The sequence below is a fragment of the Enterobacter cloacae complex sp. IR53041 genome, from assembly GCF_049238285.1.
GTDB lineage: Bacteria > Pseudomonadota > Gammaproteobacteria > Enterobacterales > Enterobacteriaceae > Enterobacter > Enterobacter roggenkampii.
The window spans coordinates 1-55,902 of the sequence record NZ_JBMKHB010000001.1; the positions used below are offsets into that span (position 1 = coordinate 1).

57 protein-coding genes and 1 other annotated feature (1 of these 58 only partly in view) are annotated in these 55,902 nt (G+C 54.5%); of the genes, 34 read left to right on the forward strand and 23 right to left on the reverse strand.

Features of this window, described 5'->3' with window-relative positions; all coding sequences use genetic code 11:
• Positions 1-195: 195 nt before the first annotated feature.
• Genes pspD through pspA form a run of 4 tightly spaced genes read right to left on the reverse strand, consistent with a single transcriptional unit; the run spans position 196 to position 1,734 of the window.
• Positions 196-420: a phage shock protein PspD gene (gene pspD, locus ACOTXF_RS00005; RefSeq protein ID WP_023292260.1), complete on the reverse strand. Its 225-nt coding sequence runs from the start codon at positions 418-420 to the stop codon at positions 196-198.
• A gap of 12 nt (positions 421-432) precedes the next feature.
• On the reverse strand, positions 433-792 hold the full coding sequence (pspC, locus tag ACOTXF_RS00010; protein ID WP_008501237.1) for an envelope stress response membrane protein PspC: 360 nt from the start codon (positions 790-792) through the stop codon (positions 433-435).
• Complete coding sequence (gene pspB / locus ACOTXF_RS00015; RefSeq protein WP_008501236.1) at positions 792-1,016, reverse strand: envelope stress response membrane protein PspB; 225 nt, start codon at positions 1,014-1,016, stop codon at positions 792-794. The genes pspC and pspB overlap by 1 nt, the downstream gene beginning before the upstream one ends.
• A gap of 49 nt (positions 1,017-1,065) precedes the next feature.
• Positions 1,066-1,734 (reverse strand): phage shock protein PspA, encoded by a 669-nt coding sequence (pspA, locus tag ACOTXF_RS00020; RefSeq protein WP_008501235.1) that lies wholly within the window; start codon positions 1,732-1,734, stop codon positions 1,066-1,068.
• Between the two features lie 166 nt (positions 1,735-1,900).
• Here pspA and pspF point away from each other — a divergent pair, with 166 nt between their 5' ends.
• The 7 genes from pspF to ACOTXF_RS00055 all read left to right on the forward strand — a co-directional run bounded on the left by pspF (position 1,901) and on the right by ACOTXF_RS00055 (position 9,332).
• On the forward strand, positions 1,901-2,875 hold the full coding sequence (gene pspF / locus ACOTXF_RS00025) for a phage shock protein operon transcriptional activator (RefSeq protein WP_039266517.1): 975 nt from the start codon (positions 1,901-1,903) through the stop codon (positions 2,873-2,875).
• Between the two features lie 87 nt (positions 2,876-2,962).
• Positions 2,963-4,603 carry an ABC transporter substrate-binding protein SapA gene (sapA, locus tag ACOTXF_RS00030; RefSeq protein ID WP_232926613.1) on the forward strand — a complete coding sequence of 547 codons (1,641 nt, stop codon included), beginning with the start codon at positions 2,963-2,965 and terminating at the stop codon, positions 4,601-4,603.
• Positions 4,600-5,565: a putrescine export ABC transporter permease SapB gene (gene sapB / locus ACOTXF_RS00035; RefSeq protein WP_232926611.1), complete on the forward strand. Its 966-nt coding sequence runs from the start codon at positions 4,600-4,602 to the stop codon at positions 5,563-5,565. The genes sapA and sapB overlap by 4 nt, the downstream gene beginning before the upstream one ends.
• The gene (sapC, locus tag ACOTXF_RS00040) at positions 5,552-6,442 is read left to right on the forward strand and encodes a putrescine export ABC transporter permease SapC (protein ID WP_025913072.1); all 891 of its coding nucleotides are present in this window, start codon (positions 5,552-5,554) and stop codon (positions 6,440-6,442) included. The genes sapB and sapC overlap by 14 nt, the downstream gene beginning before the upstream one ends.
• Complete coding sequence (gene sapD / locus ACOTXF_RS00045; RefSeq protein ID WP_008501228.1) at positions 6,442-7,434, forward strand: putrescine export ABC transporter ATP-binding protein SapD; 993 nt, start codon at positions 6,442-6,444, stop codon at positions 7,432-7,434. The genes sapC and sapD overlap by 1 nt, the downstream gene beginning before the upstream one ends.
• A 1-nt stretch (position 7,435) precedes the next feature.
• The gene (sapF, locus tag ACOTXF_RS00050; RefSeq protein ID WP_008501227.1) at positions 7,436-8,242 is read left to right on the forward strand and encodes a putrescine export ABC transporter ATP-binding protein SapF; all 807 of its coding nucleotides are present in this window, start codon (positions 7,436-7,438) and stop codon (positions 8,240-8,242) included.
• A 148-nt stretch (positions 8,243-8,390) separates the two neighbouring features.
• On the forward strand, positions 8,391-9,332 hold the full coding sequence (locus tag ACOTXF_RS00055) for an ATP-grasp fold amidoligase family protein (protein ID WP_048962049.1): 942 nt from the start codon (positions 8,391-8,393) through the stop codon (positions 9,330-9,332).
• On the opposite strand, the gene ACOTXF_RS00060 is transcribed toward ACOTXF_RS00055, so the two are convergent.
• Entirely contained in the window at positions 9,313-10,386 is a 1,074-nt protein-coding gene (locus ACOTXF_RS00060; RefSeq protein ID WP_047745713.1) for an ATP-binding protein, read from the reverse strand. The two genes, ACOTXF_RS00055 and ACOTXF_RS00060, sit on opposite strands and share 20 nt — an antisense overlap.
• Positions 10,383-11,087, reverse strand: a complete 705-nt coding sequence (locus ACOTXF_RS00065; RefSeq protein ID WP_008501224.1) for a response regulator — start codon at positions 11,085-11,087, stop codon at positions 10,383-10,385. Before ACOTXF_RS00065 ends, ACOTXF_RS00060 begins: the two co-directional genes overlap by 4 nt.
• 271 nt (positions 11,088-11,358) lie before the next feature.
• Between ACOTXF_RS00065 and ACOTXF_RS00070 the strand changes: the two genes are divergently transcribed.
• The 6 genes from ACOTXF_RS00070 (at position 11,359) to pdeR (ending at position 21,474) form a co-directional block, all read left to right on the forward strand.
• A complete protein-coding gene (locus ACOTXF_RS00070) occupies positions 11,359-11,745 on the forward strand; it encodes a hypothetical protein (RefSeq protein ID WP_047745746.1) in 387 nt (128 codons plus the stop codon).
• A gap of 96 nt (positions 11,746-11,841) precedes the next feature.
• Positions 11,842-14,937, forward strand: a complete 3,096-nt coding sequence (locus ACOTXF_RS00075) for a multidrug efflux RND transporter permease subunit (RefSeq protein WP_249577463.1) — start codon at positions 11,842-11,844, stop codon at positions 14,935-14,937.
• Positions 14,938-15,207: 270 nt separating this feature from the next.
• A complete protein-coding gene (gene fabI, locus ACOTXF_RS00080) occupies positions 15,208-15,996 on the forward strand; it encodes an enoyl-ACP reductase FabI (protein ID WP_003856831.1) in 789 nt (262 codons plus the stop codon).
• Between the two features lie 154 nt (positions 15,997-16,150).
• Positions 16,151-17,137 carry a CMD domain-containing protein gene (locus ACOTXF_RS00085; RefSeq protein WP_047745708.1) on the forward strand — a complete coding sequence of 329 codons (987 nt, stop codon included), beginning with the start codon at positions 16,151-16,153 and terminating at the stop codon, positions 17,135-17,137.
• An 88-nt stretch (positions 17,138-17,225) separates the two neighbouring features.
• Positions 17,226-19,160, forward strand: a complete 1,935-nt coding sequence (locus ACOTXF_RS00090; RefSeq protein ID WP_008501220.1) for an exoribonuclease II — start codon at positions 17,226-17,228, stop codon at positions 19,158-19,160.
• Positions 19,161-19,482: 322 nt separating this feature from the next.
• Positions 19,483-21,474 (forward strand): cyclic di-GMP phosphodiesterase, encoded by a 1,992-nt coding sequence (gene pdeR / locus ACOTXF_RS00095; protein WP_047745706.1) that lies wholly within the window; start codon positions 19,483-19,485, stop codon positions 21,472-21,474.
• On the opposite strand, the gene ACOTXF_RS00100 is transcribed toward pdeR, so the two are convergent.
• Positions 21,471-22,340 carry a crotonase/enoyl-CoA hydratase family protein gene (locus tag ACOTXF_RS00100; protein WP_008501218.1) on the reverse strand — a complete coding sequence of 290 codons (870 nt, stop codon included), beginning with the start codon at positions 22,338-22,340 and terminating at the stop codon, positions 21,471-21,473. The two genes, pdeR and ACOTXF_RS00100, sit on opposite strands and share 4 nt — an antisense overlap.
• 193 nt (positions 22,341-22,533) lie before the next feature.
• On the opposite strand from ACOTXF_RS00100, the gene ACOTXF_RS00105 reads away from it, so the two are divergent.
• From ACOTXF_RS00105 to osmB, 3 genes are all read left to right on the forward strand, one after another.
• Positions 22,534-22,716 (forward strand): hypothetical protein, encoded by a 183-nt coding sequence (locus ACOTXF_RS00105; protein WP_021240294.1) that lies wholly within the window; start codon positions 22,534-22,536, stop codon positions 22,714-22,716.
• Positions 22,717-22,760: 44 nt separating this feature from the next.
• Complete coding sequence (locus tag ACOTXF_RS00110; RefSeq protein WP_021240295.1) at positions 22,761-23,513, forward strand: DNA-binding transcriptional regulator YciT; 753 nt, start codon at positions 22,761-22,763, stop codon at positions 23,511-23,513.
• A 259-nt stretch (positions 23,514-23,772) separates the two neighbouring features.
• Positions 23,773-23,991, forward strand: a complete 219-nt coding sequence (gene osmB / locus ACOTXF_RS00115; RefSeq protein ID WP_008501216.1) for an osmotically-inducible lipoprotein OsmB — start codon at positions 23,773-23,775, stop codon at positions 23,989-23,991.
• Between the two features lie 105 nt (positions 23,992-24,096).
• Here the strand turns inward: osmB and yciH are convergent, their stop codons facing one another.
• The 5 genes from yciH to pgpB all read right to left on the reverse strand — a co-directional run bounded on the left by yciH (position 24,097) and on the right by pgpB (position 27,746).
• Positions 24,097-24,423, reverse strand: coding sequence for a stress response translation initiation inhibitor YciH (gene yciH, locus ACOTXF_RS00120; RefSeq protein WP_008501215.1), 327 nt, complete (start codon positions 24,421-24,423; stop codon positions 24,097-24,099).
• A complete protein-coding gene (gene pyrF, locus ACOTXF_RS00125; RefSeq protein WP_025913077.1) occupies positions 24,423-25,160 on the reverse strand; it encodes an orotidine-5'-phosphate decarboxylase in 738 nt (245 codons plus the stop codon). The genes yciH and pyrF overlap by 1 nt, the downstream gene beginning before the upstream one ends.
• A gap of 185 nt (positions 25,161-25,345) precedes the next feature.
• Entirely contained in the window at positions 25,346-26,515 is a 1,170-nt protein-coding gene (gene lapB / locus ACOTXF_RS00130) for a lipopolysaccharide assembly protein LapB (protein ID WP_023617208.1), read from the reverse strand.
• Positions 26,516-26,521: 6 nt separating this feature from the next.
• Complete coding sequence (locus tag ACOTXF_RS00135) at positions 26,522-26,830, reverse strand: LapA family protein (RefSeq protein ID WP_232926610.1); 309 nt, start codon at positions 26,828-26,830, stop codon at positions 26,522-26,524.
• A 148-nt stretch (positions 26,831-26,978) separates the two neighbouring features.
• Positions 26,979-27,746, reverse strand: a complete 768-nt coding sequence (gene pgpB / locus ACOTXF_RS00140; RefSeq protein WP_232926608.1) for a phosphatidylglycerophosphatase B — start codon at positions 27,744-27,746, stop codon at positions 26,979-26,981.
• A gap of 196 nt (positions 27,747-27,942) precedes the next feature.
• Between pgpB and ribA the strand changes: the two genes are divergently transcribed.
• The gene (ribA, locus tag ACOTXF_RS00145; RefSeq protein WP_008501210.1) at positions 27,943-28,533 is read left to right on the forward strand and encodes a GTP cyclohydrolase II; all 591 of its coding nucleotides are present in this window, start codon (positions 27,943-27,945) and stop codon (positions 28,531-28,533) included.
• 35 nt (positions 28,534-28,568) lie between these two features.
• On the opposite strand, the gene acnA is transcribed toward ribA, so the two are convergent.
• The 6 genes from acnA to topA form a co-directional block, all read right to left on the reverse strand.
• Positions 28,569-31,244, reverse strand: coding sequence for an aconitate hydratase AcnA (gene acnA / locus ACOTXF_RS00150; RefSeq protein WP_023327633.1), 2,676 nt, complete (start codon positions 31,242-31,244; stop codon positions 28,569-28,571).
• Positions 31,245-31,405: 161 nt separating this feature from the next.
• A complete protein-coding gene (gene ymiC / locus ACOTXF_RS00155) occupies positions 31,406-31,504 on the reverse strand; it encodes a small membrane protein YmiC (protein ID WP_032623144.1) in 99 nt (32 codons plus the stop codon).
• A gap of 137 nt (positions 31,505-31,641) precedes the next feature.
• Entirely contained in the window at positions 31,642-31,812 is a 171-nt protein-coding gene (locus tag ACOTXF_RS00160) for a hypothetical protein (RefSeq protein ID WP_021240301.1), read from the reverse strand.
• A 2-nt stretch (positions 31,813-31,814) separates the two neighbouring features.
• Positions 31,815-31,955 carry a YmiA family putative membrane protein gene (locus ACOTXF_RS00165; protein WP_213374860.1) on the reverse strand — a complete coding sequence of 47 codons (141 nt, stop codon included), beginning with the start codon at positions 31,953-31,955 and terminating at the stop codon, positions 31,815-31,817.
• Positions 31,956-32,291: 336 nt separating this feature from the next.
• A complete protein-coding gene (gene cysB / locus ACOTXF_RS00170; protein WP_008502814.1) occupies positions 32,292-33,266 on the reverse strand; it encodes an HTH-type transcriptional regulator CysB in 975 nt (324 codons plus the stop codon).
• Between the two features lie 187 nt (positions 33,267-33,453).
• Positions 33,454-36,051 (reverse strand): type I DNA topoisomerase, encoded by a 2,598-nt coding sequence (gene topA, locus ACOTXF_RS00175; RefSeq protein ID WP_023344331.1) that lies wholly within the window; start codon positions 36,049-36,051, stop codon positions 33,454-33,456.
• Positions 36,052-36,450: 399 nt separating this feature from the next.
• Here topA and ACOTXF_RS00180 point away from each other — a divergent pair, with 399 nt between their 5' ends.
• The gene (locus tag ACOTXF_RS00180) at positions 36,451-36,702 is read left to right on the forward strand and encodes a YciN family protein (RefSeq protein WP_003856804.1); all 252 of its coding nucleotides are present in this window, start codon (positions 36,451-36,453) and stop codon (positions 36,700-36,702) included.
• A 34-nt stretch (positions 36,703-36,736) separates the two neighbouring features.
• Here the strand turns inward: ACOTXF_RS00180 and sohB are convergent, their stop codons facing one another.
• The gene (gene sohB, locus ACOTXF_RS00185; protein WP_008502812.1) at positions 36,737-37,783 is read right to left on the reverse strand and encodes a protease SohB; all 1,047 of its coding nucleotides are present in this window, start codon (positions 37,781-37,783) and stop codon (positions 36,737-36,739) included.
• Between the two features lie 252 nt (positions 37,784-38,035).
• On the opposite strand from sohB, the gene ACOTXF_RS00190 reads away from it, so the two are divergent.
• Both ACOTXF_RS00190 and cobO read left to right on the forward strand, forming a co-directional pair.
• Positions 38,036-38,797 (forward strand): YciK family oxidoreductase, encoded by a 762-nt coding sequence (locus ACOTXF_RS00190; RefSeq protein ID WP_008502811.1) that lies wholly within the window; start codon positions 38,036-38,038, stop codon positions 38,795-38,797.
• Positions 38,794-39,384, forward strand: coding sequence for a cob(I)yrinic acid a,c-diamide adenosyltransferase (cobO, locus tag ACOTXF_RS00195; protein WP_045417944.1), 591 nt, complete (start codon positions 38,794-38,796; stop codon positions 39,382-39,384). The genes ACOTXF_RS00190 and cobO overlap by 4 nt, the downstream gene beginning before the upstream one ends.
• A 34-nt stretch (positions 39,385-39,418) precedes the next feature.
• Here cobO and rluB read toward each other — a convergent pair whose 3' ends face one another.
• Positions 39,419-40,294 (reverse strand): 23S rRNA pseudouridine(2605) synthase RluB, encoded by an 876-nt coding sequence (gene rluB, locus ACOTXF_RS00200; RefSeq protein WP_008502809.1) that lies wholly within the window; start codon positions 40,292-40,294, stop codon positions 39,419-39,421.
• Positions 40,295-41,520: 1,226 nt separating this feature from the next.
• On the opposite strand from rluB, the gene ACOTXF_RS00205 reads away from it, so the two are divergent.
• Genes ACOTXF_RS00205 through ACOTXF_RS00215 form a run of 3 tightly spaced genes read left to right on the forward strand, consistent with a single transcriptional unit; the run spans position 41,521 to position 43,600 of the window.
• Complete coding sequence (locus tag ACOTXF_RS00205; RefSeq protein ID WP_232926606.1) at positions 41,521-42,921, forward strand: PAAR domain-containing protein; 1,401 nt, start codon at positions 41,521-41,523, stop codon at positions 42,919-42,921.
• On the forward strand, positions 42,918-43,316 hold the full coding sequence (locus tag ACOTXF_RS00210) for a hypothetical protein (RefSeq protein WP_047747445.1): 399 nt from the start codon (positions 42,918-42,920) through the stop codon (positions 43,314-43,316). Before ACOTXF_RS00205 ends, ACOTXF_RS00210 begins: the two co-directional genes overlap by 4 nt.
• Positions 43,313-43,600: a hypothetical protein gene (locus ACOTXF_RS00215; protein WP_047747444.1), complete on the forward strand. Its 288-nt coding sequence runs from the start codon at positions 43,313-43,315 to the stop codon at positions 43,598-43,600. The genes ACOTXF_RS00210 and ACOTXF_RS00215 overlap by 4 nt, the downstream gene beginning before the upstream one ends.
• A gap of 389 nt (positions 43,601-43,989) precedes the next feature.
• Here the strand turns inward: ACOTXF_RS00215 and ACOTXF_RS00220 are convergent, their stop codons facing one another.
• Positions 43,990-44,610 (reverse strand): L-threonylcarbamoyladenylate synthase, encoded by a 621-nt coding sequence (locus ACOTXF_RS00220; protein WP_045417956.1) that lies wholly within the window; start codon positions 44,608-44,610, stop codon positions 43,990-43,992.
• On the reverse strand, positions 44,607-45,488 hold the full coding sequence (gene rnm / locus ACOTXF_RS00225; RefSeq protein ID WP_025913082.1) for an RNase RNM: 882 nt from the start codon (positions 45,486-45,488) through the stop codon (positions 44,607-44,609). Before rnm ends, ACOTXF_RS00220 begins: the two co-directional genes overlap by 4 nt.
• A gap of 139 nt (positions 45,489-45,627) precedes the next feature.
• Here rnm and trpL point away from each other — a divergent pair, with 139 nt between their 5' ends.
• The 9 genes from trpL to ACOTXF_RS00270 all read left to right on the forward strand — a co-directional run bounded on the left by trpL (position 45,628) and on the right by ACOTXF_RS00270 (position 54,387).
• Positions 45,628-45,672, forward strand: a complete 45-nt coding sequence (trpL, locus tag ACOTXF_RS00230; RefSeq protein ID WP_106993556.1) for a trp operon leader peptide — start codon at positions 45,628-45,630, stop codon at positions 45,670-45,672.
• Positions 45,649-45,741: a sequence feature (Trp leader region), on the forward strand. Its footprint overlaps the gene before it by 24 nt.
• A gap of 25 nt (positions 45,742-45,766) precedes the next feature.
• Complete coding sequence (locus ACOTXF_RS00235; RefSeq protein WP_045417959.1) at positions 45,767-47,329, forward strand: anthranilate synthase component 1; 1,563 nt, start codon at positions 45,767-45,769, stop codon at positions 47,327-47,329.
• A complete protein-coding gene (trpD, locus tag ACOTXF_RS00240) occupies positions 47,329-48,924 on the forward strand; it encodes a bifunctional anthranilate synthase glutamate amidotransferase component TrpG/anthranilate phosphoribosyltransferase TrpD (RefSeq protein WP_008502806.1) in 1,596 nt (531 codons plus the stop codon). The genes ACOTXF_RS00235 and trpD overlap by 1 nt, the downstream gene beginning before the upstream one ends.
• A 3-nt stretch (positions 48,925-48,927) precedes the next feature.
• Complete coding sequence (gene trpCF, locus ACOTXF_RS00245; protein ID WP_008502805.1) at positions 48,928-50,286, forward strand: bifunctional indole-3-glycerol-phosphate synthase TrpC/phosphoribosylanthranilate isomerase TrpF; 1,359 nt, start codon at positions 48,928-48,930, stop codon at positions 50,284-50,286.
• 10 nt (positions 50,287-50,296) lie between these two features.
• Complete coding sequence (gene trpB / locus ACOTXF_RS00250; RefSeq protein WP_008502804.1) at positions 50,297-51,490, forward strand: tryptophan synthase subunit beta; 1,194 nt, start codon at positions 50,297-50,299, stop codon at positions 51,488-51,490.
• A complete protein-coding gene (gene trpA, locus ACOTXF_RS00255; protein WP_047747443.1) occupies positions 51,490-52,299 on the forward strand; it encodes a tryptophan synthase subunit alpha in 810 nt (269 codons plus the stop codon). Before trpB ends, trpA begins: the two co-directional genes overlap by 1 nt.
• Positions 52,300-52,480: 181 nt before the next feature.
• Positions 52,481-53,692, forward strand: coding sequence for a selenium metabolism membrane protein YedE/FdhT (gene yedE / locus ACOTXF_RS00260; protein WP_025913084.1), 1,212 nt, complete (start codon positions 52,481-52,483; stop codon positions 53,690-53,692).
• Positions 53,689-53,922: a sulfurtransferase-like selenium metabolism protein YedF gene (gene yedF, locus ACOTXF_RS00265; RefSeq protein WP_003856774.1), complete on the forward strand. Its 234-nt coding sequence runs from the start codon at positions 53,689-53,691 to the stop codon at positions 53,920-53,922. Before yedE ends, yedF begins: the two co-directional genes overlap by 4 nt.
• Before the next feature lie 126 nt (positions 53,923-54,048).
• Complete coding sequence (locus tag ACOTXF_RS00270; RefSeq protein ID WP_071530987.1) at positions 54,049-54,387, forward strand: hypothetical protein; 339 nt, start codon at positions 54,049-54,051, stop codon at positions 54,385-54,387.
• A 45-nt stretch (positions 54,388-54,432) separates the two neighbouring features.
• On the opposite strand, the gene ompW is transcribed toward ACOTXF_RS00270, so the two are convergent.
• Positions 54,433-55,065, reverse strand: coding sequence for an outer membrane protein OmpW (gene ompW, locus ACOTXF_RS00275; RefSeq protein ID WP_045417962.1), 633 nt, complete (start codon positions 55,063-55,065; stop codon positions 54,433-54,435).
• Between the two features lie 282 nt (positions 55,066-55,347).
• On the opposite strand from ompW, the gene ACOTXF_RS00280 reads away from it, so the two are divergent.
• Complete coding sequence (locus ACOTXF_RS00280) at positions 55,348-55,752, forward strand: YkgJ family cysteine cluster protein (protein ID WP_021240310.1); 405 nt, start codon at positions 55,348-55,350, stop codon at positions 55,750-55,752.
• Between the two features lie 25 nt (positions 55,753-55,777).
• Positions 55,778-55,902, forward strand: partial view of a YciC family protein gene (locus ACOTXF_RS00285; RefSeq protein WP_023344342.1) — the start only. 619 nt of this gene lie beyond the right edge of the window; only the first 125 of its 744 coding nucleotides appear in the window; its start codon is at positions 55,778-55,780; its stop codon lies off the right edge, out of view.

Genomic DNA, 55,902 nt, shown 5'->3' on the forward strand with positions numbered 1-55,902 from the left:
GCTGAACAGGAGGGACAGCTGATAGAAACAGAAGCCACTGGCGCACCTCAAAAACACCATCATACACTAAATCAGTAAGTTGGCACCATTACCCAATATTGTGAGCTGCCGCAAAGAAAGCAGGTGAAATGAGGAAGTGCGGGTCCTCATCGCCAGCCCCTCTCCTGGAAGGGAAAGGGCTGCTGCGAGCGGAAACTACTGGGATAAGTAGCGGCGTGACAGCCGTTTCGCCACCTTTTGCAACAGCGGTTCGAGCGCCACGGCCAGTACCATTCTGACCGGCTTGCGGGCAACCGATTTAATCGCCCACCCCGCTACCCCAGCCGGACCGTAACGTAACGCGGTCATCAGGACCAGCTTACCTGCGATTTTCAGGCCGGGTTTTACCTTCTGACCGGCCTGTTGCCAGTGTTGTTTCATCTCTTTTCTCTCTTAAAGCTGACGGAAACGACTTCTCAGCGTAAAGGTATCGGATGTGACATAACGTTCCATTTCCCGTAACCGCTTCTCACCTGCGGCGAGTTGCGCATCCACAGCATTGAGGAGATCGCTGCTGGTGGGAGCGCCTTCCGCCGCCAGTTCTCCTTCCGGCATCGGGTCAAGCACAAACGACAACACGATGTACGCAACCAGGGTAATAAATGCCAGACCGAAGAAGATCGACAGCACCGTCACCACGCGTACCAGCTTAACCGGGACGTCAAGATAGTGAGCCAGCCCGGCGCAGACGCCGCGCACCATGCCCTGCTGTGGAATTCGCCACAGCTTTTTGTTCAGATTCAGTCCAGACATTAACGGTCCCTCCAGTTTGGATGTTCAGCATCCAGAATGGCTTCCAGCGCCTGAATGCGTTCACGCATTTTGTTCGCCTCATCGGAGAGCTGTATCAGACGCTGTTGTTCACTCTGGGAAAGTTCGCCCCGTGAGGAACGGTTGCTGTAGTGCAGCCATAACCAAATCGGCAAAACGAACAGCACGAAAATCGTCAGGGGAATAGCCAGAAAAAGCGCGCTCATGTGTACTCCTTGTCTTACGATGCGGCACGTTCAGGTGCCGCAGGCATTATTATTGGTTGTCTTGCTTCATTTTGGCTTTCAGTGCCGCCAGCTGCTCGCTGATTTCATCATCGGCCTTGAGGTCAGCAAACTGTTGATCCAGTGACTTCTGCTTACCGATGCCGTGGCTTTCGGCTTCCGCTTCCATCTGGTCGATACGACGCTCAAACGATTCAAAACGGGCCATCGCTTCATCCAGCTTACCGCTGTCGAGCTGGCGACGCACGTCGCGGGAAGAGCTTGCCGCCTGGTGACGCAGAGTCAGCGCCTGCTGACGCGCGCGGGTTTCGCTCAGCTTGTTTTCCAGCTCGCCAATCTCTTTCTTCATGCGGGTGAGCGTGTCATCCACCAGGGTCACTTCATGCTCGAGCGTCGCGACCAACTCTGCCAGCTTCTGTTTTTCGATCAGCGCCGCACGGGCCAGATCCTCTTTGTCTTTGCGCAGCGCGAGTTCTGCTTTTTCCTGCCATTCGTTCAGTTGAACGGTGGCCTGTTCAATACGACGCGTAAGCTGTTTTTTCTCAGCCAGCGCGCGGGCGGAGGTAGAGCGGACTTCAACCAGCGTGTCTTCCATCTCCTGAATCATCAGACGCACCAGCTTCTGCGGATCTTCCGCTTTCTCCAGCAGTGAGTTGATGTTGGCGTTCACGATGTCGGCAAAACGAGAAAAAATACCCATAATTGACTCCTCATAGTTCTGTTATCGGGCGATGCCCTGCTGTACAAATAATACAAATCTCATGCCAACTTTTTATCTTATTGATTTAACAGGCCATGGTTGATTTTCATGCAGTGAAGAACTATTCTTACCTGGTGAATATCGCTAAGGAGTGGTTAATTTCATCATGCCCGGATACAAAGACAATTTACTCGGCGAAGCAAACAGCTTTCTGGAAGTGCTGGAACAGGTGTCTCGCCTGGCGCCGCTCAATAAACCGGTGCTGATTATCGGCGAGCGGGGTACGGGTAAGGAACTCATCGCCAACCGTCTGCACTACTTATCCGGGCGCTGGGACGGCCCCTTCATTTCCCTTAACTGCGCGGCGCTGAATGAAAACCTGCTCGACACCGAGCTCTTCGGCCATGAAGCGGGTGCGTTTACCGGTGCCCAGAAGCGCCATCCCGGACGCTTTGAGCGCGCCGACGGCGGTACGCTGTTTCTTGATGAGCTGGCCACCGCGCCCATGCTGGTGCAGGAGAAACTGCTGCGCGTGATTGAATACGGCGAACTGGAGCGCGTCGGCGGTAGTCAGCCGCTGCAAGTCAACGTGCGCCTGGTGTGCGCCACTAACGCCAACCTGCCGGAGAGGGTGGCAGAGGAAACATTCCGTGCCGACCTGCTTGACCGCCTGGCCTTTGACGTCGTGCAGCTTCCTCCGCTGCGCGAGCGAAGAAGCGACATTATGCTGCTAGCAGACCAGTTTGCGATTCAGATGTGCCGCGAGCTTGGACTGCCGCTGTTCCCCGGCTTCAGCGATTATGCACGGGAGACGCTGCTCGCGTACCACTGGCCGGGCAATATCCGCGAGTTGAAAAACGTCGTGGAGCGTTCCGTCTATCGCCACGGCAGCAGCGAGACGGAGCTGGACAACATTATTATCGATCCTTTTCAGCGCAGCGCGCCGCCGTCCGCACCAACGTCTCGAGGCGACGCCCCTGCTCTTCCCCTTGATCTGCGCCAGTTCCAGCACGACCAGGAGAAACAGCTGCTGGAGCAAAGCCTGAAGATGGCGAAATACAACCAGAAACGGGCGGCTGAACTGCTGGGTCTGACCTACCATCAGTTAAGGGCATTGCTTAAAAAACATCAAATGCGCTAACAATATCAGCACTTACCATAGACATTTTTACGAAGCAGGCGTAAGTGCGATACACTTTGCAGATCGAACCTAAAAACCTTAAAAATTATGCGTCTGGTTTTATCGTCCTTTTTTGCACTTGGTCTGTTTAGCAGCCAGGCCTTTGCCGCGCCCGGGCAAACGCCGCAGCCTGACATTCGTGACAGCGGCTTCGTCTATTGCGTAAGCGGCCAGGTGGATACCTTCAACCCGCAAAAAGCGGGCAGCGGCCTGATTGTGGATACCCTTGCCGCGCAGCTTTACGATCGTCTGCTTGATGTAGACCCGTACACTTACCGTCTCGTGCCCGAGCTTGCGGAAAGCTGGGAAGTGCTGGATAACGGCGCAACCTACCGTTTTCACCTGCGCGATGATGTTGCGTTTCAGCGTACGCCGTGGTTTACCCCCTCGCGCAAGCTGAATGCGGATGACGTGGTCTTCACCTTCCAGCGCATCTTTAACCGCAACCACCCGTGGCATAACGTTAACGGCAGCAATTTCCCCTATTTCGACAGCCTGCAGTTTGCCGACACCGTGAAAAGCGTGCGCAAGCTGGACAACCGCACGGTTGAATTCACGCTGACGCGCCCGGATGCCTCATTCCTGTGGCATCTGGCAACCCACTATGCGTCCGTCATGTCGGCCGAATACGCGGCGAAGCTGACGAAAAAAGATCGTCAGGAACTGCTCGATCGTCAGCCGGTCGGCACCGGTCCGTTCCAGCTGGCCGAATACCGCGCCGGGCAATATATTCGTCTGCAGCGCCACGAGCATTTCTGGCGGGGTACGCCGCTGATGCCGCAGGTGGTGGTCGATCTGGGTTCTGGCGGGACGGGACGTCTGTCAAAACTGCTCACCGGGGAATGCGACGTGCTTGCCTGGCCCGCGGCCAGCCAGCTCACGATTTTGCGCGACGATCCGCGCCTGCGTCTGACGCTACGCCCGGGGATGAACATCGCGTATCTGGCCTTTAACACCGATAAGCCGCCGTTGAATAACCCTGCCGTTCGACACGCTCTGGCGCTGGCCATTAACAACCAGCGTCTGATGCAGTCGATCTATTACGGCACGGCGGAAACCGCCGCCTCAATTTTACCGCGCGCCTCGTGGGCCTACGACGGTGAGGCTAAAATTACGGAATACAATCCGGCAAAAGCGCGTGAACAGCTGAAAGCGCTGGGGGCAGAAAACCTCACGCTGCAGCTTTGGGTGCCCACCAGCTCCCAGGCGTGGAACCCCAGCCCGCTCAAGACCGCCGAACTGCTGCAGGCGGATATGGCGCAGGTAGGCGTTAAAGTGATCATCGCACCGGTAGAGGGCCGTTTCCAGGAGGCGCGCCTGATGGATATGAATCATGATTTAACCCTCACCGGTTGGGCCACCGACAGCAACGACCCGGACAGCTTCTTCCGGCCGCTGCTGAGCTGTGCGGCGATAAACTCGCAGACCAACTACGCCCACTGGTGTAACCGGGAGTTTGACGCCGTGCTGCAAAAAGCGCTGGCTTCCCAACAGCTGGCCTCGCGCATCGACGCCTATGATGAAGCGCAGAAGATCCTTGCCCAGGAACTCCCGGTGCTGCCGCTGGCCTCTTCCCTGCGCCTTCAGGCGTATCGCTATGATATTAAAGGCCTGGTGCTGAGCCCGTTTGGCAACGCCTCGTTCGCCGGCGTGTCGCGTGAAAAAGAACAAGAGGTGAAAAAACCATGATTATTTTTACCTTGCGTCGGCTCCTGTTGCTGCTGGTGACGCTCTTTTTCCTGAACTTTGTCGGGTTTAGCCTGAGCTATTTCACGCCCCACGCCCCGCTCCAGGGATCGTCGCTGTGGGATGCCTGGCTCTTCTGGTTTAACGGGCTGCTGCACTGGGATTTCGGCGTATCCAGCATTAACGGGCAGCTGATTTCCGAGCAGTTGAAAGAGGTTTTCCCGGCCACGATGGAGCTGTGCATTCTGGCCTTCGGGTTTGCCCTGATGGTCGGGATCCCCGTGGGCATGCTGGCCGGGATATATCGCAACAAATGGCAGGATAAGTTTATCAGCGCCCTCGCCCTGCTTGGCTTCTCCATCCCGGTCTTCTGGCTGGCACTGCTGCTGACGCTTTTCTTCTCGCTGACAATGGGCTGGCTCCCGGTTTCTGGCCGTTTTGACCTGCTCTATACGGTTAAATCGGTGACGGGCTTTGCCATTATCGACGCGTGGCTGTCCGATTCCGTGTGGCGGCATGAGATGATCGTCAGCGCCCTGCGCCATATGGTGCTGCCGGTACTGACGCTGGCGGTTGCGCCAACAACCGAAGTGATCCGCCTGATGCGCCTGAGCACCATTGAGGTGTTTGACCAGAACTATGTCAAAGCCGCCGCCACGCGCGGACTGTCGCGCCTGACTATCCTGCGCCTCAACGTCCTGCACAACGCCCTTCCGCCGGTTATTCCGCGTCTGGGATTACAGTTCTCCACCATGCTCACGCTGGCCATGATCACCGAGATGGTCTTTAGCTGGCCTGGCCTCGGGCGGTGGCTGATTAACGCTATCCGCCAGCAGGACTACGCCGCGATTTCCGCAGGGGTGATGGTGATTGGTTCGCTGGTGATTATTGTTAACGTGTTGTCCGATATTCTGGGTGCCATGGCCAACCCATTGAAGCATAAGGAATGGTATGCCCTACGATAACGTATACAGTGAAAAGCGCACGCCCGGTGTGCTGCGTACCGTGTGGCGTAAATTCTATGGTGATACCACGGCAATGATCGGCCTTTATGGCTGCGCCGGTCTGGTGTTGCTCTGTGTCTTTGGCTCCTGGTTTGCGCCGTACGGCATTGACCAGCAGTTCCTTGGCTATCAGCTGCTGCCGCCGTCCTGGTCGCGCTACGGAGAGGTCTCTTTCTTCCTGGGAACGGACGACCTCGGACGTGACGTGTTAAGCCGCCTGCTGAGCGGTGCGGCCCCGACGGTGGGCGGCGCGTTTGTGGTGACGCTCGCGGCCACGATCTGCGGGCTGGCGCTGGGTATTTTTGCGGGATCCACGCATGGCCTGCGCTCGGCGGTGCTTAACCACATTCTGGATACGCTGCTGTCGATTCCGTCACTGCTGCTGGCGATCGTTGTGGTTGCCTTTGCCGGTCCGCACCTGTCGCATGCCATGTTCGCCGTCTGGCTGGCTATCCTGCCCCGCATCGTGCGCTCGGTTTACAGCATGGTGCATGACGAGCTGGAAAAAGAGTATGTCGTCGCTGCGCGTCTGGACGGCGCGACCACCTTCAATATTCTGTGGTTTGCCGTGTTGCCTAACATCGCGTCCGGGCTGGTCACCGAGATCACCCGCGCCCTGTCGATGGCGATTCTGGACATCGCGGCGCTCGGCTTCCTCGACCTCGGCGCGCAGCTGCCGTCGCCTGAATGGGGCGCGATGCTCGGTGACGCGCTGGAGTTAATTTACGTGGCGCCGTGGACGGTTATGCTGCCGGGTGCGGCCATCATGGTGAGCGTGCTGCTGATCAACCTGCTGGGCGACGGTATTCGCCGTGCAATTAACGCGGGGGTGCAATAATGCCGCTTCTTGATATTCGCAACCTCACCATTGAATTCAAAACCGGTGAAGGCTGGGTTAAAGCCGTCGATCGCATTAGTATCACCCTCGCGGAGGGTGAAATTCGCGGGCTGGTGGGGGAATCCGGCTCAGGCAAAAGCCTGATCGCCAAAGCCATCTGCGGCGTGGCGAAAGATAACTGGCGCGTCACCGCAGACCGTATGCGGTTTGATGATATCGACCTGCTGCGCCTCTCTCCCCGCGAGCGGCGTAAGCTGGTCGGGCACAACGTCTCCATGATTTTCCAGGAGCCGCAGTCCTGTCTCGACCCGTCCGAGCGCGTGGGCAAACAGCTGATGCAGAATATCCCCGGCTGGACCTATAAAGGCCGCTGGTGGCAGCGCGTGGGCTGGCGCAAGCGTCGCGCCATTGAGCTTTTACACCGCGTCGGGATTAAAGATCACAAAGATGCGATGCGCAGCTTCCCGTACGAGCTGACCGACGGTGAATGTCAGAAAGTGATGATTGCCATCGCGCTGGCCAATCAGCCGCGTTTGCTGATTGCGGATGAACCGACGAACGCGATGGAGCCCACCACGCAGGCGCAAATTTTCCGCCTGCTGTCGCGTCTTAACCAGAACAACAACACCACCATTTTGCTGATCAGCCATGACCTGCAAATGCTCAGCAAATGGGCGGATAAAATTGATGTGATGTACTGCGGACAAACGGTCGAAACCGCGCCGAGTGAAGACCTGATCACCGCGCCGCACCACCCGTATACGCAGGCGCTAATCCGCGCTATTCCCGATTTTGGCAGCGCCATGCCGCATAAGAGCCGCCTGAATACCCTGCCCGGGGCGATTCCGCTGCTGGAATCGTTGCCGATAGGCTGTCGTCTGGGGCCGCGTTGCCCGTATGCGCAGCGTAAATGTATCGAGACGCCACGCCTGACCGGGGCCAAAAATCATCTTTACGCCTGTCATTTCCCGCTGAACATGGAGAGAGAGTGAAATGGTCGAAACCTTGCTGGAAGTCCGCAACCTGAGTAAGACCTTTCGCTACCGCACGGGGCTGTTTCATCGTCAAACTGTCGACGCGGTAAAACCGCTCAGCTTTACCCTGCGTGAAAAACAGACCCTGGCAATCATCGGCGAGAACGGTTCCGGGAAATCCACCCTGGCGAAAATGCTCGCCGGTATGGTTGAACCGACTGCAGGCGAAGTATTGATTGACGATCACCCTCTGACGTTCGGGGATTACTCTTTCCGCAGCCAGCGCATCCGCATGATCTTCCAGGATCCGTCGACCTCGCTCAACCCACGCCAGCGCATTTCGCAGATCCTTGATTTTCCGCTGCGTCTGAACACCGACCTGGAGCCCGAGGCGCGCCGTAAGCGTATCTTCGAAACACTGCGCATGGTTGGCCTATTACCGGACCACGAAAGCTACTACCCGCACATGCTGGCTCCCGGCCAGAAACAGCGTCTGGGTCTGGCGCGTGCGTTGATTTTGCGCCCGAAAGTGATCATTGCTGACGAAGCGCTTGCCTCGCTGGATATGTCGATGCGTTCACAGCTGATTAACCTGATGCTGGAGCTGCAGGAAAAACAGGGCATCTCGTATATCTACGTCACCCAGCATCTGGGGATGATGAAGCACATCAGCGATCAGGTGATGGTTATGCACCAGGGTGAAGTGGTTGAACGCGGCAGCACGGCGGATGTGATGGCCTCCCCGCTTCACGAGCTGACAAAACGGCTGATAGCCGGGCATTTCGGTGAAGCATTGACGGCCGATGCGTGGCGCAAAGATCGGTAAACAAACGTTGCACCGCTTAATAAGGATTAAATAGCCTTAATACGCTGTTTAATCCTTAACTTTTTCATCTCCATAGCTGCTCCATATTCTCAGCAAAATACATCAACAGTTCTTCTCCAGAATATCCGGACATTATGGAGGAGAAGAAATGAACAACGCCACTTACGTTCTCAAATATACCGAGTACCTCATCAGAAAATGTCGTTCATTTTTAATGGCGGACCTGTATTTTCATACTGTGAGGCTCAAGAAAACATCGGGGAAGCACCCTGACATTAATTCACCCACGACGTTGAGTGAAAAAATATGTCATCGTCTGGTTTATGACCACAATAACGTCTATACCCTGCTTGCCGATAAACTCGCCGTTCGGGAATACGTAATCTCCAGAACAACGCGTACGAAAACGGTGCCATTACTTGGCGTGTACAGCAAGGTGTCCCAGATTGATTTTTCGACGCTCCCTGAAAAATTTGTCCTTAAGTGCAACCATGACAGTGGCAGCACAATAATATGTACGAACAAAGCGCAATTTAACGTCAGGGAGGCGTGTAAAAAACTCAGTCTCGCGTTAAAGAAAAATATGTACTACACCACGCGCGAATGGCAGTACAAAAACATTACGCCAAAAATACTTTGCGAACCGTATGTCGATCTCTTCGATGATGCAGACAGGAACACAGCGCCCGAAATGCTGAGGATCCATTGCTTTCATGGCGTTGCCCACTATGTTGAAGCGGATTTTACGGATGACAGCGGCAAAGGTTTCATCAACGTTTACGACAGGTACTGGAACTTACAACCCTTTCAGATGGAATATCCGAATACACCGTTGGCGCCAGGCGAACCGGCCTTGTTCCGACAAGCGTTGCTGGCATCCCAGGAGCTGGCGGATGGCATTGACTACTGCCGCGTTGACCTCATGCTAAAAAAAGATGAAATCTATTTCAGTGAAATAACCTTAAGCCCGAGACGCGGTAAACTGTCGATTACCCCGCAGGAATGGGATGCTAAGCTAGGAAAAATATGGCATTTACCGCCGGCAGGCACATTTGACCTGCCGCTGACGCTCACGAGTCGGGCCAGGTGAGTTTAAATATCGAGTGGTTTTGCGTTGATAAGGTATAGGTAACATCGCCACCATGCGCCAGCATGATGGCTTTTACCACCGACAAGCCCAAACCACAGCCTTCCGGGTTCAACTGTCTGGCGCCGTTATCGCGCTGAAAGGGCTGAAAGGGCTGAAACAGGAAGTCATGAAACTCCCTGGGGATACCCGGTCCCCCATCCTGAATCAGGATAAAATTGCCTTTATCCGAAACACCATTTTTAACCGTGAGCTTGCGCGAAGTTGAATAGTGTAAGGCATTGTCAAATAAAACGGTCAGACACTGATTGATGCGTAAGGGATCGAATACGCACTGCTGCTCCCTCAGTTCAGTATGGACGGTAAATGCCTTACGGTTGAACTCGGGCATGAAGGTATCGAGCGCGTCCTGTAGTGTCCCTTTCAGATCCGTTCTGGCCTGGTATAACGTGTATCCTGCCCCGCCATCCGAACTGATAACCCGGAGATCTTCAATCAGACGGGTTAATCCTTCCGTCTGTTTGAGGAGGTTAGTAAACAGCACCGGGTCCGGGGTAAACACCCCGTCAACCAGCCCCTGAAGCCTTCCGCGTAAAATGGTGACCGGGGTCCTGAGTTCATGCGCAATCGCAGCATTCCAGGATTTCCGCTGGATATCCAGCGTTTGCAGCTTTTCTGCCATTTCATTGAAATCCGTAACCAGGTGATTGATCTCTCCCAGCCGGGAACTGGCACAGAATGCCCTGGCGTCCAGATCGCCCTGAGAAATTTTTTTCAGGCTGGACGCGACCGCGTTTAGCGGGGTGAGTATTCGCGATGAAAGTTTGACCGTAAAGAATACGGCAATGATCAGGCTGATCGTTGTCGCGGTCCCAATCCATACCCAGTCCCACATCGTCATCTGCTCGTCATCGCCCGCAGCAGGGCCGCCGGGAAGATGATCCAGAATAAAGGAGTAAAAAAACCAGGAGCCCAGTATGGCGATGGCAATTATCGTAAACGTCAACAATAGCATATACGATAAGATCTGACGACTCAGGACAGACTCTTTATTCATTTCTTTTCCCCAAGCCGGTAACCCATGCCCCTGATGCTCTCGGGAACGCCATAAAGACCGGCCAGCTCCAGTTTTTTTCGCAGCTTGCTCATATGGCTGTCGACGGTTCTGTCGAGCGTATCGCCTTCCGGCAAACACGCGTTGAGCAACTCTTCACGGGAACAGACCTTGCGCGGATACCGCACCAGGTAAGAAAGCAACTTAAATTCGGTCGTCGTTAAGACCGGGGAGATAACCTCGGGCCCCGCAGTAACCTCCACGTAGAAATCATCCGGATAGACCGTAATGAATGGCGTTCTGAGCGGCAGGGCCCCCGCCTGCTGAAGCGCAGGCTTTGTTCTACGCAGCACCGCCTCAACCCGTGCGACAACTTCCGAAGGGTTGAAGGGTTTGATGACGTAATCATCCGCGCCGAGCCTCAGACCCATAAGTTTATCGACGTCCTGATCGAGAGCGGAAACCATAATGACGGGGACAGCGCTTTCATGGCGAAGCGTGGTAAGCACGCTCCAGCCGTCACACACGGGCAGGTGAATGTCCAGCAAGATGAGATCCGGTTTATGGAGGCGATTGAGCGTTATCGCCTGCTCGCCCTGCCTGGCCCTGAGCGTTTTCATTCCCGAACGCTCTAAGTAGCTCATCAGTATATCGGCGATTTCGTCTTCATCTTCAACAACAAGGATAAGCGTATTTTTGTTCATATTATCTCCGCGGGTGAAATCCCTTTAAGCACGCTATCAGATATCTTGAGCACAATAAGACACAGCCTCCGGGAAAAAGTGCCGTAGTCACGAAAATTTCCCGGTTGATTTAAATGCCCGGTTATTTCTCCACACAGCCTACACATTCAGTCAATAAAGACTCGACAATGTCCGTTCAAAATCGCAAATGAGGCATAACGCGTTGTGCATTGCGCGCTGCAAATTACCACTGTTTCTTAAAGATTTTATGAAGTTGGCTGAAATAATGAACATGGAATTTTCTAAATATTTTTCCCCTAAAAAACTGGGCATATATTCTCTGTTTCTGCTGCTGTCGTGGGGATTACTTTATACCTGGCTGGTGCTGGTACACAGAATGGATGAGAAAGTCGCCTCGACGCTGCTCTCTTCACCCCTTATCTATGGCTGCATCGCATTGTCAGTGGTTTCTCTGGTCATACAAAATAAAGCCGGCGCGTTCATTGAGCTACTTATCATCGCCTTCTGGCTGATGGTGATTTTTGTTTATCTCATTATTACGTTCACCGTGCTGTTAAACGCGATGCCCGATATTGAGGATCTGATCTTTTACTATGAATGTTATTTGATCATTTTTTTTGGTGGAGCACCGCTGTACCTCATTCTGAGAATGATCTGAGCCCTTGCTCCACACATCCTCCATAAACCGCCCACTTCCGCTAAACAGGTGCGTGGTAGAGTCTCTGCCTCACTCTTTTGCATAAAAAATAACCCAATGCCTCATTTTTTTATCGAACGTCCCATTTTCGCCTGGGTTGTGGCGCTGTTTATCGTCCTGACGGGTCTCCTGTCTATTCCTCGTTTGCCGGTTGCGCAGTATCCGGCGGTGGCTCCGCCGGGCATCATTATTTCCGTTAGTTACCCGGGGGCCAGCCCCGATATCATGAATACGTCGGTGGTATCGTTAATCGAGCGCGAAATCTCTGGCGTAGATAATTTGCTCTACTTCGAATCATCCAGCGACACAACCGGTTCGGCATCGATTACCGTCACGTTTAAACCCGGCACGGACATCAAGCTGGCGCAGATGGATCTGCAGAACCAGATTAAGATCGTCGAGCCTCGTCTTCCTCAGGCGGTAAGACAAAACGGCATTAACGTCGAGGCCGCTAATTCTGGATTTTTAATGATGGTGGGGCTGAAGTCCACCAGCGGTCAATTCGAGGAAGCCGACTTAAGCGACTATTTTGCCCGAAACGTCAGTGACGAGCTTCGTCGCGTGCCCGGCGTAGGGAAAGTTCAGCTGTTTGGCGGCGAAAAAGCGCTGCGTATCTGGCTGGATCCGATGAAGCTCCACAGCTACGGCCTCTCGGTGAGCGATGTACTTACTGCTGTTGGCCAGCAAAATGCCCTGGTTTCGCCCGGCAAAACGGGAGATGAACCAGCATCTGCGGGACAAGGCGTAACGTATCCCATCACCGTGAAGGGGCAACTCACTTTGGTAGAGGCGTTCAGAAACATTACCCTGAAATCAGATGCATCGGGCGCGAGGCTGAAACTGTCCGACGTCGCGCGCGTTGAGTCCGGCCTGCAAAGTTACGCTTTCGGTATCCGCGAAAATGGTGTGCCCGCAACGGCGGCGGCAATCCAGCTGTCGCCGGGTGCCAACGCAATGAGTACAGCTTCAGGCGTACGCGCGCGCATCGACGAGCTTTCCCTGGTGTTACCGGAAGGAATGGCGTTTACGGTTCCCTTCGATACCGCGCCGTTTGTGAAACTTTCTATCATGAAGGTGGTTCAGACATTTGTCGAAGCGATGGTCCTGGTCTTCCTGGTGATGCTTCTGTTTCTGCACAAGATACGCTGTACGCTTATCCCGGCGATTGTTGCTCCCGTCGCACTTCTTGGCACCTTCACGGTGATGTTATTGAGCGGATACTCCATCAATATTCTGACGATGTTCGGCATGGTGCTGGCGATAGGGATTATCGTTGATGATGCCATTGTGGTTGTGGAGAACGTCGAACGACTGATGGCGGAAAAAAGCCTCTCCCCACGGGACGCTACCCGGCAGGCCATGCAGGAGATCGCCCCGGCGATTATCGGGATCACGCTGGTGCTGACTGCCGTCTTTATCCCCATGGGGTTTGCTGAGGGTTCGGTCGGGATTATCTATCGACAATTTTGTATTTCTATGGCGGTCTCCATACTGCTGTCCGCGTTTCTAGCCCTGACGCTAACGCCTGCCCTGTGCGCAACGTTACTCAAGCCGCACAAGGCAGGAAAGAGCGGAAGTGGAAGGTTCGCGGCCAGGTTTAACGCGCGCTTCCGTTTGCTCACCGTCTGTTACGAAGCCGGGCTGGGTGCCGTTCTGAAGCGAACCGGGCGTATGCTGCTCCTGTACGTTGCGCTTTGCACGGCGCTGTTTGTTGGATTGTCTTCGCTACCGTCGTCCTTTCTGCCGGATGAAGATCAGGGCTACTTTATGTCCTCTATCCAGCTGCCTTCTGATGCCACGATGCAGCGCACCCTCGACGTGGTCAAAAAATTTGAAGCGGAAATTGCGGTCCGGCCGGACATTGAAAGCAAAATTATGATCCTGGGGTTTGGCTTTTCAGGTTCAGGACCGAATTCGGCTATGGCCTTCACCACGCTGAAGGACTGGAAAAATCGGCAGGGCTCGACGGCTCAGGATGAAGCCGACCACATACAGGCCAGCATGACGAACGTCACTGATGCCGTCACAATGAGCCTGCTCCCGCCGGCCATTTCGGATATGGGTACCTCCTCGGGCTTCACCTGGTACGTTCAGGACAGAGCGGGAGCGGGCTATGAGGCTCTAAAGAGGGCCGCCGACGCGCTGGTTCAGCAGGCTAATCAACGCCCTGAACTCAGCGATGTCTATATAGACGGTCTGCCGGAAGGAACCAGCCTTGCGCTCCAGGTTGACCGGGAAAAGGCGGAAGCGATGGGCGTCTCATTCGATGATATCAACCAGACGCTCTCCGTCACCCTGGGCTCAAATTACGTCAACGACTATACGAACAACGGCCGCGTTCAACAGGTGATTATGCAGGCCGATGCCCCTTACCGAATGCAGCCTGAGCAGATACTGAAACTATCAGTGAAAAACCGGATGGGTGAGATGGTGCCGGTATCAACGTTTGCGACGATCTCCTGGAACGTTGCGCCGCAGCAGTTGACGCGCTACCAGGGTTATTCTGCTATACGGATAACCGGAAATGCGGCGTCAGGCGTATCCAGCGGCACCGCAATGAAGGCCATGGAGGGCTTGTCCAGGAGCCTGCCTCAGGGCATGGCGGGTGAGTGGGCCGGGAGTTCGTTGCAGGAGAAAAAATCGGAATCGCAGCTTCCGGGCCTGATCGCCCTGTCGATACTGGTCGTGTTTATGGTGCTCGCCGCCCTGTATGAGAGCTGGTCTATTCCTTTTGCGGTCATGCTGGTTGTTCCACTGGGCCTTATCGGCGCGGTGATAGCGGTGTTTGTTACCGGTATGACCAATGACGTGTTCTTTAAGGTCGGTCTGATTACGCTCATCGGCCTGTCGGCCAAGAACGCCATTCTGATTGTGGAGTTTGCCAGGCAGCTGCATCGCGAAGGGCAACCCCTACTGGCGGCGACCATTCATGCCGCCAGTCAGCGTCTGCGCCCCATTCTGATGACATCGTTAGCCTTTACCTTAGGAGTTGTTCCTCTGATGCTGGCCACCGGTGCAAGCGACAGTACGCAGCATGCCATCGGTACCGGCGTATTTGGCGGCATGATTAGCGGTACGCTTCTCGCGATCTTCTTCGTACCGGTTTTCTTTATCGTTATTGCGCGCTTCATCGGCAACATCAGTAAAGCGTGAACACCCTTGCAGGATCGCGCCTCCTCGCTGGTTGGATGAGGCGAAGCTGTTGCCGGGTGATATACTGGACGAATGCTGAAATTTCGCGCCCCCGCGAGTCCGCGGCGCATTCTTCGGGGCATGCGACTTCAGAGAAGTGCGAGAAATATCGTGACACAAAGGGCCGTGAGTGGGCTATAATTTCGAGCTAATTTCGAATGATTTTGAAATACTGCCTGTAACACTATGAATTACAAGGCAAAATAAGCAATGAATATAAGGATTAAAGCTATGGGTTTTCTTTCCGGTAAGCGCATTCTGGTGACTGGCGTTGCCAGCAAACTGTCCATCGCATACGGCATCGCACAGGCAATGCATCGCGAAGGCGCTGAGCTGGCGTTCACCTACCAGAACGACAAGCTGAAAGGCCGTGTTGAAGAGTTTGCCGCGCAGCTGGGTTCCAGCATTGTTCTGGAATGTGACGTTGCACAAGACGAAAGCATCGACGGCATGTTTGCTGAACTGGCAAAAGCATGGCCGAAATTCGACGGTTTCGTTCACTCCATCGGCTTCGCGCCTGGCGACCAGTTGGACGGCGACTACGTGAACGCGGTAACCCGTGATGGCTTCAAAATCGCGCACGACATCAGCTCCTACAGCTTCGTTGCGATGGCGAAATCCTGCCGCGCGATGCTGAACCCGGGCGCAGCCCTGCTGACCCTGTCCTACCTGGGCGCAGAACGTGCGATCCCTAACTACAACGTTATGGGACTGGCTAAGGCGTCTCTGGAAGCCAACGTACGCTACATGGCGAACGCAATGGGTCCTGAAGGCGTGCGTGTTAACGCCATCTCTGCGGGTCCTATCCGCACCCTGGCCGCTTCCGGTATTAAAGATTTCCGTAAAATGCTGGCACACTGCGAAGCGGTTACCCCGATTCGTCGTACCGTTACCATTGAAGATGTGGGTAACTCTGCAGCATTCCTGTGCTCTGACCTTTCTGCAGGTATCTCCGGCGAAGTGGTTCACGTTGACGGCGGCTTCAACATCGCTGCAATGAACGAGCTGGAAATTAAATAAGTTATGACTCTCTTCCCGCCCGGGAAGAGAGTATTTCCCCCCGCGTCACCCCTTCGTTATTCCGTTCTGCTATTTGTTATCACCTAACAATATTTTTCCCTTTATCAGCCTTACGCCAGGATATTGATCGCCATTTTGAGATCAAGGAACGCACATGGAACAACGCCGTTTTTCCGGCAAAGGCCACTGGTATCATGAAACCCAGTCAAACCACGCGCAGACGGATGTTCTGCCCCTGGTGCCCGAAGCCGCTAACGTCGACGATCGTTTTTTGCTCGATTTAGCCCTGCCTGATGAGATTGTCGCCGCCTGTTCTGGCTGGCTTACCCCTGCCAGAGCCTTATGCCACCAGCTGTTTCCGCTCTCAATTCCCGTGAACCGACTGCATACGCTCAGCGCTTACGATCGGCTCAGTACCGCGCTAACGGTCGCTCAGGCCTGCGGCGTTCAGCGGCTCTGTAACCACTACGCCGCCCTCCTCGCCCCGCTTCCCGGCCCGGACTCCTCGCGCGAAAGCAACCGCCGCCTGGCGCAAATCACCCAGTATGCCCGCCAGCTCGCCAGCTCACCTGATGTCATTGATGATAAAGCCCGGAACCAGCTTGATGAGGTGGGCCTGTCCACGTACGACATCGTGGTGATTAACCAGATTATCGGCTTTATCGGTTTTCAGGCGCGCGTGGTCGCGATTTTTCAGGCGCTGTTGGGACACCCTGTTCGCTGGTTGCCGGGGCACCATATTCAGCCGCACACGCTTCCCGCGAGCCACGATGCGTGGATGCCGCTTTTACCCGTCGTCGAGCTGCGCTACGCGAATGCGCATCAGCTGGAGTCCCTCTCCCGCTGGCAGGCCGAATCCGCGCTCGAGGCGTTGACGCCGGTGCTTTGTCATGAGCCGACGCTGCTCGACCTGACCGGAGAAATCCTGTTAAACAGCCGCGCGGAGATCCCGCAGACGTCACCCGCACTTTCGGCAGCGGTCGAACTGCTGACCCGCTCGCCAGACCGCTTCAGTGCCGCGCAGTTTACCCCGCTCACGGATCAAGGATTCCAGGGCGAATATGCCATCACGCTGCTTACCCAAAGTGCGTTTGATGGCTGGCTTAATCGTCTGAAAGTGGCGTTTGGTAAAGAGGAATAACCACACTCATTACCCAAAGACCGCTTGCTGAGACAGTGAGAATCGCGTAAAACTGTCAGCCGCTCAATGGCTACGAAAATAGAACATTATGTTTCAGGACAACCCGCTGCTAGCGCAGCTTAAACAGCAACTGCATTCCCAGACGCCGCGTGCAGAAGGGGTCGTAAAAGCCACGGAAAAGGGCTTTGGCTTCCTTGAAGTTGACGCGCAGAAAAGCTACTTCATTCCGCCACCGCAGATGAAGAAAGTGATGCATGGCGACCGCGTCATGGCCGTCATTCATACCGAAAAGGAACGTGAGTCCGCCGAGCCGGAAGAACTGATCGAACCGTTCCTGACCCGTTTTGTGGGTAAGGTGCAGCGAAAAGACGATCGTCTTTCTATCGTGCCGGATCACCCTCTGCTGAAAGATGCCATTCCCTGCCGCGCCGCCCGTGGCGTTGAGCATGATTTTAAAGAAGGTGACTGGGCCGTAGCAGAAATGCGCCGTCATCCTCTGAAGGGCGATCGCGGTTTTTATGCGGAACTGACCCAGTTCATTACCTTTGGCGCCGATCATTTCGTGCCATGGTGGGTTACGCTGGCACGCCACAATCTTGAAAAAGAAGCGCCGAACGGCGTGGCAACCGAGATGCAGGACGAAGGTCTGACGCGTCGCGATCTCACCGCGCTGGAGTTTGTCACCATCGACAGCGCCAGCACCGAAGATATGGACGATGCGCTGTACGCTGAAGAGAGTGCCGACGGCAAACTGCACCTGACCGTTGCCATTGCCGATCCCACCGCCTGGATTGTTGAAGGCAGCAAGCTTGACGAAACGGCGAAAATCCGTGCGTTCACGAACTACCTGCCGGGCTTCAACATCCCAATGCTGCCGCGTGAACTGTCAGACGATCTCTGCTCGCTGCGTCCGAATGAAGTGCGTCCGGTCCTTGCCTGCCGCATGACCATTGCCGCGGATGGCGCGATTGAAGACGATATCGAGTTCTTTGCTGCCACCATCGAGTCGAAAGCCAAGCTGGCCTACGATAACGTCTCCGACTGGCTGGAAAATACCGGTAGCTGGAAACCGGAATCAGACGCCATTGCCGCGCAGATCCGTCTGCTGCATCGCATCTGCCTGAACCGCGGCGAGTGGCGTCAAACCCATGCGCTGGTGTTCAAAGATCGCCCGGATTATCGCTTTGTTCTGGGTGAGAAAGGCGAAGTGCTGGATATCGTGGCCGAGCCGCGACGCATTGCGAACCGCATCGTTGAAGAAGCGATGATTTCCGCCAACATCTGTGCCGCACGCGTGCTGCGCGACAAGCTGGGCTTTGGCATTTACAACGTTCATACCGGCTTCGACCCGGCGAATACCGAAGCGCTGGCAGCCCTGCTGAAGAATCACGACGTGCACGTCGATCCGGAAGAAGTGCTGACCCTGCCGGGCTTCTGCAAGCTTCGCCGCGAACTGGACGCGCAGCCATCGGGCTTCCTGGACAGCCGCATTCGTCGCTTCCAGTCCTTCGCTGAAATCAGCACCGAGCCTGGCCCGCACTTTGGTCTCGGCCTCGAAGCCTATGCGACCTGGACGTCACCGATCCGTAAGTATGGCGATATGGTTAACCACCGTCTGCTGAAAGCAATTATCAAAGGCGAAACCGTTGCCCGCCCTCAGGAGGAGACCACGCTGCAGATGGCCGATCGTCGCCGTCTGAACCGCATGGCAGAACGTGACGTTGGCGACTGGCTGTACGCGCGCTTCCTGCAGGATAAAGCCGGTACGGATACCCGTTTCGCCGCCGAGATCATTGATATCAGCCGCGGGGGGATGCGCGTCCGTCTGGTCGATAACGGTGCTGTCGCGTTTATTCCGGCGCCATTCCTGCATGCTGTTCGTGATGAAATGGTCTGTAGTCAGGAAAACGGTACGGTGCAAATTAAAGGTGAAACAGTTTACAAAGTCACCGACGTGATTGACGTCACTATCGCTGAAGTCCGTATGGAAACCCGCAGTATTATCGCGCGTCCTGTCGCCTGATAACCTGTTCAATTGTCGGTCATTTCCTTTCCGGAAAGGCCGACAATTTTTCTTTTTATCCCCGCCACAAAATCATTATTTTTTCTTACTATTTTCAATCTCCCCTCGCCCAAATTCGCCATAATTATATACAGTAAAAGAGTGTTGTTATATTCGGTTACGTGAATTTTTATACGCTCAGTATCCTTTTAAATCTGACTCGTTTTATTATAAGAATTCAGGGAAAAACAATAAGTTCACTTCGGTTTTGCCGCTGCTTCTCAACGGAAAAGTCGGCTGCAAATGAATAATTGGTGCGCGACTGAACAGCTGCGGGAGAAATATGATGGACGATCTGGAGCAGAATTTGCTGTTTCGCTACATGGGAACCCACAGCCCATGGTGGCGCTTGTCAGCTGACAGCAACGCTCTGCACCTTGCCGCCAGTGAAAATGCCGATGTCACTCAGGTGATTGCGCTGGACGACGATCAGGCCGATCTCATCCGTCATTTAACCGTTATTACCTCCAGCATTTCCATGACGCTCTCGTTATTCGGGGAAGATGTCCCGGTTCACCTTGTGGGCCGTAAAATTACCCGTAACGAGTGGGCCGGTACGGCTTCCGCCTGGAACGATACGCCCTCCGTGGCGCGCGACCTGGCTCAGGGACTCTCTTTTGCGGAACAGGTGGTGTCAGAGGCTAACTCCGTGATTGTTATTCTCGATCAGAACGGCAATATTCAGCGTTTTAACCGATTGAGCGAAGAGTATACCGGCCTCAAAGAGCAAGAAGTGATTGGCCAGAACGTGTTTAAGCTCTTTATGAGCCGAAGCGAAGCGGCTGCCTCAAAACGCAATATTACCGGTTTCTTCCGCAACGGCAGCTCCTACGAAGTCGAGCGCTGGATCAAAACGCGTAAAGGGCAACGACTGTTTCTGTTCAGAAACAAATTCGTTCACAGCGGCAGCGGTAAAAATGAAATTTTCCTTATCTGTTCCGGTACTGATATTACCGAGGAACGCCGCGCTCAGGAGCGGCTGCGCGTGCTGGCCAATACCGATACCATCACCGGCTTGCCAAACCGCAATGCGATCCACGACCTGATCTCTGACGCCATCAGTCACCGCGGCGACACGCAGGTTGGCGTGGTGTATCTCGACCTGGATAACTTTAAAAAGGTCAACGACGCTTACGGGCATATGTTTGGCGATCAGCTGTTACAGGCTGTGGCGCTCGCCATTTTGAGCTGTCTGGATGAGGGACAGGTGCTGGCACGACTTGGCGGAGATGAGTTTATCGTCATGGCCACCCATACCTCTCAGGGTTCTCTGGAAGCGATGGCGTCGCGCATTTTAACCCGCCTGCGCCAGCCGTTCCGAATCGGCCTGATCGAAATTTACACCGGCTGTTCCCTGGGGATCGCCCTCGCCCCGCAGCACGGTAACGACCGGGAAAGCGTCATTCGTAACGCCGATACCGCCATGTACACCGCTAAAGAGAACGGCCGTGGCAAGTTCTGCGTCTTCTCGCCCGAGATGAACCAGCGCGTGTTTGAGTATCTCTGGCTGGATACCAACCTGCGTAAGGCGCTGGATAACGACCAGCTCCTGATCCACTACCAGCCTAAAATCACCTGGCGCGGCGAGGTCAGAAGTCTTGAAGCGTTGGTCCGCTGGCAATCGCCCGAACGCGGGTTGATCCCACCGCTGGAGTTTATCTCTTATGCCGAGGAGTCAGGGTTGATTGTGCCGCTGGGCCGCTGGGTGATGCTGGATGTGGTTCGCCAGGTAGCGAAATGGCGCGATAAGGGAATTAACCTGCGCGTGGCCGTGAACGTCTCTGCGCGTCAGCTGGCCGACCAGACTATCTTTAGCGACTTAAAGCAGGCGCTGAATGATCTGAACTTTGAATACTGCCCGGTCGACGTCGAATTAACCGAAAGCTGTCTCATCGAGAACGAAGAGCTGGCGCTCTCCGTGATCCAGCAGTTCAGCAGGCTGGGGGCGCAAATTCATCTCGACGATTTTGGTACCGGCTACTCCTCCCTTTCTCAGCTGGCCCGCTTCCCTATTGACGCCATAAAACTCGATCAATCGTTCGTCAGGGATATTCATAAGCAGTCCATCTCCCAGTCTCTGGTGCGCGCCATCGTCGCGGTGGCGCAGGCGTTAAACCTGCAGGTGATTGCCGAAGGGGTGGAAAATGCAAAAGAAGACGCCTTTCTGACCAAGAACGGCGTCAACGAACGGCAGGGTTTTCTGTTTGCTAAGCCGATGCCCGCTGCCGCATTCGAGCGATGGCTAAAACGATATCAGGCGCGGAAACAGCATTAACTGGCTTTACGCAACCCCGCCGCGTGATGGCGGTTTTGCAGCATGACCAGACGCTCCATGTAGGCGATATCTTTCGGTTCCAGGCAGAAAGCCGCGTCTACCCAGTCTTCCGTGATGTCCATCAATTCACTGCGCGGCAATTGCAGAACGCGCGTACGGGCGCGCAGCATCGCTCTTACGCCATTCAGTTTTGGCCGTAGCGTGTCGATGAAGGTTCGTGTGGAGACATAGCTTTGTCCGGGTTCAAACAGGAGATCCACCAGGCCATGTTGTTCGTACCATTCCGCTGTATGGGATTCCCCCTTGTAGATGAGTTCCTCCGCCAGCTTCATTCCTGAACGGCGAGCTACCAGGGAATATCCCCCCATGCCCGGGAACAGGTTAAAAGCAATCTCGGGAAAACCTAAACGTGCATCGCGCTGCGCCAGAACGAAATGGTGCGCAAGAGCGGCCTCAAACCCGCCCCCTAACGCGCTGCCTTCGACCATGGCCAGCGAGATGGCCCCCGTATCAAACCCCCGGGAGGCCGCATGCACGCAATCGACACAGGCGCGCGCATAGGCCCGTAACGCTTCACGTCGACCGTGCTGAATGCACTCGACGAAAAACTGCAGGTCACCGCCCACATTGTACATCTCAGGCACCAGCGATCCGGTCACCCAAAAATCGACCGCAAAACCAGACTGGCGGACGAGCCATGAAAGGTTCATGATCTCCTCTATTAACGCATGGTTGAAGCAAGGACGTGGCTGAGCCCGCAACATCATCCAGACTGTATGTCGCTCTGCCTCGTAATAGCCTGACAACTGGGTGAACCGTTCAGTATCGGTAAACAGTGTGCAGGTAGGCTGATTGATAACTGTCATAGTCTAATTCCTCTTATAAAAAAGCGCGTTGCGCGCAGTTTTAGACTAATCCACTCAATAAGCCCGCAGCATGAGGGGGAATAATTTTATCACTTCCGTTTATGTAATTTGGTTATTGCATTTTTTCCCTTCTCTTTTGAAGCCAATTTCTGCATCATTGAAAATATTAACTTTTCGCGCCTGGGGTGAGATTATGTCAACTATTGACGCACAAGCTGTAGCACAACGAATTGATACCGTGCTGGATATCCTGGTGGCGGGCGATTATCACTCTGCTATCCGTAATCTTGAGATCCTGAAGTCTGAACTTCTTGCTCAGAATGGCGCTGACGATGCGCCCGAAAACAGACAGCCAAAAGCGCCGTGGGAAGTTTAACCCCCACCGTTTCCGACCTCGTTTCGCTTTATTAAATGGATGCTATGAATTCCCGACAACAACTCATTTTGCAGATGGTCATCGATCAGGGACGCGTAAGCGTAGTCGATCTCGCTAAAACCACTGGCGTTTCTGAAGTCACCATCCGTCAGGATCTTAATCTGCTGGAAAAACAGAGCTACCTGCGTCGCGCGCACGGCTATGCGGTCCCGCTGGACAGTGATGACGTTGAGACGCGCATGATGAACAACTACGCGCTCAAACGTGAACTAGCGGAATTTGCTGCGTCCCTGGTGAACAACGGCGAGACCGTCTTTATTGAAAACGGCAGCAGTAATGCCCTTCTGGCGCGAACGCTTGCCGATCAAAAAGACGTTACCATTATCACCGTCAGCAGCTATATCGCGCATTTACTTAAAGAGACGCGCTGCGAGGTGATTCTGCTGGGCGGCATCTATCAGAAAAAAAGTGAAAGCATGGTTGGCCCGCTGACCCGTCAGTACGTCCAGCAGGTTCATTTCAGTAAGGCCTTTATCGGGATTGACGGCTGGCAGCCGGAGACAGGCTTTACCGGCCGGGATATGATGCGCTCTGACGTGGTGAATGCCGTACTGGAAAAAGAGTGCGAAGCCATTGTGCTCACCGACAGCTCTAAATTTGGTGCCGTTCACCCTTACACGATGGGTCCCGCTTCACGCTTTAGCCGCGTGATTACCGATGACCGTTTGAGCGAAGCGCATCGCAATAAACTCGAAGAGAGCGGTTTGATCGTCAATATTATTAAAGCCAGCGCCTGATTTCCCTCCGCGCCCGTATTTCGGGCGCACATGTCTTTCTCTGAGATGATTCTTAACCCTGCTTTAAGAGTTTTTACCTGTTTAACCTGCCCTAAAGTCGTAAAATTACTATTAGCGATATAACAGGAAGTGACTATCACCTGCGTGATGAAGTAACGCCTGCGCGACCAGCTTTCACGGGGAAAAGAATTAAGTATTCGATTAGTCTATACTTAACGTGTACATCTTTCCGTGAATCGATAATTCAGGAGAAAGTATTATGACCTTAACCAGCAAAAAATTAGCCGCCGCTGTTCTGGCAATCACTGTCGCTATGTCCCTGAGCGCATGCTCTAACTGGTCTAAACGTGACCGTAACACCGCGATTGGTGCCGGTGCCGGTGCTCTCGGTGGTGCAGTATTAACGGATGGTAGTACGCTGGGTACATTAGGTGGCGCTGCTGTCGGTGGTATTATCGGTCACCAGGTTGGCAAATAACTATTATCTAAGCCTTCCTCGATATTGCGATATTTAAACGCATTTCAGGTCTGACATACGCACGTATATAACACGAGCCACGGCATTTGCCGTGGCTCATTTATTTTAGCCGCCTGCCAGTTTGACTTTCATGCCTTTGGCTTCGAGCAGTGATTTAATTAAATCACGTTTATCACCCTGGATTTCGATAATGCCGTCCTTCACGGCCCCGCCGCATCCACATTTCTTTTTCAGCTCGGCAGCCAGCTTTGTCAGTTCAGCATCATCCAGATCAATACCGGAAATAAGGCAGACCCCTTTCCCCTTACGTCCGCTGGTCTGACGCTGAATGCGCACGATACCGTCCCCCTTAGGACGTTCCACTTTCGTTTTCGGTTCATCGATACGCCCGCTCTCGGTTGAGTAGACCAGACGGCTGTTGGAATCAGTCATTACGCCCCCTTGTTCAGCGATGCGTTGATAGCCTTAAGCGTCTCTGCCGGGTTTGCAGACTGCGTCACCGGACGCCCGATAACCATATAGTCAACGCCCGCAGCCAGCGCCTGCTCAGGCGTCATGATGCGGCGCTGATCGCCCACGTCGCTGCCCGCAGGACGGATACCCGGCGTAACGAGTTTAAAATCCTGGCCCAGCGCTGATTTGAAACGTACCGCTTCCTGCGCGGAGCAGACTACGCCATCCAGGCCGCACTGCTGCGTCAGACGCGCGAGACGTTCGGCATGTTCCGCAGGTGACAACGTCACGCCAAGGTCGCGTAAATCATTTTCGTCCATACTGGTCAGCACGGTGACGGCGATAAGCAGCGGCGCGTCGTTACCGAACGGCAGGAGCGCCTCACGGGCAGCGGTCATCATTCTTGCCCCACCCGACGCATGGACGTTGACCATCCATACGCCCAGCTCGGCGGCTGCAGCAACGGCGTGGGCCGTGGTGTTCGGAATATCATGGAATTTGAGGTCGAGGAAAACGTCAAAGCCGCGCTGTTGCAGATCGCGAACGATTTGCGGTCCAAACAGCGTGAACATCTCTTTGCCAACTTTCAGGCGGCAATCGCGAGGGTCGATACCGTCGACAAACGCCAGTGCAGCGTCACGCTTATTGTAATCAAGCGCAACAACAACAGGAGAATCCGTAATTACGCGGGAAGTGGAGGATGTAACAGACGTCATGACCAGCCCTTTTCGTCTATGGGCGCGCAGCGGCGCGGAACAGATAAACGGCCAGCATTCTACCTGCCGACGCCGCAAATTGACAGAATCCATTTATCTGCCTGCCAGGCCGGCAAACCGCACGGTGCTCAGAAAACGTTAAATACCATCAGTATGTTGTAACTAAAATGAAGGCTTTTAAAAAATTACTGCCCGTCCAGGCCGCGGATGGGCTTGATGGTGGACCAGGCCCGGCAGGACGGACAATGCCAGTAGAGCGTGTAGGCGGTAAAACCACACTTCTGGCAACGGTAGCGCGGTTTGCTGCGCACCTGCTCGCCAACCATGTCGCGCAGCACCATCAGGCTCTCTTTCGCGCGCCCTTCTTCCGCGTCGTTCAGGTGGTAATCCATCAGCTTATGGAAGACCCGCATGGTCGGATGACGCTGAAGCTGTCGGGTGATATAGACCTGCGCGGTGTCGCCCCCCTCATACTGCTCAACAACGTCAGCAAGCATCAGTTCCGCGGTTGCGCCGGTATTCTCTTCCACGCAGCGACGCAGAAATGCCACCCACTCTTCCCGCTTGTCCAGCTGTTGATAGCAGGTTTGCAGCATTTCCAGCGTTTCACTGACCAGCTCTTTGTCCTGGTCGATAACCCGCAGCAGGCTTTCAACGGCTTTGGCGTAGTCGCCATTCGCCATAAAAACGCGCCCCATCATGATGGAGATACGGGCGCTGTTGCGGTCCGCGGCGGCACCTTTCTTCAGCAACGCCATGGCTTTGTCCATGTCGTCATTGCCCATCTGCTGAAGGGCAAGCTCACAGTAGAAATGGGCGATCTCAACGCGCTGCTTATCTTTACCCAGCTTCACCAGACGTTCAGCCGTATCAATGGCTTTCTGCCAGTCGCTGGTGGCCTGATATATCTGCAGGAGCTGTTGCAGCGCGCCGATGCGGAAATCTGTTTCATCCACCAGCTGTGCGAACATATCTTCCGCGCGATCGTACAGCCCCGCAGCCATGTAATCTCGTCCCAACTGCTGTACGGCCAGCAGTCGTTGATCGTAGGTCAGCGAGGCGCTTTCCATCAGGGTCTGGTGAATGCGAATGGCGCGGTCAACCTCGCCGCGCGAGCGGAACAGGTTCCCCAGGGTAAGATGGGCTTCAACGGTCCCCGTATCCTCTTTCAGCATGTCGAGGAACAGGTCTACCGCTTTGTCCTGCTGATTGCTCAGGAGGAAGTTCACCCCCGCAACGTAGTCGCGGGAGAGCCGGTTGGCCTCATCCTGTTTTGTTTGTTGCGCACTTCTGCGGCCCATATACCAGCCATAGGCTGCGGCGACAGGCAAAAGCAGAAACAACAACTCCAGCATCGTCGATTATTCCTTCACGACCGGCACGCCAGAGCTTTCCGGCATGTCGGACGCAGGCGCAATGTGATGTTCGAGTCGTTTGATTTTACGTTCAGCGCGCGCAAGCGAAACACGGACTTTTAACCAGAACAAACCGCAAACCAGCCAGCCAGTGGCAAAGCCTGCAGCAAATAAGACCGCGAGCAGGCTCGACACGCGATACTCGCCCTGAGCCAGCAGATAGTTAAACGTCACCTGCTGATCGTTTTGTGCACCCAATGTGACTGAAATGACAAAAATCGCCAATACCAGTAAGAAAATGAGTAAATATTTCACATTACTTCCCGTTATGTGGTTCAAGCGAATAAAGTATGTTCAACTTACCGCAATCAGCCTTATAAACTACCATTTTAGTGACGGGCGCGAAATGGAAAAAGTGACGCGCCAGTCATGGATCTATGGGCAAAATGCGCAATATCAACCTTCAGGCGTCCGTTTGGTCCCTTTCGGCTATTTCTTCTTTCTCTTCCGGCGGTGGCGTTAGCGGGCCGCAGAATCGTTCAGCCAGCCAGGTCGCCAGCATCACCAGCATCCACGAAATGAGCGTGGCGACGACCAGGTCCCGTGGCCAGTGCATCCCCAGCAGTAAGCGGCTGCCCATCACTCCCGTCGCCCAGACCAGTAAAATCACGATGGTGACCGTTCGACGTCTAGGCCAAAGCAGCCCAACCCCCAGCAGCGCCCAGCTGGCCGCAAACATGGTGTGGCCGGAGGGAAACGCGAACCCGGTCTCTTTCTGCCAGTGTTTACGCAAGAATTTCGGGATATCCTGCTGTTCCGCAAGCTGTTCTTTCACCAGTGCGCCACGATCTTTACGCTTTAAAGTGTAGAACTCATCCACCGGAACATGGTGCGTTTTTTCCAGCCAGACGACAAAAGGACGCGGCTCCTGAACGCGATCTTTCACCCAGGATTTTACGCCCTGACCGATAAGGATAGCGCCGCCGAGGATCGCAAAGAGCATTAGCGCCGCGCGCAGACGAAAGCGCAGGCACCACAGAAACCAGGCGCACAGGAGGACGTGGGTGATAATTCCCCAGGGCTGGGTGACCGTTTCCGTAATCCAGTATAACGTTTTCAGCCACGAGGCGTTCTGCCCGGGCTGCCACATCCACCCTGAAAGCCATACGGCCAAAGGCATAATCAGTAAAATGGCCGCACCTGCTGCCGTACGTCTGGCGATTGAATGCATGTCTTCTCCTTTTTGCTAAGCGTCACAATCATAACTGAAATTTGTTCGCTGGGTGGAGATGTCGGATCGTGCTTTTAACGGCCATATCGCATGGTGCCCATTAGGCGAACCTGCTGAGCTTGTGGCAAAATAAACTGATACAGAAAGCAAAACAGGGCACAGGCACGAAACGTGTCAGCCTACTCTGGAGAATCACATGCAGCTTAAACGTGTGGCAGAAGCCAAACTGCCAACCCCATGGGGCGATTTCCTGATGGTGGGTTTTGAAGAACTGGCAACCGGACAGGATCATGTCGCACTGGTGTATGGCGACATTTCAGGGCAGACGCCGGTGCTGTCCCGCGTCCATTCAGAGTGTCTCACCGGCGACGCGCTGTTCAGCCTGCGCTGTGATTGCGGTTTCCAGCTGGAAGCGGCCCTTTCTCACATTGCTGAAGAAGGCCGCGGCGTGCTGCTTTATCACCGTCAGGAAGGGCGTAACATTGGTTTGCTGAATAAAATTCGCGCCTACGCGCTTCAGGACCAGGGCTACGATACGGTTGAAGCCAACCATCAGCTCGGTTTTGCGGCTGATGAACGTGACTTCACCCTGTGCGCCGATATGTTCAAGCTGCTGGGCGTAGACGAAGTTCGTCTGCTCACCAATAACCCGAAAAAAGTGGAGATCCTGACCGAAGCCGGGATCAACATCGTTGAACGTGTACCGCTGATTGTCGGCCGTAACCCGAAAAACGCCCACTACCTCGATACCAAAGCCGCCAAAATGGGCCATCTGCTGAAAGAGTGATATAAAAGCCCGGCACGCGTGCCGGGCTCGTTTCATCAATCCAGCATCTTACGAATCACGTAATGTAAAATGCCGTCGTTCTGGTAGTAGGTCAGCTCGGTTGCCGTGTCAATACGGCACCGACAATCCAGCACCTCGGTTTTCCCATCTGCCCGCGTTAACGTTACCGGCACCGTTTTACCCGGCTGCAGGTTTTGCAGGCCGCTAATATCAATCTGCTCTTCCCCGGTCAGACCCAGCGTTTTACGCGTCACGCCCTGCGGGAACTCAAGCGGCAGGATCCCCATGCCGATCAGATTCGAACGGTGAATACGTTCGAACGATTCGGCGATGACCACCCGAACGCCAAGCAGGCGCGGGCCTTTCGCCGCCCAGTCGCGGCTGGAGCCGGAACCGTACTCTTTCCCGGCAATCACCGCCAGCGGCGTCCCTTCCTGTTGGTATTTGACCGCCGCATCATAAATCGACACGACTTCCGTGCCCGGCAGATGGCGCGTCATGCCCCCTTCCACGCCCGGCACCATTTCGTTACGAATGCGGATGTTGGCAAAGGTCCCGCGCATCATGACTTCATGGTTACCGCGGCGCGAGCCGTAAGAGTTAAAATCGCGGCGTTCGACACCCCGGCTTTGCAGATAGCGGCCTGCCGGGCTATCGGCTTTGATGCTCCCCGCCGGAGAGATATGGTCCGTCGTGACAGAATCCCCCAGCATGGCCAGGATGCGCGCGCCGTGAATATCCTTAAGCGGCGCCGGCTCGGCCAGCATCTCATCAAAGAACGGCGACAGACGAATATAGGTCGAGTCATCCTGCCAGCCATAGGTATCCGAACCTGCAACATTGATGGCTTTCCATTCCGGCGTGCCTTCAAAGACTTCCGCGTACTCTTTGCGGAACATCTCGGTAGAGACCTTCTCAACGGCCAGCGCGATTTCACGTGAAGAAGGCCAGATATCTTTCAGATAGACAGGATCATTCTTACGATCGTGACCAATCGGATCGGTCACCAGGTTGATATTCATGTTCCCGGCCAGGGCATAAGCCACCACCAGCGGCGGCGAAGCAAGCCAGTTGGTTTTCACCAGCGGGTGAATGCGCCCTTCAAAGTTTCGGTTACCGGACAGTACGGCGCCGACCGTCAGGTCACCCTGCTTGATCGCCGTTTCGATAGGTTCAGGCAGAGGCCCGGAATTACCAATACAGGTCGTACAGCCGTAGCCCACGAGGTTAAAGCCCAGCTCGTCCAGGTACGGCGTCAGTTTGGCCTGAGCCAGGTAATCCGACACCACTTTGGAGCCCGGCGCCAGCGAGGCCTTAACCCACGGTTGAGGTTTTAGCCCAAGCTCTACCGCTTTCTTAGCCAGCAGACCGGCCGCCATTAATACGCTGGGGTTGGACGTGTTGGTGCAGGAGGTAATGGCGGCAATCACAACCGCGCCGTCCGGAAGCTGATACTGATGTCCGTTCAGAACATAGTCGACGGGACGATGGTCTTTCTGCGCCACGTTCACTTCCAGGGCATTGCTGTCGGCAAACGCTTTCGGCACGTCGGTCAGCGCAACCCTATCCTGCGGGCGTTTCGGCCCCGCGAGGCTCGCTTCGACGCTTCCCATATCGAGTTCAAGCGTGCTGGTGAAAACAGGCTCATCGCCCGGATTGCGCCACATGCCCTGCGCTTTGGTGTACGCTTCCACCAGCGCGACCTGCTCTTCGCTGCGGCCGCTGAGGCGCATGTACTCCAGCGTGACGTCGTCAATGGGGAAAAAGCCGCAGGTGGCACCGTATTCCGGCGCCATATTGGCAATGGTGGCGCGGTCGGCCAGCGGCAGTGAATCCAGTCCGTCACCGTAGAATTCGACAAACTTGCCTACCACACCATGCTTGCGCAGCATCTGGGTGACGGTCAGCACCAGGTCGGTGGCGGTAATGCCTTCAGACAGTTTTCCGGTGAGCTTGAAGCCCACCACATCCGGAATAAGCATGGATACCGGCTGGCCGAGCATGGCGGCTTCCGCTTCAATACCGCCGACGCCCCAGCCCAGCACGCCCAGACCGTTGATCATGGTGGTATGTGAATCCGTGCCCACCAGCGTGTCCGGATAAGCCACCCACTCTTTATCCTGCAATTCGCTCCAGACGGCTTTACCCAGATATTCAAGGTTTACCTGGTGACAAATGCCGGTGCCTGGCGGGACCACGCTAAATCGGCTGAACGCCTGCTGTCCCCACTTCAGGAAGACGTAGCGCTCGTGGTTACGCTCCATCTCGAGACGAACGTTTTCACCAAAGGCATCGTCATCACCGAAGTGGTCAACGGTCACGGAGTGGTCAATGACGAGGTCAACGGGGGAAAGCGGGTTAACCTTTGCCGTATCTCCGCCGAGACGCTTCACGGCTTCGCGCATCGCGGCTAAATCAACCACGGCCGGAACACCGGTAAAGTCCTGCATCAGCACCCTTGCCGGGCGGTAGGCGATTTCTCTGTCGGCATGGGCCTTCTCAAGCCACCCTGCCAGCGCCTGGATATCATCGAGCGTGACGGATTCACCGTCCTGCCAGCGCAAGAGATTTTCAAGTAAAACTTTCAAGGACTTGGGTAAACGCGAAATGTCCCCAAGCGTTCTGGCAGCCAGCGGCAGGCTGTAGTAATGCCAGGTTTTATTTTCTGCCTGTAATGTGTCCTTACTGGCTTCGCGTAGGGTTAACGACATAAGCTCCTCCTTAATCACAGAGATGTCCCGACAATCATCAGGGCTGTAATTAAAGATAACACAAAGATGTCGTAACGTTTTGATAACAACCCAAATTGATAAATTTCGGATTGGTCCACAAGGGGGAAACAAAAAACCCCGCCGTAGCGAGGTTTTACAATTTAGTGGAGCGCCAGCCAGATGAGCTGACTCCAGAACAGAATCGACACGGTAAAAACGCCGATCCACGACCAGTATTTGTGAGACGTCATGTTATTCATCATAGGGACACCAGGCATTATTTATAAAAATTCCGAGGTTGTTCCTCAGTGCTATATTGCTGATGTGTATTTATTAAAGAGTACAAAAGTGCAGAGTCGATATTCAGACTATTTGCATCATTACGCAATAAACTAAATTATTGTTTTTTGGGTTCGTCTTCTGCGAACACATCAATAAACGCTTGCTGCTGCGGCGTCAGTTTCCAGGACGCAGGTACAACAGTTGCAGGTGCTTTACGCCCTCTGTGGCCGTTGTCACGATGCTGACACATCTGTTTTACCGAAGCGGTACGTACCGTCACTGCCATATTTAACCCCAATATCTCCAGGCCAGGAGAGCAACAGCCACCCAAAACAAGGCGGAGACGAGAAAGACCGCCAGCCAGGCTTTACGCTTGAGCGCAGGATCCCTTTGCGGTTCTTCACTTCCTGAAGGCATTGCTAACCTCATACAATCGACATCGCTTATCATTTAGGACCAAACAATTGGTACAATTAATCATCTGTTGAGATAAATCCTAAAGAAACTTTAGCCGAAAAGCCAGTGAATTTACGCACCGGGAGGTATGAAATATTCAATCTTTTGACCAGAAATAAATTATTGAAAAGAAAAATTTGCGGAGGCGTAAATTAGTTTCTACTTTTGTCGCCAATTCACGACATTAAAACCTTACAAAGCAAATGGCTAATGACATTATATGGCAGGGAAAGCAGATGATGATAATTCTAATTTAGCTTTGAGGCGTTATTTCGGTATCTTTCCCTGGGGGAAAGATACCAGGTGTGATTATTTTTCGGGGAGTTTGATGTCTTTAAACATCTCTTCAATATCTTCATTTGAGCGTAATGCCACGGCGGTATCCACCACGTCACGCGTTAAATGAGGGGCAAAGCGCTGAATAAAATCATACATATAGCTGCGCAGGAAGGTGCTGCGGCGGAACCCAATTTTTGTGGTGCTATGGCTGAAAACGTCGTGCGCATCAAGACGCACCAGGTCAGGGTCTGACACCGGATCGACCGCCATGCTGGCGATGACGCCCACGCCCAATCCAAGCCGGACATAGGTCTTAATCACGTCGGCATCGGTCGCGGTAAAGACAATGCGCGGCGTTAACCCTGCCCGGTTAAATGCCGTATCAAGCTCGGACCGGCCGGTAAAGCCAAACGTATAGGTCACCAGAGGATACTGGGCCAGCTCTTCGATAGTGACCGACCCTTTACCCGCCAGGGGGTGATCGGGGGTCACCACAATAGAACGGTTCCAGTGGTAGCACGGGAGCATCACCAGATCGTCATACAGGTGAAGCGCTTCGGTGGCGATGGCAAAGTCTGCATTCCCCTTAGAGACGGCTTCAGCGATTTGCGTTGGCGAGCCCTGGTGCATATGCAACGAGACGCGAGGATAACGCTCGATAAAGCCTTTGATCACGCCGGGTAGCGCATAGCGCGCCTGAGTATGCGTCGTGGCAATATACAGCGAGCCTTTATCCGGCCAGGTATGCTCCCCCGCCACAGACTTAATCGCATCGACTTTAGAGAGGACTTCACGCGCAATGCGGATGATTTCCTGCCCTGCAGGCGTCACCTGAGTGAGATGCTTACCGCTGCGGGCGAAGATCTGAATGCCTAACTCATCCTCCAGCATACGAACTTGTTTGCTGATGCCCGGTTGCGAGGTATACAACCCCTCGGCGGTAGAAGAGACGTTAAGGTTATGATTCACCACCTCAACGATATAACGAAGCTGCTGTAATTTCATGCCAGACCATCCGATTTAGCGCATGCGGTCAATCGCTTAAGACGATTTAATAATAAGAAAAAGGTTAACTATAACCACTATATCATTTATAGCCTGACTGTATAGTACGGAACAAAAAATAATAACAAGGTAATAAAAAAGGGCCGGAAATCCGGCCCTTTTACAGGTAAGTTACGGTTAGGGAAGATTATTTCTTGCCTTCAACCCATTTTCCATCGACAAAGAAGGCTGACCATCCGGTCGCTTTACCCTCTTTCTCTGCCGCAACATACTGCTGCTTTGTTTTACGGCTAAAACGCACCACGGTTTTGTTGCCTTCCGGATCCTGCTGCGGCGCATCGGCCAGATAACGCAGTTTCTCCGGCAGACGATCGCGGAAGCGATATAGCTCTTCCACCAGCGGCGCGCGGGTTTCGCGCGATTTCGGGAAGGTGTTGGCGGCCAGGAAGACACCTGCCGCGCCGTCACGCAGCACGAAGTACGCGTCGGATTTCTCACACGGCAGCTCCGGCAGCGGAACCGGATCTTCCTTCGGCGGGGCCACTTCACCGTTACGCAGAATTTTGCGCGTGTTTTTACATTCGTCGTTGGTACAGGCCATGTACTTACCGAAACGCCCCATTTTCAGGTGCATTTCAGAACCACACTTCTCGCACTCCACAATCGGGCCGTCATAGCCTTTAATGCGGAACTCGCCCTCTTCGATCTCATACCCGTCACACGTTGGGTTATTACCACACACGTGCAGCTTGCGTTTTGGATCGATCAGGTAGCTGTCCATTGCCGTGCCGCATTTTTTGCAGCGGCGTTTGGCACGCAGAGCGTTAGTTTCCGCATCGTCACCTTCCAGCACGTTGAGAACTTCGTTCTCAGGCACCAGGTTGATGGTGGTTTTACAGCGCTCTTTTGGCGACAGCGCGTAGCCGGAGCAGCCCAGGAACACGCCCGTGGTGGCAGTACGGATCCCCATCTTGCGGCCACAGGTTGGGCAGTCGATGCTGGTCAGTACCATCTGGTTAGGCAGCATGCCGCCCTCTTCAGGGTCTTTCTCCGCTTTTTCAAGCTGGTCGGTGAAATCGCTGAAGAAGCTGTCGAGGACCTTTTTCCATTCCGCCTGGTGGCTGGCAACCTGGTCGAGACTGTCTTCCATTTGCGCGGTGAAATCGTAGTTCATCAGCTCGCGGAAGTTGGCCTCCAGACGGTCGGTGACGATCTCACCCATTTTTTCCGCATAGAAACGACGGTTTTCAACGCGGACGTAGCCACGATCCTGAATCGTCGAGATAATTGACGCGTAGGTCGACGGACGGCCAATACCGCGTTTTTCCAGCTCTTTTACCAGGGAGGCTTCACTGAAGCGTGCCGGTGGCTTGGTGAAGTGCTGAGCCGGAATCAGCTCAACCAGAGACAGTTCATCACCTTTGTTCACCGCAGGCAGCGTTCGGTCTTCATCACCTTTACGCAGCGCAGGCATCACTTTTGTCCAGCCGTCGAAACGCAGAATACGACCGCGCGCCTTGAGACGGAAATCACCCGCGCCAACGGTCAGCGTGGTGGAGTCGTACTGGGCTGGGGTCATCTGGCACGCCACGAACTGACGCCAGATCAGCTGATACAGCTTCTGCGCGTCGGATTCCATATCTTTCAGCGATTCAGCCAGCACAGAGACGTCAGAAGGACGAATCGCTTCGTGCGCTTCCTGAGAATTCTCTTTGCTGGCGAACTGGTTAGCGCTTTCCGGCAGGTATTTCTTACCGAAGTTGTCGCTGATGTAGCCACGCACCATGTTGACCGCGTCCTGACTCAGGTTGGTTGAGTCGGTACGCATGTAGGTGATGTAACCCGCTTCATACAAGCGCTGGGCCATCATCATGGTCTTCTTCACGCCGTAACCCAGACGGGTGCTCGCCGCCTGTTGCAGGGTGGAGGTGATAAAGGGCGCACCAGGCTTGCTGCTGGTCGGTTTGTCTTCACGTTCCAGCACCTGATAGCGTGCCTTTTCCAGCAGCGCCACGGCGGCCATGGTCTGGTCGCGGTTTTCCGGACGGAAAGGCTTATCGTTCTGGTGGCTTACCTGCAGCGGCAGAGCGTCACCGCCCGGCGTGGTCACATTGGCATCGACTTCCCAGAACTCTTCCGGCACGAAGGCTTTAATTTCGCGCTCGCGCTCAACGACCAGACGCACGGCGACGGATTGCACACGACCTGCGGACAGGCCACGGGCAATCTTTTTCCACAGCAGTGGAGAAACCATGTAGCCCACAACGCGGTCCATAAAGCGACGCGCCTGCTGGGCGTTAACACGGTCGATGTTTAGCTCGCCCGGCTTCTCAAACGCCTGACGAATCGCATTCTTCGTAATTTCGTTAAACACTACGCGGCTGTAGCGTTTGTCATCACCCCCGATCACTTCCCGCAGGTGCCACGCAATGGCTTCCCCTTCGCGGTCAAGGTCGGTTGCGAGATAGATGTGGTCTGCTTTTTCAGCCAGCTGCTTCAGCTCGTTAACGACTTTTTCTTTCCCTGGAAGCACTTCATATTGTGCATCCCAGTTATGCCATGGGTTAACACCCATGCGGTTGACAAGCGCGCTACGTTCATCCTTTTTAGGCTTTTTAGCCCCTTTGGTGGAGGTAGAGTCTGCGCTCTTTTTGCTGGCTGAGCCACTGGTCGGCAAATCGCGGATATGACCAACGCTGGACTTAACCACGTAGTCATTACCCAGATACTTATTGATCGTTTTGGCTTTTGCCGGGGACTCAACGATGACGAGAGCTTTACCCATATTCACCTTTACCTAATTTAATTCTTCCAGGAATACGCCGCACGTTGATTTCCCTTCCGCTGACGACGAGCCAATGATATTGCGACTGCGTCAGGAGATATCAACCCCTTTGTCTTACCGGGCGTTAAAGAAAAGACGCCCAGGTGATTGAGTTCTCGGGTATTTTTCTCACATCTCGTGTAATTCGTGACGAATTCCCGGTTGAATGTCAAGCAATTCTGTTGCCAGAATGACGAAAGCGCACACTCTACCTGATAAAATTCGTTACGCAACTTTATTAGCATGCAAAAGCAAATCCTGCCAGCCAGGCCCCTGCACCTTATCCCCTCACATTACAGGGAAAATTTGCCCCCTAAGCGCCCTCGGCGTAGACTATTGTCACTGTTTAAGGAGTGGATTATGCAGAATACGACCCAACCTATTGACCGAGCCTCTCTGCTTATCGAAGCAAACAAGCTTATTCGTGACCATGAAGATACGCTGGCAGGCATTGAAGCCACCGGCGTTGAGCAGCGTAATGGCGTGCTGGTTTTCAGCGGCGAATACTTCCTTGATGAACAGGGCTTACCGACCCCGAAAAGCACCGCCGTGTTTAACATGTTTAAATACCTGGCACATACGCTTTCCGAGAAATATCACCTGGTCGATTAACGCAAAACGCGAGGCATAAGCCTCGCGTTTTTGTTTACAGCAGCGGTTTTTGTCCACGCTGTAGCCAGCGGAGCAGCAGGCGGTCCGCGCTTTCTGCCGCACTGTTGGTAAAGCGGTCAAGGAGTCGCTTGCGCTGAGCAAAGCGGACGCCCACCAGTTCCCGGCCTTCCATCAGGTTGAGCAGCAGATCGTCGCTAGTTCCGACTTCATCCACCAGCCCTTTCTCCTGCGCCTGAACGCCGTACCAGTGCTCACCCGTTGCGACCTGCTCAATGTCCAGCGTCGGGCGCATACGGTGCACAAAGTCTTTAAAGAGATGATGCGTTTCGTTGAGATCCTCACGGAATTTTTGGCGCCCTTCTTCCGTGTTTTCCCCCAGCAGCGTCAGGGTGCGTTTGTACTGACCCGCAGTGTGAAGCTCGATATCAATCTCTTTATTTTTCAGGAAGCGGTTAAAGTTCGGGATCTGTGCGACCACGCCGATCGAGCCGATAATCGAGAACGGTGCGGCCACAATTTTGTCCGCCACGCAGGCCATCATGTAGCCACCACTCGCCGCCACTTTATCTACGGCCACGGTCAGCGGGATCTGTTTTTCACGCAGGCGCTGCAGCTGAGAGGCCGCCAGGCCGTAGCCGTGCACCACGCCCCCCGGGCTTTCAAGACGAACAACGACCTGGTCCTGCGGCGTCGCCACGGCCAGCACGGCAGTGACCTCTTCGCGCAAAGACGCGACTTCATGCGCATCCATGCTGCCTTTAAAATCGAGCACGTAAACCCGTGGCGTGACCTTATCCTGTGGCGTATTGAGCTTCGCCTTTGCCTTTGCCGCTTTGGCTTCCTGCTTATGCTTTTTCTTCTGCGCTTTGAGCCACAGCTTCTGTTGATGGCTGTCAAGCAGGGCCAGAGACATCTCTTCCTGCATCTCTTTATACTGCTCGCTCAGGCGGGTGATGCGTAACTCCCCACGCTGACGCTTGCGCTGCGTCAGGTTGACAATCAGAACGGCAACCACCGCAATGGCAATCACCACCGTCGCGATTTTCGCCAAAAACAACCCATATTGAGAAAGTAATTCCACGCGTTCCACCTTGATTTAACCACGAATCTTTCACGGCAGTGTACAACACCCCCTGCCCATGCGTCTCGCTCGTGACACTACCTCTGCGAGGCGCCTTCAGGAATCCCCGGTCTGGCGTTTAAATATTTGCAAATTGTTAATTTTACAGCAATGCGTCCTGTAGACTGATTGAATTATCAGGCGAATTCGGGCATAAAGCCGAAAAGTCACAAAAGAAGGCGTGTTTAAGTCACCGTGCGCCGAGGAGTCACCTTGCATTATCAACCGCAAAAAAATCTGCTGCAGAACCGCATCATTCTTGTCACTGGGGCCAGCGACGGGATTGGCCGTGAAGCGGCGCTGACCTACGCTGAGTATGGCGCGAGCGTCATCCTGACCGGCCGCAACGAAGAAAAACTTAAAGGGGTGGCGCAGGAGATTGAAGCCGCAGGTGGGATTCCTGCTCGCTGGTACACGCTCGATCTGCTCACGTGCACGCCCGCGTCATGTCAGGAGCTTGCTCACCGCATCAGCACCCATTACCCGCGCCTGGACGGCGTACTGCATAATGCCGGCTTGCTTGGCGAAGTTCGCCCGATGGATGAACAGGATCCCGAGATCTGGCAGGAGGTCATGCAGGTCAACGTCAACGGGACGTTTTTCCTGACCCAGGCACTCCTTCCTTTATTACTCAAATCGGATTCGGGTTCACTGGTGTTCACCTCCTCCAGCGTAGGCCGTGAGGGGCGCGCAAACTGGGGTGCCTATGCCGTATCAAAATTCGCAACCGAAGGCATGATGCAGGTGCTGGCAGAGGAGTACCAAAGCCGCCATCTGCGCGTAAACTGCATTAACCCGGGCGGTACGCGCACAAAAATGCGCGCCAGCGCCTTCCCGACGGAAGATCCGCAGAAGCTGAAAACGCCGGCAGACATTATGCCGCTCTATCTCTGGCTGATGGGCGACGACAGCCGCCGCAAAACCGGGATGACCTTTGACGCCCAGCCGGGCCGTAAACCAGGAATCTCGCAATGAGTGAAGAACGTCATCAGCAGCGCCAGCAGCGGCTGAAGGAACAGGTCGATGCACGCGTCGCGGCCGCTCAGGACGAGCGCGGGATCGTCATCGTCTTTACCGGCAACGGTAAAGGGAAAACCACGGCCGCATTCGGCACGGCGACACGCGCCGTCGGCCACGGGCAGAAGGTCGGCGTTATCCAGTTTATTAAAGGTGAGTGGCCTAACGGCGAGCGTAATCTGCTTGAGCCTCACGGCGTTGAGTTCCAGGTGATGGCGACCGGCTTTACGTGGGACACCCAGAACCGCGAAACCGATACCGCAGCCTGTCTGGCCGTCTGGGAGCACGCTAAAAGAATGCTGGCCGATCCTTCACTCAATATGGTTCTGCTGGATGAGATCACCTATATGGTCGCCTACGACTATTTGCCGCTGGACACCGTGCTTAATGCCCTGAAAAACCGTCCCGCCCATCAGACGGTCATCATCACGGGGCGCGGGTGTCATCGGGATATTCTGGAGCTGGCAGATACCGTCAGCGAGCTGCGTCCGGTTAAACATGCGTTTGATGCGGGCATCAAAGCGCAGATGGGGATTGATTACTAAAAAAAAAGCCCGGTGTCTTCACCGGGCTTTTACATTAACCGTTGTTATTACGGCTGCCAGAGCGGCGGTTGCTGCTCACCTGGCTGTGACGCTTCACCGCACGGCGAATCTGGTTCGCCTTCATGCGGCGACGATCTTTCTCCACCGCCACTTTAGAAGTAGTTTCCGGCGTCAGGCCGACCAGCTCGCGCAGATAGTTGGTCTGGGTCAGATCCAGTTCGGTATACCCCCCACGCGGCAGGCCTTTTGGCAGCAGGATGTCGCCGTAACGGACACGGATCAGGCGGCTAACCTGCACGCCTACCGCTTCCCAGAGACGACGCACCTCGCGGTTGCGGCCTTCGGTCAGGGTCACGTTATACCACTGGTTGATGCCTTCCCCACCGGTAAATTTGATGGTTTTGAACGCCGCAGGACCGTCTTCCAGCTGAACGCCACGCGACAGGTCGCGCAGTTTATTCTCGTCAACCTGGCCGAACACACGCACGGCGTATTCACGTTCCACTTCACGGCTTGGGTGCATCAGACGGTTTGCCAGTTCACCATCGGTAGTAAACAGCAGCAGACCGCAGGTATTCACGTCCAGACGACCAACGGCAATCCAGCGAGCGCCACGCAGTTTAGGCAGACGGTCAAACACCGTCGGGCGACCTTCCGGGTCATTGCGGGTACACAGCTCGCCTTCCGGCTTGTAGTAAGCCAGCACGCGGCAGATTTGTTCAGCAGACTCTTTCACGGAGATAAGATGACCGTCGATACGGATCTTCAGCCCCGGTACGATTTCTACGCGGTCACCCAGCGTGGCGATTTTACCGTCCACACTCACGCGGCCCGCTTCAATAATGGCTTCGATTTCACGGCGTGAACCGTGGCCGGCACGCGCCAGCACTTTCTGTAACTTCTCGCTCATTGAGCTTCCTCAGGTGTCGCCTTCACAGGCGTCTGGTGTACTTTCTAAAACAACGAGTTAACGCTAAAATTAGACTAACTCGCTGATCTGTAACTATTTCATGGTACACAGCATGGCAAACAACGTGTCACACAAGCTGTCACACACAATGATTCGTGGGCGCACATACTACACTAACTTTAGACTAAATGATTCAACAAGTTTTGTGCGCTTAAGTCTCGGTACTGATAGACAAAAGCAAACAGAAATGATCATGAATCAGATCCGTCCTTTCATTCCCCTTGTACAGAATGGAACGATGAGCCTCGAAGAGTTCAAACGTAAAATTTAGAGCTACCGAGCCGCCACTAAGCAAGACTTTGACAATTATCTTCTACATGCACTCGAAAGGGATGTTGCCGAAGTCGAGCGTCTGTTGGAGTTAGGACCGTTGCACAGAAACATAAATCCTGCTTCTCCATTATCTGCTTCTTATACCATTGAAGCCGCAAAAGGCTATTCGGAAGCTCACTTCCAACGCATGGTAAACGCATGGTAAATGGTAGCGTTTAGACAGCAAACGAAGTGCTTGCAAGTCTTCACATGAAGAAACTTGAACTTTCCAAGGATGATTTGCCCCTTGCGAATCAAGTAGGTGCTGCACTTGATATGAGCTGAATCGCCAAATGCAAGCGTCTGTTTTACCTGCTAGATTGCAGAAGCCGCTAAAGCTATCGGGATTCATGGCACTGTATCGGCGCACAACTTCCGCAAAGCTGGCGGGAATGCCATCTACAAGCGTTCTGCAAACAACATCGCTTTAGCTATGACCGTGCTCAATCACAGCAACATCACCGATACCAGGCGCTATCTGGATGTAAACAAGCAAGCCGTTAGCCGTGTGATCAATGAGATGGATTTATAAGGAGATGCGTATGAAACATCTGGTGCTCACGCTGGTGTTAGTGCCAGTCCTCGCCCGTGCTGGACGCATAACCTTAATTCTTAGTGACGAGCAGGAGACAGACAACGCAAAGGTCTGCATCTATAGCAACGCAAATTATACAGAGACAGTGCCGTTCAGACCGTCCGAACAGTGCAAATACACCAGGACATTCGTGGAGCACTAAGCCCCTTTACTGGTTGTTACGAAACGTAGTTTCACTTAGGTCAAATACTTGTTGTTCATATGGTTATTGCTTGTAAAATGACCTCCGTGATTATTTCCATACCAGGTAGAGGGCGCTATGGCGACAGGTATTGTTTTATGTCAGGGGGACAGAACTTCATGCGGAGGAAGGATAGTTGTAGGCTCCGCACTGGGTATTGCCTTCGGTAAACCGATAGCGAAAGAAGGTGATCCTGTAACCTGTGGCAAAGATGGCAACACATACAAGATTATCGGCGGGATCTCAATTTTTACGGATGGTGCAGATGACAGACGTGTAGCAGGGTCGCTCGATAGCTATAGTTCATGCCCTTGTAAGGCAAAAATACGTCCTTCCAATGCTTACCCCATGTATGAAAAAGAAGAACCAAAGGCATTTAGAAATGTAGGCTTAGCGGCAGTGGCTCCACTATCCGCCTCACTCACTTCAAACGCATACTCAGAACCAGAACAACACGCCCAGACAGCGAAAAAGAAAACAGGCATCGACGCAGGTTTTGCCGTTCTCCCCTGTGGCGGGACTACAGAAGCGTGGCAACGTCTGCTATTTACAGAAAACCCGCCAGCAGGAGCAAAGGAGCTATTCTCTACGCTGAACGGCCCGCATGAAAGATACAAAGCGGGTTCGATTATGCTTCTGGTTGATCCAGAAAAACAGGACGACGAGCAAATCGCCCACATTAAAGCCGCGAAAGCGCGAGTCGATGCGGCGTTAGAACCGCTGACAATTCAGGAAGCTAACTTCCTGCATAAACATAAAGACACCATTGATCTTTTTACCTCTCAAGCCAGTACGACAACAGGGATCGCCTCAGAAGCTGCGGGAAAATACTTTGAGAAGATCGAGAGTGTTCTGACCAAGATTCAGCAAGCATACAAAAATCAGTATATCACCAGCGGATCACTGATCAGTGAACAATTTTATGTTCAGAGACGGCAACTGTTCGGTGAACTCGATAGCATTCTAACGGATTTCACGCGTCACAAACTGGCATTGCAGGACTACCCAGACATTAAACGGGCGTTGGGACTTTCAACCAGTTCGATTACACATCGCTGGAATCAGACCGGAGTTGCAGATATTGAGGGCTACGCCACTTTCATCGAGAAAGCTGCAAAGTATGTGAAAATGATGAAAACAGCGGGCTATGTCGGAATCGCTCTTGATGGCGTGAATAGGCTGGGTAAAATTTACGAAGCCTGCACAGTCGGGTCTGACTGCGAGAAAACGGCGTATACCGAGGTTGGAAGTTTTGGTATGAGCATCGGAGGCGGTGTATTCGCAGGTTCACTCGCATTAGGGGGAGCCTCTGCAACCGTTTGTTCTTTTGTCTTGGGCGCATTAACTATTGAAGCAGCTGGTGCGGGAATGTTGGCTTGCGGTGTAATCTTCACTGGCGCGGCTGGATATGCCGGGGGAGAGATGGGAGGAAAACTCGGCGAAACATTAGGTGAAAAAGTTTATGAGGTAACAAAATGACCGTTACCGCATCTGATGCTCTGCTTTTCATCATTTCAGGAGCAATGATGATCGCTTTAGTTTCGATGGTTATCATCTCCATTCTGAACAAAAAGCGATTCCTTGAGGTCTGCCGTTTGTATGAAGCCAAGTTTGGAACTTTGCCCCTTGCCGCCGCAGTATTGAAAGATGCTGACGTCATTGGATTTACAGCAGGGTACACAACCAAAATGGACTTCATCATTCATCCGTTGATCTATGGAAAAAAATCCATCCATAGCAAGAACGATGATGTTGCATTCATCAGAGACTTACCAGCAAAAATCAGATACTGGTTTATTGCGGAATTTGTTTGCTCAGTGATTGGTTTGGTTGCATTGCTTCTCGGTGGTCTGTGGCTTTGGGTCAACAAATGACCAATTTACCATCAGGTCTAATCATCTGCGGATTTGGAGGGTTAAGCCTTGTCTGCGGTATCGCCGTCGCGTTGCTCTCATTTATCAACAAAAAGCGCTTCTCCGCGATCTGTATGCTGTATAAAGAAAAGTTTGGTTCTCTCCCGGCAGGGGCTATTATTTTCGACAAAGCGGGCTCGATAGGATTTAACTCAGGTTACGCCACAAAGATCAATTTTATCGTAAATCCGTTAATCTTTGGTTCAAAAATTGGTTTATCGTCGAGTACGCTTTCTCTGTTTTAGGATTGCTATCAATCATTATCGCCGGGTCTGTTCTGTACTTCCGATAAACACCCAAAGCCAAGCCAGCAATCATGCTGGCTTACAATGAGCACATAGCGATCCCTCACTTCCACCAGCTTCTCCCGAATCAAAGAAGTCCGTTGGTGATACCTGCTTATTGGCGCAGACGTTGAAGCCTGCCAGAGAATAGAAAACGGTGTGCATGAAGGATGGGAGTCAACGTGCTGCTAAAGCTGCCACACAAAGCGATGATCGCCATTCGCCCACTTAGAATAATACATTGATTAATAATGATTTTTATTATACTTGAGCGCCTTCACAGGCGTCGAATCAGGTCAAAACAGGGCTGAGCCCTGCTTTGATGGCCGCATAATATATCTGCTTATACTTTACAAGAAAGGCTTTACGTCACCCACGCCTTCTCGAATCACTTCCGGTGCATCTTCGGTTAAGTCGACCACGGTGGTCGGCTGCTGGCCGAGATAACCGCCATGAATAATCAGCTCGACCACCTTCTCCAGACGATCTTTGATCTCTTCCGGATCGGACTCGGTAAACTCGCTGCCGGGCAGCATCAGCGAGGTAGACAGCATCGGTTCACCGAGGGTTTCCAGCAGCGCCTGCGCAATCGGGTTCGACGGCACGCGCATGCCGATAGTCTTGCGTTTTTCCTGCAGCAGGCGGCGCGGCACCTCTTTCGTTCCTTTCAGGATGAAGGTGTAGTTGCCCGGCGTGTTGTTCTTAATCAGGCGAAACGCCACGTTATCCACATAAGCATAGGTGGACAGCTCAGAGAGATCGCGGCACATCAGGGTAAAGTTATGGCCGTCCGGCAACTGGCGAATGCGGCAAATGCGTTCCATCGCCCCTTTATCTTCAATTTTGCAGCCCAGCGCGTAGCCGGAATCGGTCGGGTAGACAATCACGCCGCCTTTGCGGACGATCTCCACGGCCTGGATAATCAGGCGTGGCTGCGGGTTATCCGGATGGATATAGAAAAACTGACTCATACTTCCCTCTCTTCAATTTGCTGCGGCTGTTCCCAGAGCTGCCAGACCGGCTCAACGCCAGCGGGCAGCCAGAGCTTGCGCCCCAGTTCGATCCAGGCGCAGGGCTGATGGAAATCAGAACCCTGTGAGCCAAGCAGGCCGTACTGTCGGGCATAGGTCGCGAGCTGCGCGCGCTCGTTGGGTGCCTGCTGACACTGGGCGACTTCCATCGCCTCACCACCGTTTTCGGCAAAGTGCGCCAGCAGCCTTTTCAGCCATTTAGCAGAAAGATTATACCGCCCCGGATGGGCCAGCACGGCCTTACCGCCAGAATGATGAATCACATCAATAGCTTGTTTTATTGTACACCACTGTGGCGGAACGTATCCGGTTTTCCCGCGCGCCAGATACTTTTTAAAGACATCCGCCATCGTCGTGGCTTTCCCCGCCTCTACCAGAAAACGGGCGAAATGACCGCGCGTAACCGCCCCGCCGTTCGCCAGCTTTTGCGCACCTTCCAGCGCGCCAGGAATATGTGCCTTTTCCAGACGCTCGCCGATCATCTCTGCGCGCTGGTTGCGGCGCGTTTTTTGTTCTTGCAAAAACTCAATAAGTGCCGGATGGTCTATATCGATGTTCAGGCCAACGATATGAATCTCATGGTTTTCCCAGACGGTCGAAATCTCGACGCCGGACACCAGATTGAGTGCCAGCTCGCAGCGGGCAATCTCGGCGCGCGCAGCCGGAATGGCATCCGTCGTATCGTGATCGGTTATCGCCAGCGTGCCGATGCGCATTTCAACGGCACGATGAACCAGGGCTTCGGGTGTCAGCAGGCCATCAGAGGCCTGAGTATGGCTGTGTAAATCATAAATAATCGCGTAGGTGGTATCGCTCAAAGCACTTCCCATAACAGGTTGAAGACATCCGAAACCGCCATGATACCGACTTAACGTGAAATTCTGAAATCAAGGGTTGACAACACGCCATCGAACTAGTTAACTAGTACGCAGGTTCACACGAGAAAGGTATCTGAAAATGACAGCACATTTCACTCTGCACGGCTGGTGGCGTACTTCCTGATCTTCGGGCAGTGTCACGCGTCTGCGAAATGCTAACAGATACCCGCCCGCTACTCAGCGGGCTTTTTTTGAACAGAATAAATGAGAACACCAACATGCAAACAGCCAAACCCCATCTCGAATTGCTGACCTGCGAGGCGGCCTATCGCCACAACCCGACCGCGCTGTTTCATCAGGTGTGCGGGGCTCGCCCGGCAACGCTGCTGCTGGAATCTGCGGACATCGACAGCAAGGACGATCTGAAAAGCCTTCTGCTGGTCGACAGCGCGTTGCGCATTACCGCCTTAGGTGACACTGTCACTATTAAGGCTTTGTCAGAGAATGGTGCATCGCTGCTGCCGCTGCTGGATGCCGCCCTGCCTTCAGGCATCGAAAACGAGCGTCATCCGGAAATGCGCATTCTGCATTTCCCGCCGGTTAGCCAACTGTTAGATGAAGACGCGCGCCTCTGTTCCCTGTCCGTCTTTGATGCCTTCCGCCTGCTGCAAAACCTGGTCACCGTTCCGCACGATGAGCGTGAAGCGATGTTCTTTGGCGGGCTGTTTGCTTACGACCTGGTCGCGGGATTTGAAGATTTGCCGGAAACCGAGCAGGGCAATCGCTGCCCGGACTACTGTTTCTATCTGGCCGAAACCCTGCTGGTGATCGACCATCAGAAACAGTACACCCGTATCCAGGCCAGCCTGTTCACGCCTTCTGGCGCTGAGAAAACCCGTCTGGAGCACCGCATTGCCCAACTGCAGCAGCAAATGACGGAAGCGCCGCCTGCGCTACCGGTGCAGCGCGTCGAGAAGATGACCTGCGATGTGAACCAGACCGACGATCAATACGGTGCCGTGGTTCGCCAGATGCAAAAGGCGATTCGCGCCGGGGAGATTTTCCAGGTCGTGCCTTCCCGCCGCTTCTCTCTGCCCTGCCCGTCGCCGCTGGCCGCTTACGACGTGCTGAAAAAGAGTAACCCAAGCCCGTACATGTTCTTTATGCAGGACAACGACTTCACGCTGTTCGGCGCCTCGCCGGAAAGCTCGCTGAAATATGACGCCACCAGCCGTCAGATTGAAATTTACCCGATCGCCGGAACCCGTCCGCGCGGACGTCGCGCCGACGGCTCGCTGGATCGCGATCTCGACAGCCGCATCGAGCTGGAAATGCGCACCGACCACAAAGAACTCTCCGAGCACCTGATGCTGGTTGACCTGGCGCGTAACGATCTGGCCCGTATTTGCACCCCGGGCAGCCGCTACGTGGCGGACCTGACTAAAGTCGACCGCTATTCGTTCGTGATGCACCTGGTCTCCCGCGTGGTGGGCGAGCTGCGCCACGACCTCGACGTGCTGCACGCCTACCGCGCCTGCATGAACATGGGCACCCTGAGCGGTGCGCCGAAAGTGCGCGCCATGCAGCTGATTGCCGCCGCCGAAGGACGCCGTCGCGGCAGCTACGGCGGCGCGGTGGGCTATTTTACGGCCCACGGTGACCTTGATACCTGCATCGTGATCCGCTCCGCCTACGTCGAAGACGGTATTGCCACCGTTCAGGCCGGCGCCGGGATTGTTCTTGACTCTGTTCCGCAGTCTGAAGCTGACGAAACCCGCAGTAAAGCACGCGCGGTATTGCGCGCCATCGCTACCGCACACCACGCACAGGAGATTTTCTGATGGCTGACATTCTGCTGCTCGATAACATCGACTCCTTTACCTATAACCTGGCAGATCAGCTGCGTGCGAATGGCCATAACGTCGTTATCTACCGCAACCACGTTCCGGCGCAGACCCTGATTGACCGTCTGGCGACCATGCAAAACCCGGTGCTGATGCTCTCCCCGGGGCCGGGCGCGCCGAGCGAAGCGGGCTGTATGCCCGAACTGCTGACCCGCATGCGCGGCAAGCTGCCGATTATCGGTATCTGCCTTGGTCACCAGGCAATCGTGGAAGCCTACGGCGGTTACGTCGGCCAGGCGGGCGAGATCCTGCACGGTAAAGCCTCCAGCATTGAACATGACGGCCAGGCAATGTTTGCCGGGCTGCCGAATCCGCTTCCGGTCGCGCGCTACCACTCGCTGGTCGGCAGCAACATTCCCGCCGGGCTGACGATCAACGCCTCGTTTGAAGGGATGGTGATGGCGGTACGTCACGACGCGGATCGCGTATGCGGGATGCAGTTCCATCCGGAATCCATCCTGACCTCCCACGGCGCCCGCCTGCTGGAACAAACCCTGGACTGGGCGTTACAGAAGCTGGAGCAGACCAACACCCTGCAGCCGATTCTGGAAAAACTGTACCAGGCACAAACCCTGAGCCAGCAGGAGAGCCACCAGCTCTTCTCCGCCGTGGTTCGCGGCGAGCTGAAGCCGGAACAGCTCGCAGCCGCGCTGGTGAGCATGAAGGTCCGCGGTGAAAGCCCGCAGGAGATCGCCGGTGCCGCCACGGCCCTGCTGGAAAATGCCGCCCCGTTCCCGCGCCCGGACTATCCGTTTGCCGATATTGTCGGCACCGGGGGAGATGGCAGCAACAGTATCAATATTTCAACCGCCAGCGCCTTTGTGGCCGCAGCGTGTGGCCTGAAGGTGGCGAAGCACGGTAACCGCAGCGTGTCCAGCCGGTCGGGCTCGTCTGATTTGCTCGCGGCTTTCGGCATTAATCTCGATATGAACGCCGAACGTTCCCGTGAAGCGCTGGATGACCTGGGCGTCTGCTTCCTGTTTGCGCCGAAGTATCACACCGGTTTCCGCCACGCAATGCCGGTTCGTCAGCAGCTGAAAACCCGCACGCTGTTTAACGTGCTCGGCCCGCTGATCAACCCGGCCCATCCGCCGCTGGCGCTGATCGGTGTCTACAGTCCGGAACTGGTCCTGCCGATTGCCGAGACCTTGCGCGTGCTGGGTTACCAGCGTGCCGCCGTGGTGCACAGCGGCGGAATGGACGAAGTGTCACTGCATGCGCCGACGCTGGTAGCCGAACTGCGCGACGGTGAAATCCTGAGCTACCAGCTGGAAGCCGCTGACTTTGGTTTAACTCCGTATCACCAGGAAGCGCTGGCAGGCGGTACCCCGGAAGAAAACCGTGACATTCTGACGCGCTTATTACAAGGTAAGGGAGAGGTCGCCCATGAGGCCGCCGTTGCCGCCAACGTCGCCATGCTGATGCGTTTGCACGGTGAGGAAGACCTGAAGGCCAACGTTCAAAAAGTTCTGGATGTACTGCGCTCCGGTGCAGCTTACGATCGCGTTACCGCACTTGCGGCAAGAGGGTAAAGAATGCAGACCGTTTTAGCGAAAATCGTTGCCGATAAGGCCATCTGGGTGGAAGCCCGCAAGCAACAGCAGCCGCTTGCCAGTTTCCAGAACGACGTCGTCCCGAGCAGCCGTCGTTTCTATGACGCCCTGCAGGGTGCGCGCACCGCGTTTATTCTTGAGTGCAAAAAGGCGTCTCCCTCAAAAGGCGTTATCCGTGACGATTTCGACCCGGCGCGCATTGCCGGTATTTATAAGCATCATGCCTCAGCCATCTCCGTGCTGACGGATGAGAAATATTTTCAGGGCAGCTTCGATTTTCTGCCGATCGTCAGCGGCATCGCGCCGCAGCCGATCCTCTGTAAAGACTTCATTATCGATCCGTATCAGATTTGGCTGGCGCGCTTTTACCAGGCCGACGCCTGCCTGCTGATGCTCTCGGTGCTTGACGACGAGCAGTACCGCCAGCTCTCTGCCGTCGCGCACAGCCTGAAAATGGGCGTGCTGACCGAAGTGAGCAACGAAGAGGAGCTGGAGCGCGCGATTGCGCTGGAAGCCAAAGTGGTCGGCATTAACAACCGCGATCTACGTGACCTGTCCATTGACCTGAACCGCACGCGCCAGCTGGCGCCGCGGCTGGGCTCTGGCGTCACGGTCATCAGCGAATCCGGCATTAACAGCTACGCCCAGGTGCGCGAGCTGAGCCACTTCGCCAACGGTTTCCTGATTGGCTCCGCCATGATGGAACATGACGATCTCAATGCGGCAGTACGTCGCGTGCTGCTGGGTGAGAACAAAGTCTGCGGTTTAACCCGCGAACAGGACGCCCAGGCCGCGTACGAAGCCGGAGCGATTTATGGCGGGCTGATTTTTGTGGATTCCTCTCCTCGCGCGGTCAGCGAAGAGCAGGCGCGTAAGGTCATCGCCGCGGCACCACTCAGCTATGTTGGCGTGTTCCGCAATGCGGATATCGCCGAGGTGGTTGAAAAAGCCGACGCGTTATCCCTGAGCGCAGTGCAGCTTCACGGCGATGAAGATCAGGCCTATATCGATGCCCTGCGCGCCACGCTGGCACCGCAGGTACAGATCTGGAAAGCGCAACGCGTTGACGATACGTTGCCCCCGCGTAACCTGAACCACGTGGATAAATACGTTCTCGATAACGGTCAGGGCGGAACCGGCCAGCGTTTTGACTGGTCCCTGCTGAACGGCGAAAAGCTGGACAACGTTCTGCTGGCGGGCGGATTAAGCCCGGACAACTGTGTAGAAGCCGCGAAAACCGGCTGCGCAGGCCTCGATTTCAATTCAGGCGTAGAGTCCCAGCCGGGTAGTAAAGATGCCAGCAAACTGGCCTCGGTTTTTAAAACTCTGCGTGCATATTAAGGAAGAGAAGATGACGACATTACTTAACCCGTATTTTGGTGAGTTCGGCGGGATGTACGTCCCGCAAATCCTGATGCCCGCGCTGCGCCAGCTGGAAGAAGCGTTTGTGAGCGCGCAGAAGGATCCGGCATTTCAGGCGGAATTTACCGACCTGCTGAAAAACTATGCAGGCCGCCCAACGGCCCTGACCAAATGCCGCAATCTGACGGAAGGCACGAAAACTACGCTGTATCTTAAGCGTGAAGACCTGCTGCACGGCGGCGCGCACAAGACTAACCAGGTGCTGGGCCAGGCGCTGCTTGCGAAGCGTATGGGCAAAACCGAAATCATCGCCGAAACCGGCGCAGGCCAGCACGGCGTGGCCTCGGCGCTCGCCAGCGCCCTGCTCGGCCTGAAATGCCGCATCTATATGGGGGCGAAAGACGTTGAGCGTCAGTCTCCGAACGTCTTCCGTATGCGTCTGATGGGTGCAGAAGTGATCCCGGTGCACAGCGGCTCCGCGACGCTGAAGGATGCCTGTAACGAAGCGCTGCGCGACTGGTCTGGCAGCTACGAAACCGCGCACTATATGCTCGGTACAGCGGCGGGCCCGCACCCGTTCCCGACCATCGTGCGTGAGTTCCAGCGCATGATCGGGGAAGAGACCAAAGCGCAGATCCTCGAAAAAGAGGGTCGCCTGCCGGATGCAGTCATCGCCTGCGTCGGCGGCGGGTCAAACGCCATCGGCATGTTCGCAGACTTTATCGACGATACCCGCGTGGGTCTGATTGGCGTCGAGCCTGCGGGTCACGGCATTGAATCGGGTGAACACGGCGCGCCGCTGAAGCATGGCCGCGTGGGGATCTACTTCGGCATGAAATCCCCGATGATGCAGACCGATGAAGGCCAGATTGAAGAGTCTTACTCTATCTCCGCTGGCCTCGACTTCCCGTCCGTCGGACCGCAGCACGCCTATCTGAACAGCACCGGTCGTGCGGATTATGTCTCCATTACCGATGACGAAGCGCTGGAAGCGTTCAAAACGCTGTGCCGCAGCGAAGGGATCATCCCGGCGCTGGAATCTTCACACGCTCTGGCCCATGCGCTGAAAATGATGAAAGACAATCCGGAAAAAGAACAGCTGCTGGTGGTCAACCTTTCCGGACGCGGTGACAAAGATATCTTCACCGTTCACGATATTCTGAAAGCACGAGGGGAAATCTGATGGAACGCTACGATAACGTATTTGCAGAACTGAAATCCCGCCAGGAAGGCGCGTTCGTTCCCTTCGTCACCCTGGGCGATCCGGGCCCTGAACAGTCGCTGAAGATCATCGACACCCTGATTGAATCCGGTGCCGATGCGCTGGAGCTGGGGATCCCGTTCTCTGACCCGCTGGCGGATGGCCCGACTATCCAGAATGCGACGCTGCGCGCGTTTGCTTCGGGCGTGACGCCAACCCAGTGCTTCGAAATGCTGGCAGCGATCCGTCAGAAGCATCCCACTATCCCGATTGGCCTGCTGATGTACGCCAACCTCGTGTTCAACCGCGGTATCGATGAATTTTACGCCGAGTGCGCCCGCGTGGGCGTCGACTCTGTTCTGGTCGCCGACGTGCCGGTCGAGGAGTCCGCGCCGTTCCGCCAGGCGGCGATGCGTCACAACGTCGCCCCGATTTTCATCTGCCCGCCGAACGCCGATAACACACTGCTGCGCCAGATAGCCTCTTACGGGCGCGGTTACACCTACCTGCTCTCCCGCGCAGGCGTGACCGGTGCCGAGAATAAAGCGGCCCTGCCGCTGCATCATCTGGTGGAAAAGCTGGCCGAGTACCATGCGGCGCCGCCGCTACAGGGCTTCGGGATCTCTTCTCCGGATCAGGTCACCGCGGCGATTGACGCGAAGGCTGCAGGTGCCATTTCCGGCTCTGCGATTGTGAAGATCATTGAGAAGAACGTGGACAAGCCCGAGCAGATGCTGGCCGAGCTGAAGGCGTTTGTGACCGCCATGAAGGCGGCGACGCGTAAAGCCTGACCCCTCCACCGTCTGGCACCCTTGCCAGACGGTTACCCTTTCTTCCCCGCCTTCAACAAAGGATTACGTCAAAATTGATCCTATCGATATTTTCGGTGTGAATGGCTTTTCAAACTGTCGTGTGAGCGTATGATCTGGACTCTTTTTTATCTTTAATCCTTCTGAGTTCAGAGGCTTATTCATGTCATGGCAATCCTTCAAACAGGCTTACCTGGTTAAGTTCTGGTCACCCGTTCCGGCCGTTATCGCGGCAGGCATTCTCTCTACTTATTATTTTGGCATTACCGGCACCTTCTGGGCCGTGACCGGCGAGTTCACCCGCTGGGGTGGTCAATTGCTGCAACTCGCTGGCGTGCATGCCGAAGAGTGGGGTTACTTTAAACTCATTCATCTGGACGGCACCCCGCTTACCCGCATCGACGGGATGATGATTATCGGCATGTTCGGCGGCTGTTTCGCGGCCGCGCTGTGGGCAAATAACGTTAAGTTGCGTATGCCCAAAAGCCGGATCCGCATTTTGCAGGCGGTTGTCGGCGGGATAATTGCCGGATTCGGCGCGCGTCTGGCGATGGGGTGTAACCTTGCCGCCTTCTTTACCGGGATCCCGCAGTTTTCGCTTCACGCCTGGTTCTTTGCCGTCGCCACGGCCATCGGCTCTTACTTTGGAGCAAAATTCACCCTGCTGCCGCTGTTTCGTATTCCAGTGAAAATGACAAAAGTCAGCGCAGCATCTCCGTTAACCCAGAAGCCCTCTCAGGCCCGCCGACGTTTCCGCCTCGGAATGCTGGTCTTTTTCGCCATGGTGGCATGGGCGCTCTGCACCGCCCTGAACCAGCCTAAGCTCGGTCTGGCGATGCTGTTCGGTGTGGGTTTTGGTCTGCTCATTGAACGCGCGCAGATCTGCTTTACCTCCGCGTTTCGCGATATGTGGATCACCGGGCGCACGATGATGGCGAAGGCGATTATCGCCGGGATGGCGGTCAGCGCCATCGGCATCTTCAGCTATGTCCAACTGGGCGTCGAACCGAAAATCATGTGGGCCGGTCCTAACGCGGTCATTGGCGGTCTGCTGTTCGGCTTCGGGATCGTGCTGGCTGGCGGGTGTGAAACCGGCTGGATGTATCGCGCCGTGGAAGGCCAGGTGCACTACTGGTGGGTGGGTCTGGGCAATGTGATTGGCTCGACGATCCTGGCGTACTGCTGGGATGACGTGTCACCCGTCCTGGCTACCCGGTGGGATAAGGTTAATCTGCTGAACACCTTCGGGCCTCTCGGCGGCCTGCTCGTCACCTACGCCCTGTTGTTGGTCGCTTTTTTACTGGTCGTCGCACAGGAGAGACGTTTCTTCCGCCGTGCGGGCGTTAAAACAGAAACGCAGGAGAATGCAGCATGAAGGAGATCGTGCCTGATTATCGTCTGGATATGGTTGGCGAGCCCTGTCCATATCCGGCGGTGGCTACGCTTGAAGCGCTGCCGCAGCTTAAGAAAGGTGAAATTCTGGAGGTGGTCAGCGACTGCCCGCAGTCCATCAACAACATACCGCTGGATGCGAAAAACCACGGTTATACGGTGCTGGATATCCAGCAGGATGGCCCAACCATTCGCTATCTGATTCAAAAATGATCGCTAAGGGCCTCGTCAGGGGCCTTTATCGCATTGAATTATAAGATATCTTGATCCACGGCAAAAACGTTATTTATGACTTAAGTAAAATCTCATTTCCCTTTTGAAAGAGGTTTTCGCGGTTTGATGTATTTACGAGCTTTACTGGTCTTCGCCTTATTGATTCCCTTCCACGCGCTGTCCCTGAATTTCTCTTCTACTTTCCTGCGTCTTAATTGTCCGCAAAGAGGACTTGTCGAGGTTATTCTGCACGTTTATGACCACACTCAGGAACGGTGGCGCGGCCATTTTGAAACCGGTGCGGGGCATAAACGTGCGGGTGATACCGAAATGATCCCGTTTGCCAACGGCGATATTCTCTTCCATTCCGTATCCAGCGACGCTTTCAGCTATTTATATGATGGGGAAACGATCCTGAGGCACTGCGTAAAGCTTGATGAGCGGCCGGTTTATCCGTCGTTTTGACGTGAGCAAAGCAAACTGGCCACCCTGTGGCCAGTTTGACGGGGATCAGAAACGATAACCCGCAGAGAACATAAACACCCACGGATCCAGACGAGTGCTGATACTTTGCTGCTGGCCGCCCGCCTTGAAGCGTACGTCCGTATCAATATCCATATACCAGACCGAGGCGTTGATCAGCCAGTCGCGGTTAATCAGATAATCCAGGCCAACCTGCCCCGCCATGCCCCACGAATCTTTCAGGCTGAGATCCGTCAGACCCGCCTCTTTACCGGTATCGTTGAATTTCTCATCAAAGAAGGTGGTGTAGTTCACACCGGCGCCAATATATGGACGCACCTTGCTGCTTGAGTCGCCGAAGTACCACTGCGCCATCAGCGTTGGCGGTAAATGGTGAACCGTGGCGATATCACCGGTTGGCCCGAGGCCCACGCGATGACGGAACGGCGTTGCAGCCAGAAGCTCAACGCCCACGTTATCCGTCACCATATAGGTGAAAGTTAAACCTAACTGGGTGTTATTACTGACGTTAAAACCGCCCATTCCCAGCACGTTATCCGAACCTTCAGTTGGGCGAGCCGTAGCCGAACCGGCACGAATAAAGAATTCGCCTGCTTCATGCGCATACGCGCCGCCAGAGAGACTGCTTAATACAAGGGCTGCCACCGCTAATTTTTTCATATCCGCTCCATCGTTGTGGTTTTAATCGCGGATGAGAATATACTCACAAAAGAGTAATAAGTGATCTGCCACAGATCACATTAAAACCAGTAACTTAACATTCATTGATCTGGATTAATTTTTTGTTACGCACTTAAAACCAATAAGTTGTTTCCATGTCAATTTTTGGCATTTCACGGTTACAAAATTTTCCCTTTTCCCCCTCTTGCTCTTCCTCTGGCGGCTGGATAATTTATCGCTCTCACAAATTGATTTGATGCGTTCTTCTTTTGCAGGTGTGCCATGAGTGATATCAACCCGTGCATGACGTGCGGAGCCTGTTGTGCGTATTTTCGAGTCTCTTTCTACTGGGCCGAAGCCAGCGATGGCGGTGGTACCGTTCCGGTTCATCTTACCGAGCCGTTAACCCCCTTTTTGCGCTGCATGAGCGGCACGAACCAAAAGCAGGCCCGCTGTGTGGCGCTCCAGGGTGAGCCTGGGGTCTCGACCCGATGTTCCATCTATGAGGATCGCCCCAGCCCGTGCCGGGAATTTGCCATGTCGGGGGAGGATGGCCAGGTCAACGAAGCCTGTAACCGCGCCCGCGCGCGGGTTGGATTACCGCCGCTTTACAAAGATATGCTTTTCCATACAAGCCTTGATGCTGCCACAGCAGGTGCATCCGGTGTACAATTGCCGGCTAATTAATACCTGCAATACTCAAGGAGAGTGCATGTCTATCACGGCGAAGTCTGTCTACCGTGACACGGGAAACTTTTTCCGCAATCAGTTCATTACCTTTTTACTGATCGCGTTGCTTTGTGCCTTTATCACGGTGGTGCTGGGCCATGCCTTCTC

What these genes read in the sequence shown, in the direction of transcription:
- pspD (WP_023292260.1), bottom strand. Translation starts at nt 420, where the DNA reads ATGAAACAACACTGGCAACAGGCCGGTCAGAAGGTAAAACCCGGCCTG.
- pspC (WP_008501237.1), bottom strand. Translation starts at nt 792, where the DNA reads ATGTCTGGACTGAATCTGAACAAAAAGCTGTGGCGAATTCCACAGCAG.
- pspB (WP_008501236.1), bottom strand. Translation starts at nt 1,016, where the DNA reads ATGAGCGCGCTTTTTCTGGCTATTCCCCTGACGATTTTCGTGCTGTTC.
- pspA (WP_008501235.1), bottom strand. Translation starts at nt 1,734, where the DNA reads ATGGGTATTTTTTCTCGTTTTGCCGACATCGTGAACGCCAACATCAAC.
- pspF (WP_039266517.1), top strand. Translation starts at nt 1,901, where the DNA reads ATGCCCGGATACAAAGACAATTTACTCGGCGAAGCAAACAGCTTTCTG.
- sapA (WP_232926613.1), top strand. Translation starts at nt 2,963, where the DNA reads ATGCGTCTGGTTTTATCGTCCTTTTTTGCACTTGGTCTGTTTAGCAGC.
- sapB (WP_232926611.1), top strand. Translation starts at nt 4,600, where the DNA reads ATGATTATTTTTACCTTGCGTCGGCTCCTGTTGCTGCTGGTGACGCTC.
- sapC (WP_025913072.1), top strand. Translation starts at nt 5,552, where the DNA reads ATGCCCTACGATAACGTATACAGTGAAAAGCGCACGCCCGGTGTGCTG.
- sapD (WP_008501228.1), top strand. Translation starts at nt 6,442, where the DNA reads ATGCCGCTTCTTGATATTCGCAACCTCACCATTGAATTCAAAACCGGT.
- sapF (WP_008501227.1), top strand. Translation starts at nt 7,436, where the DNA reads ATGGTCGAAACCTTGCTGGAAGTCCGCAACCTGAGTAAGACCTTTCGC.
- ACOTXF_RS00055 (WP_048962049.1), top strand. Translation starts at nt 8,391, where the DNA reads ATGAACAACGCCACTTACGTTCTCAAATATACCGAGTACCTCATCAGA.
- ACOTXF_RS00060 (WP_047745713.1), bottom strand. Translation starts at nt 10,386, where the DNA reads ATGAATAAAGAGTCTGTCCTGAGTCGTCAGATCTTATCGTATATGCTA.
- ACOTXF_RS00065 (WP_008501224.1), bottom strand. Translation starts at nt 11,087, where the DNA reads ATGAACAAAAATACGCTTATCCTTGTTGTTGAAGATGAAGACGAAATC.
- ACOTXF_RS00070 (WP_047745746.1), top strand. Translation starts at nt 11,359, where the DNA reads ATGGAATTTTCTAAATATTTTTCCCCTAAAAAACTGGGCATATATTCT.
- ACOTXF_RS00075 (WP_249577463.1), top strand. Translation starts at nt 11,842, where the DNA reads ATGCCTCATTTTTTTATCGAACGTCCCATTTTCGCCTGGGTTGTGGCG.
- fabI (WP_003856831.1), top strand. Translation starts at nt 15,208, where the DNA reads ATGGGTTTTCTTTCCGGTAAGCGCATTCTGGTGACTGGCGTTGCCAGC.
- ACOTXF_RS00085 (WP_047745708.1), top strand. Translation starts at nt 16,151, where the DNA reads ATGGAACAACGCCGTTTTTCCGGCAAAGGCCACTGGTATCATGAAACC.
- ACOTXF_RS00090 (WP_008501220.1), top strand. Translation starts at nt 17,226, where the DNA reads ATGTTTCAGGACAACCCGCTGCTAGCGCAGCTTAAACAGCAACTGCAT.
- pdeR (WP_047745706.1), top strand. Translation starts at nt 19,483, where the DNA reads ATGATGGACGATCTGGAGCAGAATTTGCTGTTTCGCTACATGGGAACC.
- ACOTXF_RS00100 (WP_008501218.1), bottom strand. Translation starts at nt 22,340, where the DNA reads ATGACAGTTATCAATCAGCCTACCTGCACACTGTTTACCGATACTGAA.
- ACOTXF_RS00105 (WP_021240294.1), top strand. Translation starts at nt 22,534, where the DNA reads ATGTCAACTATTGACGCACAAGCTGTAGCACAACGAATTGATACCGTG.
- ACOTXF_RS00110 (WP_021240295.1), top strand. Translation starts at nt 22,761, where the DNA reads ATGAATTCCCGACAACAACTCATTTTGCAGATGGTCATCGATCAGGGA.
- osmB (WP_008501216.1), top strand. Translation starts at nt 23,773, where the DNA reads ATGACCTTAACCAGCAAAAAATTAGCCGCCGCTGTTCTGGCAATCACT.
- yciH (WP_008501215.1), bottom strand. Translation starts at nt 24,423, where the DNA reads ATGACTGATTCCAACAGCCGTCTGGTCTACTCAACCGAGAGCGGGCGT.
- pyrF (WP_025913077.1), bottom strand. Translation starts at nt 25,160, where the DNA reads ATGACGTCTGTTACATCCTCCACTTCCCGCGTAATTACGGATTCTCCT.
- lapB (WP_023617208.1), bottom strand. Translation starts at nt 26,515, where the DNA reads ATGCTGGAGTTGTTGTTTCTGCTTTTGCCTGTCGCCGCAGCCTATGGC.
- pgpB (WP_232926608.1), bottom strand. Translation starts at nt 27,746, where the DNA reads ATGCATTCAATCGCCAGACGTACGGCAGCAGGTGCGGCCATTTTACTG.
- ribA (WP_008501210.1), top strand. Translation starts at nt 27,943, where the DNA reads ATGCAGCTTAAACGTGTGGCAGAAGCCAAACTGCCAACCCCATGGGGC.
- acnA (WP_023327633.1), bottom strand. Translation starts at nt 31,244, where the DNA reads ATGTCGTTAACCCTACGCGAAGCCAGTAAGGACACATTACAGGCAGAA.
- ymiC (WP_032623144.1), bottom strand. Translation starts at nt 31,504, where the DNA reads ATGAATAACATGACGTCTCACAAATACTGGTCGTGGATCGGCGTTTTT.
- ACOTXF_RS00160 (WP_021240301.1), bottom strand. Translation starts at nt 31,812, where the DNA reads ATGGCAGTGACGGTACGTACCGCTTCGGTAAAACAGATGTGTCAGCAT.
- ACOTXF_RS00165 (WP_213374860.1), bottom strand. Translation starts at nt 31,955, where the DNA reads ATGAGGTTAGCAATGCCTTCAGGAAGTGAAGAACCGCAAAGGGATCCT.
- cysB (WP_008502814.1), bottom strand. Translation starts at nt 33,266, where the DNA reads ATGAAATTACAGCAGCTTCGTTATATCGTTGAGGTGGTGAATCATAAC.
- topA (WP_023344331.1), bottom strand. Translation starts at nt 36,051, where the DNA reads ATGGGTAAAGCTCTCGTCATCGTTGAGTCCCCGGCAAAAGCCAAAACG.
- ACOTXF_RS00180 (WP_003856804.1), top strand. Translation starts at nt 36,451, where the DNA reads ATGCAGAATACGACCCAACCTATTGACCGAGCCTCTCTGCTTATCGAA.
- cobO (WP_045417944.1), top strand. Translation starts at nt 38,794, where the DNA reads ATGAGTGAAGAACGTCATCAGCAGCGCCAGCAGCGGCTGAAGGAACAG.
- rluB (WP_008502809.1), bottom strand. Translation starts at nt 40,294, where the DNA reads ATGAGCGAGAAGTTACAGAAAGTGCTGGCGCGTGCCGGCCACGGTTCA.
- ACOTXF_RS00205 (WP_232926606.1), top strand. Translation starts at nt 41,521, where the DNA reads ATGGCGACAGGTATTGTTTTATGTCAGGGGGACAGAACTTCATGCGGA.
- ACOTXF_RS00210 (WP_047747445.1), top strand. Translation starts at nt 42,918, where the DNA reads ATGACCGTTACCGCATCTGATGCTCTGCTTTTCATCATTTCAGGAGCA.
- ACOTXF_RS00215 (WP_047747444.1), top strand. Translation starts at nt 43,313, where the DNA reads ATGACCAATTTACCATCAGGTCTAATCATCTGCGGATTTGGAGGGTTA.
- ACOTXF_RS00220 (WP_045417956.1), bottom strand. Translation starts at nt 44,610, where the DNA reads ATGAGTCAGTTTTTCTATATCCATCCGGATAACCCGCAGCCACGCCTG.
- ACOTXF_RS00235 (WP_045417959.1), top strand. Translation starts at nt 45,767, where the DNA reads ATGCAAACAGCCAAACCCCATCTCGAATTGCTGACCTGCGAGGCGGCC.
- trpD (WP_008502806.1), top strand. Translation starts at nt 47,329, where the DNA reads ATGGCTGACATTCTGCTGCTCGATAACATCGACTCCTTTACCTATAAC.
- trpCF (WP_008502805.1), top strand. Translation starts at nt 48,928, where the DNA reads ATGCAGACCGTTTTAGCGAAAATCGTTGCCGATAAGGCCATCTGGGTG.
- trpB (WP_008502804.1), top strand. Translation starts at nt 50,297, where the DNA reads ATGACGACATTACTTAACCCGTATTTTGGTGAGTTCGGCGGGATGTAC.
- trpA (WP_047747443.1), top strand. Translation starts at nt 51,490, where the DNA reads ATGGAACGCTACGATAACGTATTTGCAGAACTGAAATCCCGCCAGGAA.
- yedE (WP_025913084.1), top strand. Translation starts at nt 52,481, where the DNA reads ATGTCATGGCAATCCTTCAAACAGGCTTACCTGGTTAAGTTCTGGTCA.
- yedF (WP_003856774.1), top strand. Translation starts at nt 53,689, where the DNA reads ATGAAGGAGATCGTGCCTGATTATCGTCTGGATATGGTTGGCGAGCCC.
- ACOTXF_RS00270 (WP_071530987.1), top strand. Translation starts at nt 54,049, where the DNA reads ATGTATTTACGAGCTTTACTGGTCTTCGCCTTATTGATTCCCTTCCAC.
- ompW (WP_045417962.1), bottom strand. Translation starts at nt 55,065, where the DNA reads ATGAAAAAATTAGCGGTGGCAGCCCTTGTATTAAGCAGTCTCTCTGGC.
- ACOTXF_RS00280 (WP_021240310.1), top strand. Translation starts at nt 55,348, where the DNA reads ATGAGTGATATCAACCCGTGCATGACGTGCGGAGCCTGTTGTGCGTAT.